At 43.3% G+C, this 57,671-nt stretch carries 53 protein-coding genes (2 of these 53 cut by a window edge); 40 read left to right on the top strand and 13 right to left on the bottom strand.

The window, feature by feature from the left end; all coding sequences use genetic code 11:
- The 5 genes in view from lpxK to tcdA are tightly spaced (at most 1 nt apart) and all read left to right on the top strand, a layout consistent with a single transcriptional unit that may run on beyond the window.
- A protein-coding gene (lpxK, locus tag L1271_RS07530) for a tetraacyldisaccharide 4'-kinase (RefSeq protein WP_102056719.1) crosses the window boundary here: on the top strand, positions 1–84 show its 3' portion. Its footprint begins 900 nt before the window's first position; 84 of the gene's 984 nt are visible here — the last part of the coding sequence; the start codon falls outside the window, past its left edge; the stop codon is at positions 82–84.
- Positions 74–271 (top strand): Trm112 family protein, encoded by a 198-nt coding sequence (locus tag L1271_RS07525; RefSeq protein WP_010371492.1) that lies wholly within the window; start codon positions 74–76, stop codon positions 269–271. The genes lpxK and L1271_RS07525 overlap by 11 nt, the downstream gene beginning before the upstream one ends.
- Entirely contained in the window at positions 259–1,020 is a 762-nt protein-coding gene (gene kdsB, locus L1271_RS07520) for a 3-deoxy-manno-octulosonate cytidylyltransferase (RefSeq protein ID WP_102056720.1), read from the top strand. Before L1271_RS07525 ends, kdsB begins: the two co-directional genes overlap by 13 nt.
- Positions 1,007–1,672, top strand: a complete 666-nt coding sequence (locus L1271_RS07515) for a TIGR01621 family pseudouridine synthase (RefSeq protein ID WP_174168949.1) — start codon at positions 1,007–1,009, stop codon at positions 1,670–1,672. The genes kdsB and L1271_RS07515 overlap by 14 nt, the downstream gene beginning before the upstream one ends.
- Before the next feature lies 1 nt (position 1,673).
- Positions 1,674–2,471, top strand: coding sequence for a tRNA cyclic N6-threonylcarbamoyladenosine(37) synthase TcdA (tcdA, locus tag L1271_RS07510; RefSeq protein WP_010604647.1), 798 nt, complete (start codon positions 1,674–1,676; stop codon positions 2,469–2,471).
- Positions 2,472–2,500: 29 nt separating this feature from the next.
- Here the strand turns inward: tcdA and L1271_RS07505 are convergent, their stop codons facing one another.
- The 3 genes from L1271_RS07505 to L1271_RS07495 form a co-directional block, all read right to left on the bottom strand.
- Positions 2,501–2,908: a SufE family protein gene (locus L1271_RS07505; RefSeq protein ID WP_102056722.1), complete on the bottom strand. Its 408-nt coding sequence runs from the start codon at positions 2,906–2,908 to the stop codon at positions 2,501–2,503.
- Positions 2,909–2,912: 4 nt separating this feature from the next.
- On the bottom strand, positions 2,913–4,124 hold the full coding sequence (locus tag L1271_RS07500; protein WP_235367483.1) for an aminotransferase class V-fold PLP-dependent enzyme: 1,212 nt from the start codon (positions 4,122–4,124) through the stop codon (positions 2,913–2,915).
- Between the two features lie 102 nt (positions 4,125–4,226).
- Positions 4,227–5,513 carry a citrate synthase gene (locus tag L1271_RS07495; protein WP_010371472.1) on the bottom strand — a complete coding sequence of 429 codons (1,287 nt, stop codon included), beginning with the start codon at positions 5,511–5,513 and terminating at the stop codon, positions 4,227–4,229.
- 416 nt (positions 5,514–5,929) lie between these two features.
- Here L1271_RS07495 and sdhC point away from each other — a divergent pair, with 416 nt between their 5' ends.
- From sdhC to L1271_RS07450, 9 genes are all read left to right on the top strand, one after another.
- Positions 5,930–6,307 (top strand): succinate dehydrogenase, cytochrome b556 subunit, encoded by a 378-nt coding sequence (sdhC, locus tag L1271_RS07490; RefSeq protein WP_125252744.1) that lies wholly within the window; start codon positions 5,930–5,932, stop codon positions 6,305–6,307.
- Positions 6,298–6,645 carry a succinate dehydrogenase, hydrophobic membrane anchor protein gene (gene sdhD / locus L1271_RS07485; RefSeq protein ID WP_010371467.1) on the top strand — a complete coding sequence of 116 codons (348 nt, stop codon included), beginning with the start codon at positions 6,298–6,300 and terminating at the stop codon, positions 6,643–6,645. Before sdhC ends, sdhD begins: the two co-directional genes overlap by 10 nt.
- Complete coding sequence (gene sdhA / locus L1271_RS07480; protein ID WP_010371464.1) at positions 6,646–8,418, top strand: succinate dehydrogenase flavoprotein subunit; 1,773 nt, start codon at positions 6,646–6,648, stop codon at positions 8,416–8,418. It begins immediately after the preceding gene.
- Between the two features lie 10 nt (positions 8,419–8,428).
- On the top strand, positions 8,429–9,148 hold the full coding sequence (locus L1271_RS07475) for a succinate dehydrogenase iron-sulfur subunit (RefSeq protein WP_102056724.1): 720 nt from the start codon (positions 8,429–8,431) through the stop codon (positions 9,146–9,148).
- 84 nt (positions 9,149–9,232) lie between these two features.
- On the top strand, positions 9,233–12,046 hold the full coding sequence (gene sucA / locus L1271_RS07470; RefSeq protein WP_102056725.1) for a 2-oxoglutarate dehydrogenase E1 component: 2,814 nt from the start codon (positions 9,233–9,235) through the stop codon (positions 12,044–12,046).
- 10 nt (positions 12,047–12,056) lie between these two features.
- The gene (gene odhB / locus L1271_RS07465; RefSeq protein WP_045989062.1) at positions 12,057–13,550 is read left to right on the top strand and encodes a 2-oxoglutarate dehydrogenase complex dihydrolipoyllysine-residue succinyltransferase; all 1,494 of its coding nucleotides are present in this window, start codon (positions 12,057–12,059) and stop codon (positions 13,548–13,550) included.
- A gap of 173 nt (positions 13,551–13,723) precedes the next feature.
- A complete protein-coding gene (gene sucC / locus L1271_RS07460) occupies positions 13,724–14,890 on the top strand; it encodes an ADP-forming succinate--CoA ligase subunit beta (protein WP_010371452.1) in 1,167 nt (388 codons plus the stop codon).
- Positions 14,890–15,762, top strand: coding sequence for a succinate--CoA ligase subunit alpha (gene sucD / locus L1271_RS07455; protein WP_010371451.1), 873 nt, complete (start codon positions 14,890–14,892; stop codon positions 15,760–15,762). Before sucC ends, sucD begins: the two co-directional genes overlap by 1 nt.
- Before the next feature lie 41 nt (positions 15,763–15,803).
- The gene (locus tag L1271_RS07450; protein WP_235367482.1) at positions 15,804–16,421 is read left to right on the top strand and encodes a Crp/Fnr family transcriptional regulator; all 618 of its coding nucleotides are present in this window, start codon (positions 15,804–15,806) and stop codon (positions 16,419–16,421) included.
- A 1-nt stretch (position 16,422) separates the two neighbouring features.
- Here the strand turns inward: L1271_RS07450 and L1271_RS07445 are convergent, their stop codons facing one another.
- From L1271_RS07445 to L1271_RS07435, 3 genes are all read right to left on the bottom strand, one after another.
- The gene (locus tag L1271_RS07445) at positions 16,423–16,734 is read right to left on the bottom strand and encodes an antibiotic biosynthesis monooxygenase family protein (RefSeq protein WP_010604654.1); all 312 of its coding nucleotides are present in this window, start codon (positions 16,732–16,734) and stop codon (positions 16,423–16,425) included.
- A 115-nt stretch (positions 16,735–16,849) separates the two neighbouring features.
- Positions 16,850–18,061: a M24 family metallopeptidase gene (locus L1271_RS07440; protein ID WP_235367481.1), complete on the bottom strand. Its 1,212-nt coding sequence runs from the start codon at positions 18,059–18,061 to the stop codon at positions 16,850–16,852.
- A 16-nt stretch (positions 18,062–18,077) separates the two neighbouring features.
- Positions 18,078–19,313 carry an NAD(P)/FAD-dependent oxidoreductase gene (locus L1271_RS07435; protein ID WP_235367480.1) on the bottom strand — a complete coding sequence of 412 codons (1,236 nt, stop codon included), beginning with the start codon at positions 19,311–19,313 and terminating at the stop codon, positions 18,078–18,080.
- Between the two features lie 228 nt (positions 19,314–19,541).
- Here L1271_RS07435 and L1271_RS07430 point away from each other — a divergent pair, with 228 nt between their 5' ends.
- The 4 genes from L1271_RS07430 (at position 19,542) to L1271_RS07415 (ending at position 23,848) form a co-directional block, all read left to right on the top strand.
- Entirely contained in the window at positions 19,542–20,456 is a 915-nt protein-coding gene (locus L1271_RS07430) for a dihydrodipicolinate synthase family protein (protein WP_211868845.1), read from the top strand.
- A 4-nt stretch (positions 20,457–20,460) separates the two neighbouring features.
- On the top strand, positions 20,461–21,462 hold the full coding sequence (locus L1271_RS07425) for a 4-hydroxyproline epimerase (RefSeq protein ID WP_211868853.1): 1,002 nt from the start codon (positions 20,461–20,463) through the stop codon (positions 21,460–21,462).
- 84 nt (positions 21,463–21,546) lie between these two features.
- On the top strand, positions 21,547–23,043 hold the full coding sequence (locus L1271_RS07420) for an aldehyde dehydrogenase (NADP(+)) (RefSeq protein WP_235367479.1): 1,497 nt from the start codon (positions 21,547–21,549) through the stop codon (positions 23,041–23,043).
- 139 nt (positions 23,044–23,182) lie between these two features.
- A complete protein-coding gene (locus L1271_RS07415; protein ID WP_010604660.1) occupies positions 23,183–23,848 on the top strand; it encodes a GntR family transcriptional regulator in 666 nt (221 codons plus the stop codon).
- Between the two features lie 140 nt (positions 23,849–23,988).
- Here L1271_RS07415 and L1271_RS07410 read toward each other — a convergent pair whose 3' ends face one another.
- Positions 23,989–24,180 (bottom strand): hypothetical protein, encoded by a 192-nt coding sequence (locus tag L1271_RS07410; protein WP_235367478.1) that lies wholly within the window; start codon positions 24,178–24,180, stop codon positions 23,989–23,991.
- A 381-nt stretch (positions 24,181–24,561) separates the two neighbouring features.
- Between L1271_RS07410 and L1271_RS07405 the strand changes: the two genes are divergently transcribed.
- Positions 24,562–26,463 (top strand): propionyl-CoA synthetase, encoded by a 1,902-nt coding sequence (locus tag L1271_RS07405; RefSeq protein WP_235367477.1) that lies wholly within the window; start codon positions 24,562–24,564, stop codon positions 26,461–26,463.
- Positions 26,464–27,037: 574 nt separating this feature from the next.
- Here the strand turns inward: L1271_RS07405 and sbcB are convergent.
- Positions 27,038–28,507, bottom strand: coding sequence for an exodeoxyribonuclease I (sbcB, locus tag L1271_RS07400; RefSeq protein ID WP_235367476.1), 1,470 nt, complete (start codon positions 28,505–28,507; stop codon positions 27,038–27,040).
- A 258-nt stretch (positions 28,508–28,765) separates the two neighbouring features.
- Positions 28,766–29,968 carry an MFS transporter gene (locus tag L1271_RS07395; protein WP_174168935.1) on the bottom strand — a complete coding sequence of 401 codons (1,203 nt, stop codon included), beginning with the start codon at positions 29,966–29,968 and terminating at the stop codon, positions 28,766–28,768.
- Positions 29,969–30,075: 107 nt separating this feature from the next.
- Here L1271_RS07395 and L1271_RS07390 point away from each other — a divergent pair, with 107 nt between their 5' ends.
- Entirely contained in the window at positions 30,076–30,966 is an 891-nt protein-coding gene (locus L1271_RS07390; RefSeq protein WP_010604665.1) for a LysR family transcriptional regulator, read from the top strand.
- A 19-nt stretch (positions 30,967–30,985) separates the two neighbouring features.
- On the opposite strand, the gene L1271_RS07385 is transcribed toward L1271_RS07390, so the two are convergent.
- Positions 30,986–31,417: a MarR family winged helix-turn-helix transcriptional regulator gene (locus L1271_RS07385; RefSeq protein WP_102056734.1), complete on the bottom strand. Its 432-nt coding sequence runs from the start codon at positions 31,415–31,417 to the stop codon at positions 30,986–30,988.
- A gap of 189 nt (positions 31,418–31,606) precedes the next feature.
- On the opposite strand from L1271_RS07385, the gene L1271_RS07380 reads away from it, so the two are divergent.
- Positions 31,607–32,035, top strand: coding sequence for an organic hydroperoxide resistance protein (locus tag L1271_RS07380; RefSeq protein ID WP_235367475.1), 429 nt, complete (start codon positions 31,607–31,609; stop codon positions 32,033–32,035).
- A 240-nt stretch (positions 32,036–32,275) separates the two neighbouring features.
- On the opposite strand, the gene L1271_RS07375 is transcribed toward L1271_RS07380, so the two are convergent.
- From L1271_RS07375 to L1271_RS07365, 3 genes are all read right to left on the bottom strand, one after another.
- Entirely contained in the window at positions 32,276–32,719 is a 444-nt protein-coding gene (locus L1271_RS07375; protein ID WP_010604668.1) for a hypothetical protein, read from the bottom strand.
- Between the two features lie 233 nt (positions 32,720–32,952).
- A complete protein-coding gene (locus tag L1271_RS07370) occupies positions 32,953–35,103 on the bottom strand; it encodes an ATP-binding protein (RefSeq protein WP_102056735.1) in 2,151 nt (716 codons plus the stop codon).
- The gene (locus L1271_RS07365; protein ID WP_010604670.1) at positions 35,078–36,265 is read right to left on the bottom strand and encodes a sugar ABC transporter substrate-binding protein; all 1,188 of its coding nucleotides are present in this window, start codon (positions 36,263–36,265) and stop codon (positions 35,078–35,080) included. The genes L1271_RS07370 and L1271_RS07365 overlap by 26 nt, the downstream gene beginning before the upstream one ends.
- A gap of 237 nt (positions 36,266–36,502) precedes the next feature.
- Between L1271_RS07365 and tmk the strand changes: the two genes are divergently transcribed.
- The 19 genes from tmk to L1271_RS07270 form a co-directional block, all read left to right on the top strand.
- Positions 36,503–37,156 carry a dTMP kinase gene (tmk, locus tag L1271_RS07360; RefSeq protein ID WP_010604671.1) on the top strand — a complete coding sequence of 218 codons (654 nt, stop codon included), beginning with the start codon at positions 36,503–36,505 and terminating at the stop codon, positions 37,154–37,156.
- The gene (gene holB, locus L1271_RS07355; protein WP_235367474.1) at positions 37,149–38,057 is read left to right on the top strand and encodes a DNA polymerase III subunit delta'; all 909 of its coding nucleotides are present in this window, start codon (positions 37,149–37,151) and stop codon (positions 38,055–38,057) included. Before tmk ends, holB begins: the two co-directional genes overlap by 8 nt.
- A gap of 11 nt (positions 38,058–38,068) precedes the next feature.
- On the top strand, positions 38,069–38,392 hold the full coding sequence (locus L1271_RS07350; RefSeq protein WP_010604673.1) for a PilZ domain-containing protein: 324 nt from the start codon (positions 38,069–38,071) through the stop codon (positions 38,390–38,392).
- Positions 38,393–38,399: 7 nt separating this feature from the next.
- Positions 38,400–39,194: a TatD family hydrolase gene (locus L1271_RS07345; protein WP_235367473.1), complete on the top strand. Its 795-nt coding sequence runs from the start codon at positions 38,400–38,402 to the stop codon at positions 39,192–39,194.
- Positions 39,178–41,016 carry an alkaline phosphatase D family protein gene (locus tag L1271_RS07340; protein ID WP_235367472.1) on the top strand — a complete coding sequence of 613 codons (1,839 nt, stop codon included), beginning with the start codon at positions 39,178–39,180 and terminating at the stop codon, positions 41,014–41,016. Before L1271_RS07345 ends, L1271_RS07340 begins: the two co-directional genes overlap by 17 nt.
- A gap of 215 nt (positions 41,017–41,231) precedes the next feature.
- A complete protein-coding gene (locus tag L1271_RS07335) occupies positions 41,232–44,861 on the top strand; it encodes a sensor histidine kinase (RefSeq protein ID WP_442960400.1) in 3,630 nt (1,209 codons plus the stop codon).
- 58 nt (positions 44,862–44,919) lie between these two features.
- A complete protein-coding gene (locus tag L1271_RS07330) occupies positions 44,920–45,435 on the top strand; it encodes a YgjV family protein (protein ID WP_235367470.1) in 516 nt (171 codons plus the stop codon).
- A gap of 291 nt (positions 45,436–45,726) precedes the next feature.
- Positions 45,727–48,711 carry a TonB-dependent receptor gene (locus tag L1271_RS07325; RefSeq protein WP_235367469.1) on the top strand — a complete coding sequence of 995 codons (2,985 nt, stop codon included), beginning with the start codon at positions 45,727–45,729 and terminating at the stop codon, positions 48,709–48,711.
- A 95-nt stretch (positions 48,712–48,806) separates the two neighbouring features.
- Positions 48,807–49,805 carry a proline racemase family protein gene (locus L1271_RS07320; RefSeq protein ID WP_235367575.1) on the top strand — a complete coding sequence of 333 codons (999 nt, stop codon included), beginning with the start codon at positions 48,807–48,809 and terminating at the stop codon, positions 49,803–49,805.
- The gene (locus L1271_RS07315) at positions 49,802–50,890 is read left to right on the top strand and encodes a M24 family metallopeptidase (RefSeq protein WP_235367468.1); all 1,089 of its coding nucleotides are present in this window, start codon (positions 49,802–49,804) and stop codon (positions 50,888–50,890) included. Before L1271_RS07320 ends, L1271_RS07315 begins: the two co-directional genes overlap by 4 nt.
- A gap of 9 nt (positions 50,891–50,899) precedes the next feature.
- Positions 50,900–51,844, top strand: coding sequence for an ornithine cyclodeaminase family protein (locus L1271_RS07310; protein ID WP_235367467.1), 945 nt, complete (start codon positions 50,900–50,902; stop codon positions 51,842–51,844).
- Positions 51,825–52,082 carry a hypothetical protein gene (locus L1271_RS07305; protein ID WP_017217477.1) on the top strand — a complete coding sequence of 86 codons (258 nt, stop codon included), beginning with the start codon at positions 51,825–51,827 and terminating at the stop codon, positions 52,080–52,082. Before L1271_RS07310 ends, L1271_RS07305 begins: the two co-directional genes overlap by 20 nt.
- A gap of 306 nt (positions 52,083–52,388) precedes the next feature.
- A complete protein-coding gene (locus tag L1271_RS07300; RefSeq protein ID WP_235367466.1) occupies positions 52,389–52,670 on the top strand; it encodes an ECs_2282 family putative zinc-binding protein in 282 nt (93 codons plus the stop codon).
- Positions 52,667–53,143 (top strand): hypothetical protein, encoded by a 477-nt coding sequence (locus L1271_RS07295; RefSeq protein ID WP_235367465.1) that lies wholly within the window; start codon positions 52,667–52,669, stop codon positions 53,141–53,143. Before L1271_RS07300 ends, L1271_RS07295 begins: the two co-directional genes overlap by 4 nt.
- A 99-nt stretch (positions 53,144–53,242) precedes the next feature.
- Positions 53,243–53,788 (top strand): hypothetical protein, encoded by a 546-nt coding sequence (locus L1271_RS07290; protein ID WP_235367464.1) that lies wholly within the window; start codon positions 53,243–53,245, stop codon positions 53,786–53,788.
- Complete coding sequence (locus tag L1271_RS07285; protein WP_235367463.1) at positions 53,781–54,764, top strand: hypothetical protein; 984 nt, start codon at positions 53,781–53,783, stop codon at positions 54,762–54,764. Before L1271_RS07290 ends, L1271_RS07285 begins: the two co-directional genes overlap by 8 nt.
- A gap of 124 nt (positions 54,765–54,888) precedes the next feature.
- Positions 54,889–55,593: a potassium channel family protein gene (locus tag L1271_RS07280; RefSeq protein WP_235367462.1), complete on the top strand. Its 705-nt coding sequence runs from the start codon at positions 54,889–54,891 to the stop codon at positions 55,591–55,593.
- A gap of 243 nt (positions 55,594–55,836) precedes the next feature.
- Entirely contained in the window at positions 55,837–57,375 is a 1,539-nt protein-coding gene (locus L1271_RS07275; protein WP_235367461.1) for a transposase, read from the top strand.
- 208 nt (positions 57,376–57,583) lie between these two features.
- A protein-coding gene (locus L1271_RS07270) for a DUF6429 family protein (RefSeq protein ID WP_099029137.1) crosses the window boundary here: on the top strand, positions 57,584–57,671 show its beginning. It continues 137 nt past the right edge of the window; the window shows 88 of its 225 coding nt (coding positions 1–88); it begins with the start codon at positions 57,584–57,586; its stop codon lies off the right edge, out of view.

The following is a 57,671-nucleotide window of genomic DNA, read 5'->3' as shown; positions in this document are numbered from 1 at the left end:
AAAGTAGATGCCAAACCTACATCAGCGCTTGAAAAAGCGGTATTAAATTTACTTAAAAAGAAAGAGATTTATCATGGCCTTTGATACCAAATTACTAGAAATAATTGCCTGCCCAGTATGTAAAGGCAAATTAAGATATGACAAAGAAAACAAAGAGTTGATCAGCACTGCAGCGAAGCTTGCTTATCCAATTAAAGATGATATTCCTGTGTTATTGGAAAACGAAGCGCGCGAGCTGAGCAGCGATGAGGTTGAGCAGTGGAATTCGTAGTCGTTATTCCGGCGCGTTATGCTTCAAGCAGGCTGCCTGGTAAACCACTTGCTGATATCGGCGGTAAACCAATGATCCAGCGTGTTTACGAACAGGCGATTCAATCTGGCGCGGCAGCGGTTTATATCGCAACCGATCACAGTGCGGTATTTGAGGCAGCGCAAAACTTCACTGATAACGTGCTCATGACGCGTGAAGATCACCAATCTGGAACTGAGCGACTCGCCGAAGTTGTTGAACAACTGGGGCTGAACGAACAAACCTTGGTGGTCAATGTACAAGGTGATGAGCCACTGCTAGAGCCTGATAACATCGCACAAGTGGCAGCACTACTGCACCATTCTGATGCACTGATGGCGACTTTGTGCGTTGATGTGGAAGATGTGGAAGAGGTGTTGAATCCGAATGCGGTGAAAGTGGTGTCTGATATTCAAGACAACGCACTGTATTTCTCTCGCTCGTCTATTCCGTTTCAGCGTAACAGCATGTTAACGCTCGACAAAAATAGCATTCCAGTGAGCCATTTTAAACGTCATGTTGGCATATATGCCTATCGTGCGGGCTTTATTCAAACCTATTTATCGCTAAGTGTTTCACCGCTAGAGGTGCAAGAGTCACTAGAGCAGCTACGTGTGCTGTATCATGGATACAAAATTAAGGTCGCTAAAGCGGTTAAGCCGGTGCATGCTGGAGTGGATACCCCCGAAGATTTGGCACGGGTTCAAGAGATACTGAATGGAAAAGTTTAAGCTCATTGCGGACGAGATAGACTATGTGGTTGCATACAAACCACAAGGTTTGAGCTTCCATAGTGAGGACGGTGCAGGTTTTGTTGCCTTACTGACGGAGCAACTAGGCTATCCCTTATTTGCGGTTCACCGCCTTGATAAAGTCACGTCGGGACTCATCCTTTTAGCGAAGTCTAGCGAGGCTGCAAAGCAGCTGACGAGCCTGTTTTCCGCTCGAAAAATAGATAAATTTTACCTGGCGTTAGTTAGTGCGAAACCGAAGAAAAAGCAAGGTTGGATAAAAGGCGATATGGCTAAGTCGCGCAGAGGCACCTATAAACTGATTAAAACTAAGCTAAATCCTGCGGTGACTCGATTTTATTCATGCTCTGTTGCGACCAACCTACGCGCTTGTATTGTCAAACCGTTTAGCGGTAAAACACACCAAATTCGGGTGGCACTAAAAAGCATCGGTGCACCAATTTTAGGTGATTTAGCCTATAGTGGAGAGCCTGCGGATAGAACGTATCTTCATGCATTTTGCCTTGAATTTGAATGGCAAGGTATACATCAACGCTATCAAGCTGCGCCTGAAGGTGATGGTGCATTTGGCCATTTATTGGCACATGAAATCTTTGCAAGTTGGCAAAATCCAAGTCAATTAGAGTGGTAACATGACGGATTCGAATAGAGAACTAAGATTTGGCGGTATTGGTCGGTTATACGGTAACGCCGAGTTGGAAGCATTAAGTAAAGCACACTTTTGTGTCATTGGTATTGGTGGCGTTGGCAGTTGGGCTGTAGAAGCGCTAGTGAGAACGGGTATAGGTAAAATAACGCTTATCGATATGGATGATATTTGTGTAACCAACATCAACCGTCAGTTACATGCTCATAGCGAAAGTATCGGGATGCAAAAGATTGAAGCAATGCGAGATCGCTGTCTTGCGATTAACCCAGATTGTGAAGTTACCCTGATCGATGATTTTCTGATGTTAGATAACATTAGAAACTACATTCAAGGCTTTGATTATGTTATCGACTGTATCGACGCGGTTAAAGAGAAAGCGGGGCTAATCGCACATTGTAAGCGCAATAAAATACCGGTGATCACCACAGGTGGTGCAGGCGGTCAAACCGATCCGAGTCAGATCCAGTATGGGGATGTGGCAAAGACGACCCATGATCCGCTGCTGGCAAAAGTACGCTATATTCTCAGAAAACAATATAACTTTAGCGATAATCCAAAACGTAAATTTGGCGTAGATTGCGTGTATTCCACAGAGCAACTCGTTTACCCAAGTACCGATGGCACCGTGTGCAAAGCAAAGCAACAAGCTGAAGGTGGGAAAAACATGGACTGCGCCACCGGGTTTGGCTCTGCCACTATGGTAACCGGGAGTTTTGGTTTTTTTGCGGCGTCCAAAGCAATACGTAAGTACCTCGATAAACAAAGCAAAAGCAGCGAATAAGTGTGCTCGTTTGAGCACCTTATATCACGTTATTTTAATATCTCTGCCTGCACTTGGATCTGTTCAACAATCGCACGGATACCATTACCTCTAGATGGACTTAGGTGAGTAATTAATCCAAGCGACTCAAACAGTTCATAAGCATTAAATTGGCTTGCTTGTTCTGGCGTTTTACCTGCGTACGCTGCAATGATGATTGCAAGTAAGCCTTTAACAATACGCGTATCTGAGTCGGCAATAAGTACGAGTTGCTGCGCACTTTCATCTAAGTCCACATAGAGCCAAACTTTACTATCACAGCCCGACACTAACGCTGAGTCAACTTTCAGCGCATCAGGAAGCTCAGGAAGTTGTTTACCTAGCAGCATAATTTCACGGTACTTGGCTTGCCAGCCATGACTTTCAGATAATTTTGTTGTGATATGTTCAATATTCATAAGTTTAATCTAATAATTCTATTGTGGCATCTAATGCATTAATAAAATGCTCAATATCATCTTGGTTATTATAAAAAGCCAAACTTGCACGTACAGTCCCATTAACCTTGAGCATTTTCATTAGCGGCTGAGTACAATGGTGTCCGCTTCTGACTGCTACGCCGTATGTATTGAGTAGTGTGGCAAGATCGTAGTGGTGCTCGTTTTTATAGTTAAAACTGACGACGCCAACATTGTTTTGTGTATCGCCATAAACCGTGATGCCTTCAATCTGTTTTAGCTTTTCTAGAAGGGAGTGATAGAGCGCTTGCTCATAGCGTTGAAGTGCACAGGGATCAATCTCGTTTACATAATCTATCGCTGCGGCAAAACCGATAACGCCAGAAATATTGGGAGTGCCGGGCTCAAACTTGCCAGGTGCCTCTCGATAGCTGGATCTTTCGAAGCTCACTTCTTTTATCATTTCGCCGCCGGTTTTGTATACGGGGAGCGCATTTAGTTGCTGGTATTTACCATAAAGTCCGCCGACACCTGTTGGTCCAAGTGCTTTATGAGCTGAAAAAACATAAAAGTCGCAATCCAGTGCTTTTAGATCAGGTCTTAAATGCAGTAAAGACTGTGCGCCGTCGATAACCGTGATGGTACCTAAGGCCTTGCAAACCGAAATGAGCGACTCAATTGGATGAATATTCCCAAGAGCGTTTGAAACATGGCCCATCGCTAACACATCAGGTTTATGCTGCTTTAACATCGCAATTGCGCCTTGCTCATCGAGGATGCCGTCTAACATAGGTAACACCAGTAAAGTTGCGCCGGTACGCTGACAAGCTTCTTGCCAAGGCACTATGTTAGCGTGATGTTCAAAGGGACTGATGGCAATTACACTGTCTGAAGTGAAACGTGCACTCAGGCCATGAGCCAACAAGTTTAGTGATTCAGTTGCGCCGCCGGTCCATACTATTTCTCGTGTTTCAACATTTAAAAAATTGGCAATTGTTTCTCGGGCACTTTCATAGCGAACGGTGGCGTTTTCACTAAGCGTGTGTAAACCTCTATGTACGTTTGAATTCTCATTTTGATAAAAAGTTTTTATGACATCGATGACTTTGTTCGGTTTTTGCGCAGTTGCAGCAGAGTCAAGATAGCAAAGCGGCTGCCCATCGAGTTGTTTGTTCAAAATTGGAAAGTCGTTGCGCAGAGATTGGATGTCAGTCATAACGTACCTGAGTTAATTGAGCAGCGCGATTCTAACGAATACGCGGCGATATTAAAACAAAAAAGGCCGCATTAAGCGGCCTTTTCAAACACAATAACGAGATTATCTGTCGTTTTGTGTTTTGTAGTCGCGAGACGTGTAGCCTTTGTAAAGCTGACGCGGACGACCAATTTTGTGTCCTGGCTGAGAAAGCATTTCGTTCCAGTGCGAAATCCAACCCACAGTACGAGACATCGCGAAGATAACTGTAAACATGCTTGTTGGGATACCGATTGCTTTAAGAATGATACCTGAATAGAAGTCTACATTCGGGTATAGCTTCTTCTCAATGAAGTAAGGGTCTTCTAGGGCAATCTGTTCAAGTTTCATTGCTACGTCAAGCAGTGGATCTTGAATGTTTAGCTCTTTAAGCACTTCGTGACACGTTTGACGCATTACCGTCGCACGTGGGTCAAAGTTTTTATAAACGCGGTGACCAAAGCCCATTAGACGGAACGGATCGTTCTTGTCTTTTGCTTTTGCAACGTACTCGTCAATACGATCAACAGAGCCGATTTCTTCAAGCATAGTTAAACATGCTTCGTTTGCGCCACCGTGTGCAGGACCCCAAAGTGATGCAATACCTGCCGCGATACACGCGTAAGGGTTTGCACCTGAAGAGCCAGCAAGACGAACTGTTGAAGTTGACGCGTTTTGCTCGTGATCTGCGTGAAGCATGAAAATACGATCCATTGCTTTAGCAAGTACAGGGCTGACGTTGTAGTCTTCAGCTGGCACAGAGAACATCATGTGGAGGAAGTTTTCTGCGTAGCTCAAGTCGTTACGTGGGTATACGAACGGTTGGCCAACGTTATATTTGTACGCCATTGCAGCAATTGTTGGTAGCTTAGCTACTAACTTGATTGCACAACGCATACGTTGATCTTCGTCAGAAATATCCAAATCTGAGTGGTAGAACGAAGATAACGCACCAACTACACCACATAGCATTGCCATAGGGTGTGCATCTACACGGAAGCCTTGGAAAAACGCAGCAATCTTCTCGTGCATCATTGTGTTGCGAGTGATCTCATCTGAGAACTCAGCTAGTTGTTCTTCGCTTGGTAGTTCACCGTTTAATAGTAGGTAGCAAAGTTCAATATAGTTAGAATTTTCAGCAAGTTGCTCAATTGGATAACCGCGATGAAGCAGTACACCTTTGGCACCGTCAATGTAAGTGATAGACGAGTCACAAGAGGCAGTCGACATAAATCCTGGGTCATACGTAAATAGGCCGTGAGCACCTAAAGAACGAACGTCAACTACGTCTTGACCAGCTGTACCTTCGTAAATTGGTAACTCAATCGGATCGTGACCATCAATATGGACTGTGGCTTTTTTATCTGCCATCTATTTGTCTCCTATTTAATAACAATATTCTGATTGTTATGTTGTGATACTAATGTTAAGCAAATTCAGATCATTCTAACTTATAACCTAGGTTAAAAGTCAATTTTTCTGTGATTTATGCATAAATGTATAATAAATATTCTACGACGATTAAATATTAGACCATTCGCTAATTCGCAAGCGTCTCTATCTAAACAAGAATTGTAAAAGGGCGCATAGCCTTATATACTGTCAACGGTTTTATACCGTATCGTCTGTGGGTAAACCTATTTTTACATCAATTTTTACACTCGAGTGAACTTTTTGGTGTCCTAATTGGTTTATCTAGAGTGTGCCACCTACATTTGCAATATGTAGGTGGGTTTCATAAAAACAAGTAGATGAGCTCCTTTGTGGGCAAAGATGGGCAAGTAACTGTGAAAAAGCAAAGACCTGTAAATCTAGATCTTACGACTATATCTATGCCGCCAACGGCTAAAGCGTCGATTCTTCACCGTGTCACCGGTGTTGCTTTCTTCTTCGCTTTGACCTTTGTGATTTGGGCTTGGTCTGAATCCCTTTCTTCTCCTGAAGGCTTCGAGTTTGTAAAAGAACTGATGTCTGGCTTTATCGCGAAATTCATCGCGTGGGGCACCCTAACTGTATTGTCTTACCACATCATCGGTGGTATCCGTCACATGATCCAGGATATGGGACATTGGGAAGAATTAGAATCAGGCAACAATAGCGCGAAGATTGCACTAGCACTTTGGGTTATCGTAGCAATTTTGGCTGGAGTATGGATATGGTCTTAAATCAAGCGACTCTAAAGCGTGATGGCGTACAAGACTACGTGTCACTACGTACAACTGCGTTAATTATCCTAGCCTACGCGGTATTCATCGTAGGCTATCTTCTAATTACTCCTGAACTAACTTATGAAGCTTGGTCAGGGTTGTTCTCAAATTTAGCTGTGAAAGCAGCAACGATGATCACACTAGTATGTATCATGGTACATACACGCATCGGTTTGTGGCAGGTTCTAACTGACTACGTTAAGAACTCAACAACTCGCACTATTCTTGGCTTTGTATTAAACCTTATGGCTTTAGCTTACGTAGCTATTGGTCTGTTTGTTCTGTGGGGTGTTTAAGTGAAATATAACGTACGTGAATTTGACGCAGTTGTAGTCGGTGCAGGCGGTGCGGGTATGCGCGCGGCACTTGCTATCTCGGAATCAGGCAAAACTTGTGCTCTTATTTCAAAAGTTTTCCCAACTCGTTCTCATACAGTATCAGCACAGGGTGGTATCACCGTTGCGCTAGGTAACTCTCACGAGGACAACTGGGAATGGCACATGTACGATACGGTTAAAGGTTCTGATTACATCGGTGACCAAGACGCTATCGAGTACATGTGTAAAACAGGTCCAGAAGCTATCACTGAACTTGAGAACATGGGTCTACCTTTTTCTCGTTTTGAGAATGGTCGCGTATATCAGCGTCCTTTCGGTGGGCAGTCAAAAAACTTTGGTGGCGAGCAAGCTGCACGTACAGCAGCCGCAGCGGACCGTACTGGTCACGCGTTGCTACACTGCCTATACCAGCAAAACGTTAAAAACAAAACAAACGTTTTCTCTGAGTGGTATGCACTAGACCTAGTAAAAAATGACAATGGCGATGTAGTGGGTGTCACCGCAATCGACATCGAGTCAGGTGAAATCACCTATTTCAAATCAAAAGCAGTTGTTCTTGCAACTGGTGGTGCGGGTCGTATTTTCGCATCGACAACGAATGCGCACATCAACACAGGTGACGGCGTTGGTATGGCGGTTCGTGCTGGCATTTCAATGCAAGACATGGAAATGTGGCAGTTCCACCCGACAGGTATCGCAGGTGCGGGTGTACTAGTAACAGAAGGTTGTCGTGGTGAAGGTGGTTACCTTCTAAATAAAGATGGCGAGCGCTTCATGGAGCGTTATGCGCCAAACGCGAAAGACCTAGCATCACGTGACGTTGTTGCACGTTCAATGATGACTGAGATCCGTGAAGGTCGTGGTTGTGATGGTCCTTGGGGTCCGCACATCAAGCTGAAGCTTGACCACTTAGGTGCTGAGACACTTAATTTACGTCTTCCTGGCGTTTGTGATCTAGCGAAGACATTCGCACACGTAGACCCAGCGGAAGAGCCAATTCCAGTAATCCCGACTTGTCACTACATGATGGGTGGTGTACCTACTAACGTAAACGGTCAAGTACTGAACGTAGACGGTCAAGGTAATGAAAAGATCGTTGAAGGTCTATTTGCAGTAGGTGAGATTGCGTGTGTATCTGTACACGGTGCAAACCGTCTAGGTGGTAACTCACTGCTTGACCTTGTCGTATTCGGTCGTGCGGCGGGTAACTTCCTTGGTACTTACTTGAAAGATGCTGAAATCGCCAAAGAAGCAAGCAACGATAACGTAGACGCAGCACTTGCGCGTACTAACCGTTGGGAAACTTCTGCGAAAGGTCAGGGTGAAGATCCTGTACAAATCAAGAAAGATCTACAACGTTGTATGCAGCTTAACTTCTCGGTATTCCGTGAAGGTGATGCAATGGCTGAAGGTCTTAAAGAACTTAAAGAAATTCGTGAGCGTCTACAGTACGCACGTCTTGACGATAAGTCTGCTGAATTCAACACGCAACGTATCGAGTGTCTAGAGTTAGATAACTTGATGGAAACAGCGTACTCGACAGCGGTTGCTGCGAACTTCCGTACGGAAAGTCGTGGTGCACACTCTCGCTTCGATTACCCAGAGCGTGATGATGAAAACTGGTTGTGTCACTCGATTTACAACCCAGAGTCTGAGTCTATGAGTAAGCGTGAAGTTAACTACGCGCCTAAGACTCGTGAAGCATTCCCACCGAAAGCACGTACATACTAGGAGCTAAGCGATGGCAACTTTAGAATTATCTGTTTATCGTTATAATCCTGATGAAGATGCGGCGCCACGCATGCAAGACTATTCTCTAGAAGTAGAGGAAGGTCGTGACATGATGGTGTTAGATGCTCTTATGCAGTTAAAAGAGCAAGACCCATCTTTATCTTTCCGTCGTTCATGCCGTGAAGGGGTATGTGGTTCTGACGGTATTAATATGAATGGTAAAAACGGCCTGGCATGTATTACTCCAATTTCTGCTTTGCAGAACGGTGGTAAAGGCAAGGTCGTCATTCGTCCATTACCAGGTCTTCCGGTGATCCGTGACTTAGTAATCGACATGAGCCAGTTCTATACGCAATACGAGAAGGTTAAGCCATTCTTGATCAACGACAAGCCAACTGGTGGTGAAGAACGTCTTCAGTCTATTGAAGAACGTGAAAAGCTAGATGGCCTGTACGAATGTATTCTTTGTGCATGTTGTTCAACGTCTTGTCCTTCTTTCTGGTGGAACCCAGATAAGTTCATCGGTCCTGCGGGTCTTCTACATGCTTATCGTTTCTTGGCTGATAGCCGCGATACAGCGACAGAAGAACGTCTTGCTGGTCTTGATGACGCGTTCAGCGTATTCCGCTGTCACAGTATTATGAACTGTGTTAGCGTATGTCCAAAAGGCCTTAATCCAACTAAGGCAATTGGACAAATTAAATCAATGTTGTTAAACCGTTCGGTATAACACATACTACTAGCTAAGATGGCAAGCAAAAGCTTGCCATCTTGTTTTCGTTTGAGTTTCTGCGCTAGATAAAAGGGCTAATAGATGCACGAAGGTGTGATGAAGGCATGGCTAGAATCTTCGCATTTGTACGGCGGTAACGTTGCGTACGTAGAAGATCTATATGAGGCGTATCTAGATGATGCAGCTTCAGTGCCAGAAGAGTGGCGAGAGGTGTTTGATCAACTACCTAAAGTTGATGGAGTGGATGTTGACACTAAACATTCAGAAGTAAGAGCGCAATTTGCGGAGCTTGCTAAAAACAAACACAGAGAAGTCGTGGTTTCCGCAGAGGGTTCTGCTGATGCCAAGCAAGTTAAAGTTCTGCAGTTAATTAATGCATTTCGTTTCAGAGGTCATCAGAACGCAAACCTAGATCCTTTAGGGATTTGGGATAGAGAACGTGTTCGCGATCTTGACCCTGCTTTTCATGATTTAACTGATGCAGACTTAGATAAAGAATTTAACGTTGGCTCTTTTGCTTGTGGCAAAGAGACAATGAAACTCAAAGACTTGTACGCTGCGCTTAAAGCGACATACTGTGGCTCTATCGGTGCAGAGTACATGCACATCACCTCTACCGAAGAAAAACGTTGGTTACAACAGCGTTTGGAATCGTCCTTCTCGAAGCCACAATTCGACAAAGAAACCAAACTAAGAATCTACAAAGGTCTAACTGCTGCAGACGGCTTAGAAAAGTACTTGGGCGCAAAATTCCCAGGCGCTAAGCGTTTCTCTCTAGAAGGCGGTGACTCACTTGTGCCTATGCTGAAAGAGCTTATTCACCGTGCTGGTGAAAGCGGTCAGCAAGAAGCCGTAATTGGCATGGCCCACCGAGGTCGTCTAAATGTACTAGTGAATGTATTGGGTAAAAACCCTCAAGAACTATTTGACGAGTTCGCAGGTAAATATGGCGAGCACGCAGGTTCTGGTGATGTTAAATACCACATGGGTTTCTCTTCTGACTTCGGTACGAAGGGCGGCAATGTTCATATGGCATTGGCATTTAACCCATCTCACCTTGAAATCGTAAACCCAGTAGTAATGGGTTCGGTACGTGCTCGTCTTGACCGTTTGAATTGCCAAAGTGGTTCTAAAGCATTACCAATCACAATTCACGGTGACTCTGCAATCGCAGGTCAAGGTGTCGTTCAAGAAACGTTTAACTTATCGCAAACACGTGCATACGGCGTTGGCGGTTCGATCCGTATCGTAGTTAATAACCAAGTTGGTTTCACTACGTCAAAACGCGAAGATACTCGTTCGACTGAATACTGTACTGATATCGCTAAAATGGTTCAGGCACCTATCTTCCACGTGAACGCAGACGATCCTGAAGCTGTTGCTTTTGTTACACAAGTTGCACTTGATTTCCGTAACAAGTTTAAACGCGATGTGGTAATTGACTTAGTATGTTACCGTCGCCACGGCCACAACGAAGCGGATGAGCCAAATGCGACGCAACCGCTGATGTATCAGAAGATCAAAAAGCACCCAGTACCTCGCCAATTGTATGCTGATCAACTTGTACGCGAAGGTGTGATTTCTGAAGACGATGCGAAACAAATTGCTGACGAGTACCGAAATGGTCTTGATAAAGGCGTTTGTGTCGTTGAAGAAATTCAAAAAGAAACCAAACACTCATCAGATTGGTCTAAGTATGTTGGTCACGATTGGGATACGCCGTATGAGCCAAAGGTTGCGCTAGATAAACTCAAAGCGCTTGGCGAAAAGATTGCGAGCTACCCAGAGGCTCATAAAGCACAATCACGCGTTAAAAAGATTTACGATGATCGTAAACTTATGGCGCAAGGCGAGAAAATGCTTGATTGGGGTATGGCTGAGACATTGGCTTACGCGACCTTGGTTGATGAGGGCACTGATATTCGTCTTACTGGTCAGGATTCTGGTCGTGGTACATTCTTCCACCGTCATGCCGTAGTTCATAACCAAAAAGACGCGTCGACTTATCTTCCGCTGCAAAACATTCGTGAAGGTCAAGGCCTGTTCGAAGTGTACGATTCAGTACTATCGGAAGAAGCGGTACTTGCGTTCGAATATGGTTACGCGACAGCAGAGCCAACGTCATTGGTACTATGGGAAGCGCAATTTGGTGACTTCGCCAACGGTGCTCAAGTCGTATTCGACCAATTCCTAAGTTCAGGTGAGCAGAAGTGGGGTCGTTTATGTGGTCTAACACTACTACTTCCTCATGGCTATGAAGGTCAAGGTCCAGAGCACAGTTCTTCGCGTTTAGAGCGTTATTTACAGCTTTGTGCTGACCACAATATGCAAGTATGTGTGCCGTCAACACCAGCGCAAGTATACGCAATGCTACGTCGTCAATCGGTTCGTCCACTACGTCGTCCTCTGATTGTAATGACGCCTAAGTCGCTATTACGTCATCCATTAGCTGTTTCTAGCCTAGAAGAGCTATCCGAAGGCGTATTCAATAACATGATCGATGAGATTGATGATATCAATCCTGAAAACGTTGAGCGTGTTGTGTTCTGTAGCGGTAAGGTTTATTACGAACTACTGCAAGAACGTCGTAAGCAAGAGCTTAACAACGTGGCTATCGTTCGTGTTGAACAGCTATATCCATTCCCTCACAAAGAGATGGATGAGATCATGGCTCGCTACCAGCACGTAAAAGATTTTGTTTGGTGTCAAGAAGAGCCACAAAACCAAGGTGCTTGGTACTGTTCACAGCATCATTTCTGGGAAGCTATCCCAGCTGGCGCAAATCTGACTTATGCAGGCCGTAAGGCTTCAGCTGCACCAGCATGTGGATACATGTCTACACATACTAAAGAACAAAACGCGTTAATTGCTGACGCTTTAACAATTAAGAAATAAGGAATAAGAGATGACAACCGAAATTAAGGTTCCTGTTCTTCCTGAGTCTGTTGCCGATGCAACGGTTGCTACATGGCATGTAAGCGTTGGCGATAAAGTGACTCGTGATCAAAACTTAGTTGACATCGAAACGGATAAGGTCGTTTTAGAAGTTGTAGCACCAGAAGATGGTGTTATCGTTGCAATTTCTGAAGAGGAAGGCGCAACCGTTCTTGGCGAACAAGTTATTGCACAACTAGGTGCTGCTGATGAAGCAGCAGCGCCTGCTCAATCAAATGAAAAACCAGCAGCGTCAGAATCGGCGCCAGCAGCAGAAGGTAAAGAAGTGGACATTAAAGTACCTGTACTTCCTGAGTCAGTAGCAGACGCTACTATCGCAACTTGGCACGTTCAACCAGGTGAAGCGGTTAGCCGCGACCAGAATCTAGTTGATATTGAAACAGATAAAGTGGTTCTTGAAGTTGTTGCACCTGAAGACGGTGTGATGGGTGAGCACATCCACGCTGAAGGTGAGACAGTACTAGGTGATCAAGTTATCGGTAAAATCGTTGCCGGTGGCGCACCAGCTGCATCATCAAGTGCGAAGAAAGAAGAAGCACCAGCTGCTGCTTCTGACGAAAACTCAGATGTACTAACACCATCTGTTCGTCGTCTTATCGCAGAGAAAGGCCTTGATGCTGCTAAGATCAAAGGGTCTGGTAAAGGCGGTCGCATTACTAAAGAAGACGTGGATGCTTTCCTAAAAGCACCAGCAAAATCAGAGTCTAAGCCTGCGGCTTCTGCACCAGCTGCCCCGGTAGGTGAGCGTACTCAAAAACGTGTACCTATGACTCGTCTACGTAAGACAATTGCTAATCGTCTATTAGAAGCGAAGAACTCAACAGCAATGCTGACAACGTTCAACGAAGTAAACATGAAGCCAATCATGGACCTTCGTAAGCAGTACCAAGAAGTGTTTGAGAAGCGTCACGGTATTCGTTTAGGTTTCATGTCTTTCTACGTGAAAGCAGTAACTGAAGCGCTTAAGCGTTTCCCTGAAGTAAACGCGTCAATCGACGGTGATGATATCGTTTACCACAACTACTTTGACATCAGCATCGCGGTATCAACACCTCGTGGTCTAGTGACTCCAGTACTACGTGATTGCGATAAGCTTTCTGTTGCTGAAATCGAGAAGAATATTCGCGAATTGGCTATCAAAGGTCGTGATGGCAAACTAACCGTTGACGATATGACTGGCGGTAACTTCACTATTACCAATGGTGGTGTATTCGGCTCATTACTATCTACGCCTATCATCAACTTGCCACAGTCTTCAATCTTGGGCATGCACAAAATCCAAGAGCGCCCTATGGCAGTAAACGGTAAAGTTGAAATTTTACCTATGATGTATCTAGCACTATCTTATGACCACCGTCAAATCGATGGTAAAGAGTCAGTTGGTTTCCTAGTAACAATTAAAGAGTTACTTGAAGATCCAACACGTCTACTACTAGACGTATAATATTTGTTTAAAGAATAAGCTGTATGCTCGCATACAGCTTTTTTTTTGCGCCTTTGGTCTAAGTGGGGTTTTCATCAGAAGCCTTGGGATCTATACTATGTGCGCAATTTGGGATAGCTGACTATTTGCATAAATATTCAGCTTTTTTAGTATAAAAAATTGGATAAAGCATCATGAATTTGCATGAGTATCAGGCAAAACAACTTTTTGCCGAATATGGTTTACCTGTATCAGAAGGCTTTGCTTGTGATACACCTCAAGAAGCAGTTGAAGCTGCTGGTAAAATCGGTGGAGACAAGTGGGTTGTTAAGTGTCAAGTACACGCAGGCGGCCGTGGTAAAGCTGGCGGTGTTAAACTTGCAGACAGCAAAGACGAAATCCGCGCATTCGCTGAAAACTGGTTAGGTAAAAACCTAGTTACTTACCAAACAGACGAGAAAGGTCAGCCTGTTGCTAAAATCTTAGTAGAAAGCTGCACTGATATTGCAAATGAACTATACCTAGGTGCTGTTGTTGACCGTGGTTCACGTAAAATCGTGTTCATGGCATCAACTGAAGGTGGTGTAGAAATTGAACAAGTTGCAGAAGAAACGCCTGAACTAATTCATAAAGCTGAGATCGACCCACTAGTAGGTCCTCAAGCTTACCAAGGTCGTGAGCTAGCGTTCAAACTAGGTTTGAACCCAACTCAAGTTAAGCAATTCACTAAGATCTTCATGGGTCTAGCGCAAATGTTTATCAACCACGACTTTGCTCTACTAGAAATCAACCCTCTAGTGATCACAGACGCTGGTAACCTACACTGCCTAGACGGCAAAATCGGTGTAGATGGCAACGCATTGTTCCGCCAGCCTAAGATCCGTGAATTCCACGATCCTTCACAAGAAGACGCTCGTGAAGCACACGCAGCAAGCTTTGAGCTTAACTACGTAGCACTAGACGGTAACGTTGGTTGTATGGTTAACGGTGCAGGCCTTGCGATGGGTACTATGGACATCGTAAACCTACACGGCGGCAAGCCTGCTAACTTCCTAGACGTTGGTGGCGGCGCGACTAAAGAGCGTGTATCTGAAGCATTCAAGATCATCCTTTCTGACGACAATGTTAAAGCAGTACTAGTTAACATCTTCGGTGGTATTGTACGTTGTGACATGATCGCTGAAGGTATTATCGGTGCGGTTAAAGAAGTTGGCGTAAACGTACCAGTAGTTGTACGTCTTGAAGGTACCAACGCTGAAGCTGGTCGTGAAGTACTAGCTAACTCTGGCCTTGACATCATTGCAGCTGAGTCACTAACTGACGCTGCTGAGAAAGTAGTTGCTGCTGCGGAGGGCAAATAATGTCTGTACTAATTAACAAAGATACTAAAGTAATCTGTCAAGGTTTCACTGGTGGTCAGGGTACTTTCCACTCTGAGCAAGCTATCCAGTACGGTACGCAAATGGTTGGTGGTGTTTCTCCTGGTAAAGGCGGCACAACTCACCTAGGTCTACCTGTATTTAACACAGTACGTGAAGCGGTAGAGTCAACTGGTGCAACTGCATCTGTTATCTACGTACCAGCTGCATTCTGTAAAGACGCTATCCTTGAAGCGATCAGCGCAGGTATCGAACTAATCGTATGTATCACTGAAGGCATCCCTACACTAGATATGGTTGATGTTAAAGTGAAGCTAGAAGAAACTGGCGTTCGCATGATTGGTCCTAACTGCCCAGGTGTTATCACTCCAGGTGAAACTAAGATCGGTATCATGCCAGGTCACATCCACTTGCCTGGTAAAGTAGGTATCGTGTCACGTTCTGGTACTTTGACTTATGAAGCAGTTAAGCAAACAACTGACGCTGGCTTCGGTCAATCTACTTGTGTTGGTATCGGTGGTGATCCAATCCCAGGCACTAACTTCATCGACGTACTAGAGATGTTCCAAAACGATCCGCAAACTGAAGCTATCGTAATGATCGGTGAGATCGGCGGTACAGCTGAAGAAGAAGCGGCTGAGTACATCAAGCATAACGTAACTAAGCCTGTTGTTTCTTACATCGCAGGTGTTACAGCTCCTCCAGGTAAGCGTATGGGTCATGCTGGTGCAATTATCGCAGGCGGTAAAGGTACAGCTGACGAGAAGTTCGCAGCACTTGAAGCCGCGGGTGTTAAAACAGTTCGCTCTCTTGCAGAAATCGGTTCTGCACTAAAAGAGAAAGCGGGTTGGTAAGTTAATACCGCACGTTAAAAAGGCTCCTCAAGGAGCCTTTTTTGATCTCGCTATACCAATTGCATGAGGGGATTATGCCTTTTCATAAACTCGGTGAGCTCTGTGAAGTCACAAAAAATGAATTATTAACACTTACTCAGCAAAACCCAACGTTCGACACTAAGTGCTGCAGCCGCAATGAAATATTATTGCAACAAGGGCAAGTGCAGCGTCATGGCTTTTTTATCCGCTCAGGTAAGCTTGTATCATCGGTTGTAAATGAAACAGGGGAGCTAAGACATAAGGAGTTCTATTTTGCTGGTGAACTTTGTATTCTATTTGCTGAATGGATCCAAAAATCTCCTAGCTTCTATCAAATCTCTGCGCTGGATGATGTGGAGTTGGTACTCGTTCCGCTAGCCGAATTAGAACAAGATACTCTTCGCGCACTTAAATTAAAATTATTAGAACAGCAGTTGCTATTTAAAGAAGCAAAAGAAGCTTTTCTACTACTAAATACGCTGGAGCAAAGATATTGTTTTTTGCGTGACAAACGTCCGCATTGGGTTAATGGTTTAGCAAATTATGATCTGGCTAATTATTTGGGCGTTACACCTCAAGGGCTATCACGATTAAAGTCGCGAGTAAACAAAGCGCAAGCGACAACAACTAAGCGTTAGCTCAAAGACTATATTCACGCTCTACCTTGGCGATACGAGTTGTATAGCTTTGATACCATTTTTTATTGCCGTTTTTTTGCGCCTCAATATGCTCAGCATTGGCTTTCCATGCTTTGATTGACTCAAGGTCTCGCCAATAAGAAACGGTGATCCCAACCTCTTCACGCGCAGATTCTAATCCTAAAAAACCGGGTTGAAGCTGTGCAAGCTCGACCATTCTAGACGCGGTTTGGGCGTAGCCCTCGTCGTCTTCATTTTTTATATTGGTAAAAATTACGGCGTAATAGGGTGGTGGTGGAGTAGTTGCAATCATAAGTTGTAGCGCAGTAAATTGTAGATGCTATGTTTATACCAATTAACCTGTGCTCTAATCAATCACAATAAATGATGAGTTCCTCATCAGAGCAACTCATCATTTATTTCTAATATCACTCAACCCCAAAAGGGTTGTCTATGCTGTGCGCAGGCTCAGTAAACCAACGTGGACCATCGTCGGTCATATAGAAATGGTCTTCCAAGCGAATGCCAAATTCATCAGGAATAACCAGCATAGGCTCGTTTGAAAAACACATTCCAGCTGCAAGCGGTTCTGGGTTGTCTTTGACTAAATAAGGCCATTCGTGGATATCTAAGCCGATACCGTGCCCAGTGCGATGTGGGCAACCTGGTAGTTGATAATCAGGACCGAGCCCATTGCTGGCAATATACTCTCTCGCGGCTTTATCAACAGCGCCACAGGGCGCACCAATTTTGGCTACATTAAATGCTGCAATTTGCGCTTGCTTCTCGATTTGCCAAACGGACTTTTGCTTTTCACTGGGGTCGCCAAAAACATAAGTACGGGTGATATCGCTAAGATAGCCGTGTAACTTACAACCAGTGTCGACGAGAACCACATCGCCTTTTTTCAGCGTTTGTGGATTTTTTACACCATGTGGGAATGACGACGCGACACCAAATAGCACAATACAAAAATAATTGCCCGGTGCCCCCACTTTTTTGTGCGCTTCATTAATAAAGGCTTCAACTTCGGTTGTGGTGATCCCTTCATACAGCATAGATGCCGTTGCTTTATGTACGGCAAGTGTCATGTCCATTGCTCGTTGAATAAGGGCAATTTCATTGGCCGATTTATGCATTCTACAATGCGCGGTTACTGCCTTTGCATTGATAAGCGAAAGCTCAGGTGCCGCGAGTCTGATCCCATCAGCAACAAAAAACGCAGTGCTTTCGTCAATGGCGAGTGTGCCTGTGCTATCAATATTGAGTGTGTTAAGTACGTTTGCAACGACCTCGTAAGGAGATTCTTCTTCTTGCCAAGCATGAATAGGGCCTTCAATCAGCCAATAATCCTTAATAGAGCCAATTTCAAAAAACGGGACGATAAACTGAACTTGTCCATTGGCGGGTAAAATAGCACCGACCAAACGCTCACTGGCGTACCATTGCAAACCAGTAAAGTATTTTAAATTTGTACCAGCATTTAAATAGAGTGCATCAATGTTGTTTTGCTGCATATATTGTTGAGCTTTTTCTATTCTTGCTAAATACTCGCTTTCGGCAATTGGCGCTACACCTTTGGTCATATCTTCTAAGTTATCTAGCGCTTGCTGCGCGCTCTGGTATGCAATACCTTTCATTTATTGTGATCCTTAGCTAATTAAATCGAGCAATACTAAAGGGAGTAAGATCGATGTCGTTGGGCTTGTTGTCAATAAGATCTGCGATACATTCACTTGAAATTGCGGCTTGGGTCAGTCCTAAGTGCTGATGACCCAGTGCAAAATATAGGTTGTGATGATTTGGCGCTTGTCCGATGACAGGTAAATAATCTGGGAGTGAGGGGCGGCAGCCAACCCAAAGCGCCTCACTGTGTTGTGGCAGAGTTTGCCTTAATAGAATGCTTGCGTGATGTAATAATGCACGAGCACGGCTGTAGTTGGGTTTACTATCCAGTGTGGCAAATTCTACCGTGCCGGCCAGTCGTAAACCTTGTGACATGGGCGTCATGATAAACCCTCGCTCACTTGATGCAACAGGTCGTGTAAGCGTATTCTTCACTGCCAACATGTTGTGATAACCACGCTCGGCAATCATGGGCAGTGAGTAACCTAAAGACGCACAGAGTGTTTTACTTGCCGCTCCTGTTGCTACAACTACTTTGTTAAAGGTCATCTTGTGGCTTTTGGAGTGAAGTGTATAGCCATGCTCTGTGTGGATAATATTGTCGATTGAGGCTTGTTTGAATGCTCCCCCTAGCTGCATAAACTGCTCATATAAAGTCAAACAAAGGGCGTAGGGATCTGTGCTATGCCCGACTTTATCAAAATACAGTGCTGAGGTAATGGTACTTGATAGGCTCGACTCCATTTCTCGGGCTTGATCACCTGTAATTAAGCTCACTGAGATGTCTTGTTCGGTGTATTTGTTATAGCTTTTACGGGCAGAGCTTTCGTCACCTTCAAATACCAGTAAACTGCCGTTGCTAGATATAAGTGTATGATACTTATCACCAAGTAAACGCTGATATGCGGGTAGTGCGCGTTCATTTAAACTTCTAAGTGCGATTGTACCTTCGTGGAAACAGCTACTTTTCATTTGCTTTAAGAATCGTACAAACCAAGGCATATTTTTGAGCAAAGAGGTGGTCTCAATTCGCAAAGGCCCCACCGGATTGACTAACATGCCAGGCACCTTTGTTAGTAAAGCTGCGTCTGCCATTGGAAATACCTGTTCCGTGGCAAAATGCCCAGCATTACCCTTGGAGCATCCCTCTGCGGGCTGATTTTTATCGAGCAAGGTAACAGCGTGGCCTCGTCTAGCTAATTGCAGCGCGGTGGTTATCCCAATGATCCCTGCACCGATCACTGCAATTTTATTATTACTTTCCACAATTTACCTCTCCATCCTAAATTGTATTTCCACATAGACATCAATCAGGTCTCGTTTAAATACCAAAAAGAAAAAATTTACCACTTACAAATCATAAGATTACAGACGTTTAAGTCAGTCATTTGAGCTAATGGTTAAAAAATCTCTCTTTTGAATATTGATTATTGTATACAATATACCTATTATGGCAAGCACAATAACTAAACAACCTAATGAAAGGCGAGAACCATGAACGTAAATTGGCAGGGTGTATATCCAGCAGTAACCACTCAATTCCATGATGACGAAAGCATCAACTTTGATACCACCAAAGAGATGATAGATAACCTGATTAACGAAGGGGTTCATGGCATCATAGTATTAGGCACCGTCGGTGAAAACTGCTCACTCACGGCTGACGAGAAACGCCAAGTTTTAAAAGCGGCGACAGAAGTGGTAGGTGATAGAGTGCCACTACTTAGTGGTGTGGCTGAGACCACAACTGCACTGGCTGTCGAGTTTGCCAAAGATGCAGAAGCGCTCGGCATAGATGGACTGATGGTATTGCCGGGGATGGTTTACCGCTCAACCGAGTGCGAAGCGATTCATCATTACCAACAGGTAGCGCGAAGCACGGCATTACCTATTATGATTTACAACAATCCGGTGACCTACGGTGTCGATGTGTCTATTGAAGGTATGAAAACCTTAGCTGAGGAGTCCAATATTGTTTCAGTAAAAGAAGCAACGGAAGATACCCGCCGTATTAGCGAGCTGTTTAGCGCATTTGGCGATCGTTACGTTGTATTTGGTGGTGTTGATGATATCGCACTGGAAAGCCTGATGCTTGGTGCGACAGGTTGGATCTCGGGATTAACCAATGTATTCCCACGCGAGTCAGTGGCTATTTATAAACTTGCTGAACAAGGTCGCTATGAGGAAGCGCGCGCATTGTGGCGTTGGTTTTTACCTTTGCTACGCTTAGATACTATTCCGACACTAGTGCAGTGCATCAAATATGCAGAACATTTGGCTGGACGCGGTAGTGAAGTGACTCGTTCTCCAAGATTGCCACTCACCCAAGAGCAAAAAGCTTACGTGAGTCGTTTGTACGATGAAGCGATGGCAAATCGAATTGACTTAAGCCAATATAACTTGGACTAGGCGTATGATTTTAGGCACCTACTATTGTATAGATGGCCACACCTGTGGCAATCCCGTGCGCTTGGTCACGAGTGGTCATCCACCGCTTTTGGGCGAGAGCATGAGTGAAAAGCGCCAACATTTTTTACGCGACTACGATTGGATAAGGCGCGCACTGATGTTTGAGCCCAGGGGCCATGACATGATGTCGGGTGCCTTTTTATATCCACCGACCACTGCTGATGGGGATGTGGCAATCCTATTTATCGAAACTTCTGGGTGCTTGCCGATGTGTGGGCACGGCACTATCGGGACTGTCACTTTTGGCCTTGAAAGCGGTCTTATAACTCCAAAGGAACATGGTGTACTCAAGCTTGACACCCCTGCGGGGCGCGTGAATGCCTATTATGAGATGAAGGCAGATAAAGTGACTTGGGTAAAGCTCTACAATGTGCCGGCATTTTTGGCGTACCAAGCGGTGCCTGTCCATGTTGATGGGCTAGGGGAGCTCATCGTTGATATTGCCTACGGCGGTAACTTTTACATTATTGTTGAGCCTCAAAGTCTATTTGCTGGTGTGGATCAAAGCTGCGCTGCTAAATTATTGGCATGGAGCCCCAAAGTGCGCGCGGCAGTTAACGCGCAAATAAATCCAATTCATCCCGAAGATTCTTCTGTATGTGGCGCCTCCCATGTGTTATGGACAGGCAAGCCACAACATCCAGATAGTCATGCTGCAAACGCGGTATTTTATGGCGATAAAGCGATTGATAGATCGCCTTGTGGCACCGGCACAAGTGCACGCATGGCACAGCTGTTTGCAAAAGGACTGCTAAAAGATGGCGACACTTTTGTTCACGAGAGCATCATAGGCAGCCAATTTATCGGTAAGGTTGAAGGCACAACTGAAGTCGCGGGAAAAGCCGCAATTCTGCCAAGTATTCAAGGTTGGGCACGTCAAACGGGGAGTAATTGTATCACTGTAGATGACGAAGATCCGTATGCATTTGGTTTTCAGGTGCTCTAGGGCCTGTTGACCTTTGCTGCAAAAACAAACTTGAAAGATCAACAGGCCCTAGCCATTAAGATTGAAAGAAAACAGGAGCTAACAATGAATTTATCAGGAAAGAGCTACATTAACGGTGCGTGGCAAGCCGCACAAACGGCAACAACGTTTTACGCGTTTTGCCCAGCAACCAATGAGCCGCTGACGCAAGCATTTTTTAACGCTAGTGAAGTACAAGTAGAGGAAGCTGTTAATGCGGCAGAGCAGGCTTTTAAGGCTTATCGTAAAACGTCGATGACTGCTCGAGCAGAGTTTTTAGAAACCATAGCCCAAGAAATTCTTGCCTTAGGTGATGGGCTAATAACCACAACAATGGCAGAAACTAACCTGCCAAGGGCAAGGCTCGAGGGCGAGCGTGGCCGCACGGTAAACCAATTAAACGCATTTGCTGCAGCGCTGAGAGATAACCTAGCTGAGCTTTGCCTTGCTAAGGAAGAGCAAGCGGACCCAAATCGCACGCCGCTGCCTAAGCCAAAAACACAGCTTAAGCATATTCCTATTGGCGTTGTTGCGGTGTTTGGTGCATCAAACTTCCCTTACGCTTTCTCAACGCTTGGAGGCGATACTGCAGCTGCGTTAGCCGCTGGTTGCCCCGTGGTGTATAAAGGTCACCCAGCACATCCGGCAACGTGTGAGCTAATGACCAAGGCCATTGCTGCAGCAATAAGCAAATGTGATATGCCAAGCGGGGTGTTTTCAATGCTGCAAGCGAAAGCGTACGATGTCGCGCATCGGCTGGTTAAAGCTGAGCCTATCAAAGCGGTTGGATTTACGGGCTCCTTTGGCGTCGCAAAAGCATTGCAGGGCACTATAGCGAAGCGCGATGAACCTATCCCGCTTTACGGTGAGCTTGGCAGCGTAAACCCGCAAATTGTCTTACCTGAAAAAATACAGTCGCAAGGCGCAGAGCTTGGTGCACAATTTGTCCAGTCTTTACTTATGGGCAATGGTCAATTTTGTACTAGCCCCGGTATTTGGCTGGTGCCAAGCAATCATTCACAAACATTTATCGAGACAGCTAAGCAAAATATTAGCGCAGCACCTTCCGATACCTTATTAACCCCTGGCATTTTAAAAGCTTATCAAAACAGCACTGCGGCGCTAAAAGCACACCCTCAAGTAACGTTGTTGAGCGCTGGTGAGCAAGCACAGCCGTTTCACGCCAACGCGCACTTGTTTTCAACGGATAGCAAAAGTTTTGTATCTGACGAGAGGCTTAAAGAAGAAGTCTTTGGGCCAAGTGCTTTAGTGGTGAGCTATGACGACTTAGCGCAGCTTGAGGACTTAATCGCAGACTTAGATGGGCAGCTCACCGCCAGTATTCATGGCACTGATTCTGACTTACATCAAGCCGAAGACATCATAGAGGCGTTACAATACCGCGTAGGTCGATTGATTTATGGGCAAATGCCAACGGGCGTTGAAGTGTGTGCCACCATGAACCATGGCGGGCCGTTCCCGTCATCAACTGATGTACGTTCAACGTCGGTAGGGTTAGAAGCGCTAAAACGATTCGTAAGACCAATTTGTATACAAAGTTAAGCAAACCAAGCCCATAGCATTGCTATGGGCTTTTTTATTCAGACATAATTCGCACATCAAACTTATATACTCGACAAACATGCAATTTGAACTCAGATGCGTTTATAATGAGTTCATAAAACAATAATTACTAAATACTATGGCGATTGTACATAAAACTCGAACTCAATTAGTTGCTGAAGCAATTCGTGAAAAAATCCTCACAGGCGAAATCAAAGCGGGCGAGCCGCTGAGGCAAGCCGCGCTGGCAGATGAGTTAAATGTAAGTCGTATTCCCGTTAGAGAAGCACTGCTGCAACTAGAAGCCGAAGGCTTAGTTAACTTCGAAGCGCACAAAGGCGCGACGGTCACACGTTTAAGCGCTGAGCAAATCGACGAAATTTTTGACCTACGCGCATTGTTGGAAGCCGAGCTTTTATGCCATTCAATCGATAAGTTAACGGCGCGCGACTTGCTAGAAGCTGAAGCCATCTTAGCCGAGCTTGAAGAAGCAATGGCTGCTGGCGATACACAACTGGCAACTGGCAAGCTTAACGCCGAATTTCACAGCAAACTCTACAGCAAAGCACAGCGCCCACAGACTCGTGAGCTGGTGGATGTGTACAGTAAAAATTCCGAGCGTTATGTGCGCATGCATATCCTACTTGCAGGTGGCATTAAAACCGCACCAGATGAACACCGCCAGCTATTGGAATTGTGCCGCGATAAAAATACCAAAGGGGCATGTGACTTTTTGAAAAAACATATTACTGGCGCAAAAGATGATATCAAAGCATTGCTGCTTAAGCTTGAAAGCGAGCAGTAGGTAAACTTGGTGGGGTAGGCTTCGGCGGATATCTGAACAATCGTCACGTATATTCCAATGGCGGCTCGATTGTTCAGGGGGCTGTGATTATATTTGCTTGCAAGAGCAAGTGCTCATTTAAGGTTATCTTTTAACTTATGCTAACTCTTTTGAGTAAAGGCGGCACATACTGCAACTCCAAGGCTACACCCAAAAGCCGCACCTATTGCCACACTAAAGGCTAGTATGTTAAACGCTACGCCAACCATAACACCTATTGTAGTTCCAATAACTGCGCCAACTGCAATACTTTTTCCAAGAAACTGATTGTTTAGCTTTTTAGGGGGAGACATAGAAATAATCCTTTATTTTTTAAATAACTTTGAGCGTGCAGAGCAAACTAACAGTAAACAGTAACACCTGCAATCGCCTCATTCTGCTTTATATTAGTACCAGATTAATCAAACATCCACCAACTTTCTTTGTTAAAAAGTAGGGCAATTTATTCGTAGCGAGTAGATGACTCCCAAAGGCACTTTCTTAACTCTAAAAGAAAGTAAGCTTAACTTTGGAAATGTACATTAGCTAAGCTATTGTATCCCCCATACAAACCATAATCGTATCTAACGCCCCCAACCTTGATCTATATCATCCTCGCAAGACTAAAGTCTCATCAAAACTTGGCGATTTTTTATCTATCTTTACTAAGTTCCAGCGAAACTGAGTAACTTATTATGACAACAACAACCTATCAACAGGCATACCACACATTTACCCAAGACCCAGAGGCGTTTTGGCTTAAAGAAGCGACACGGCTTGATTGGCACACGCCACCAAAAATCGGACATAGCCAAGACCAAGAGGGGTTGAGTCATTGGTTTAGCGATGGTTTGATGAATACCAGTTATGTGGCACTCGACCATCATGTACACCAAGGGAGAGGAGAGCAAACAGCATTAATTTATGACTCGCCGGTGACGAATACCAAACGCAAAATTAGCTATCGCGAGTTGCTCACTCAAGTGAGCCATTTTGCGGCAGGCTTAAATCAGCTTGATGTGAGCGTAGGGGATAGGGTCGTAATTTATATGCCCATGGTGCCTGAGGCGGTCGTTGCTATGCTTGCTTGCGCGCGCGTTGGTGCTATTCATTCCGTGGTGTTTGGCGGTTTTGCGCCCCATGAGCTTGCGGTGAGAATAGATGATGCTAAACCAAAGCTAGTGATCTGTGCTTCTTGCGGAATTGAAGTAGGCCGCACTATTGAATACAAGCCTATGCTGGATGAGGCTTTGTCGCTGGCAAAGCATCAAGTTGAACATTGCGTTGTGTTACAGCGTGAAGCATACCAAGCGCAGATGTCATCGCCAAGAGACTTAGACTGGGCGGTGGTGGCAAACACGCCAGAATCCTTTGATGCCGTGCCGTTACCAAGCACGCATCCGCTTTATATTTTGTATACCTCTGGCACCACAGGTACACCCAAAGGAGTAGTGCGAGAGCAGGGCGGTCATGCTGTGGCATTAAACTACAGTATGAAAACCGTTTACGGCATGGCGCCCGGCGAAGTATTTTGGGCAGCATCTGACATTGGTTGGGTTGTGGGCCATTCTTACATTGTTTATGGCCCACTGATTTATGGTTGCACTAGCGTATTATACGAAGGTAAACCGATTAAAACCCCAGATGCAGGGGCGTTTTGGCGAGTGGTAGAAGAATACCAAGTGGCTGCACTTTTTAGTGCACCTACGGCATTTCGTGCCATTAAAAAAGAAGATCCGAGCGCTGCGCTCTTGGCTAACTACAACACAAGCAGTCTAAAAGCGCTATTTTTAGCTGGTGAACGACTTGACCCTGCTACCTACGATTGGCTACAGTCCACCACAAAGCTGCCGGTAATTGACCACTGGTGGCAAACCGAAACGGGTTGGGCAATTGCATCTAACCCAGTTGGAATTGAATTGATGCCAACAAAGGCGGGCAGTGCCACTGTTCCCACACCGGGCTATCAAGTCGAGATCCTTGATGTGGACGGCAGTCCTTGCGAGGCCAATCAACAAGGTGTCGTTGCAGTGAAATTACCACTCCCTCCCGGTTGTTTAACCACTATTTGGAATAACACGGCGCGCTTTAAAGGCAGTTACTTATCACAATACCCCGGCTATTACCTCTCTGGCGATGGCGGGTATTTTGATGAAGACGGCTACTTGTTTATTATGGGCCGCACCGATGACGTAATAAACGTAGCCGGGCATAGACTGTCAACCGGTGAAATGGAAGAGATCGTCGCAGGCCACAATGCAATTGCAGAATGCGCCGTGTTTGCCGGTAAAGACGAGCTAAAAGGCCAAGTGCCTATTGCCATGGTGGTACTGAAAGATGGCGTAAACACCACAGAAACGGCCATTGCAGAGGAAATAAGAAGCCTGATCCGCGAAAAAATCGGTGCGATTGCCTGTCTTAAAACCATTAAAGTGGTTGAGCGTTTACCCAAAACCCGTTCAGGTAAAATACTCAGAAAGAACTTACGCCAGCTGGTGGACGGTGAAGACATCATCGTGCCATCTACCATTGACGACCCCACCATTATTGAAGAGTTACAGCTAATGTGGAATACATGCCAACACCATAATAGATGAGAGAATTATACCAATTGGCCTTAACACTTGCTCAATTTGAAGAAGCAAACCTGACGCTAACGGTGTTAAAGCTTTCTTATTTAGAACACTAAATAACCTGAGCTTCGGATAATTAATGTCTTTCTAGCAGCCAGTTTTAGCGCTAACTGCGTTAAATTCACTTCCAATAGCCCAGCTATTGGGCCGTAAATTTGCCTTGCCTACAAGGATGTAGGTACCAGTGCGGTAGCAGGGCGCGAGATCGGAGTTATCCCCCAAAACTCTCTGGCTAGTTAAGAAGATAGTTTAAGGTGATTAAAAAACAGTGAGTTAGTTCATTCCTTATCCAAACCTCAGGTTAAATAGGATTTTTTTCTGATTATCGACAAGATTTTTTCGCCTCAAAATAGGTAGCTTAATTAAGCGAATTGGTATTAATGCAATATAAACTCTTCATTTCTTAGAGGGGTTATTTCAACACAAGCAGAACGAATATTTTGCCAATGCAAATTATATTAGTAAGCCGCACTGCTGTTTATCGACGAAGTCAGCATTTCATATTAGCGCCAAGCGGTGCGGGCTATTACGGCATTAACTACAAACTTTGAGCGTAATGATAAAGCGCTTTTAAGATCTGCATATTGTGCTCATTACCTTCATTCTCTGCGACTAAATTTTCAAGCTCTAGCATAAAATCTTCGGCTGAAATTGAAGGGTTATCTTCATTATGCATCAACTTGTTTTGGCAGTATTTACGCCATTTATCAAGCTCTACAGGTGAGAGCGACTGCGGCCAGTTTCTTGCTCGATAGCGAAACAGCAACGTGTTAAATTTACTGTCTTCAAAATCCAGTTCAATGGTTGCCAACTCTTCAGGAGATGCATTGCGAATGATTGCAAATTTGGCTTTATCGGCCTTACTGGTGAAACCGTTGTAGAGTTGATAATCCGGATTGCTTGGTTTATCGAATCCCTTTTCATCGCTAAAGACTTCTGCAACCTTATCCCTTAGCTCTGGACGTGCTTTAAGGTACTTTAAGTTTTCAAGGCATTGCTCGCGGTCAATTCCAAGCCTCGCTGTGTTTTCGGGCAAGAGGGTTTTAGCGGGCGCAACCAACGGGCATTTATTGATATGTACTAGTTTTAATCCAACTGGTAACTCATCATCACCCAATTCGCTGCGTTTTGTATAAAGCCGTTGTTTGAGCGCCTCAACGTCAAGGTCATTCAATACCTCTGGCGACTGTGTTAAGTCAAAGCAGATCACGGCATTGCTATTGACCGGGTGAAAACTCATCGGCGCAATCCAAGTGGTGCAACCTTGTTGTGCCGGAAACATAGAAGAAACGTGTACCAAAGGCTGCATATTGAAAACGTCGATTAGGCTCGATACCGCTTTTTTATGTCTGTGATTAAAGTAGAACTCATACAGTTTTGGCTGTTTGGTTTTAATCAGTTTAGCCAGCGCGATCGTTGCGGTAACATCACTCAATGCATCGTGCGCGGCGCCGTGCTCAATGCCATTGGCGACGGTTAAGTGTTCCAGTTTAAAACTCGGATTGCCATCTTCTCTGGTTGGCCATTCTATTCCTTCTGGGCGAAGCGCATAACAGGCTCTTACCAGATCTATGATGTCCCAACGGCTATTGCCATTTTGCCATTCACGCTCATAGGGGTCATAAAAGTTACGATAAAGGCTATAACGGGTTAGCTCATCGTCAAACCGAATACTGTTATATCCAGCAACGCAGGTTTGTGGCTTTGCAAATTCAGTGTGGATCCTTGCCATAAACTCAGCCTCGGTCAGGCCTTTTTTTAGTGCTAACTGTGGTGTGATCCCAGTGACCAAACAGGCTTGAGGATGCGGGAGATAGTCAGGTGCTGGTTGACAATACTCAATCAGTGGCTCACCAATAATATTGAGGTCCAGATCCGTTCTGATCCCAGCAAATTGGCTTGGCCTGTCTTTTTGCGGCGTGGCACCCCAACTCTCGTAGTCGTGCCAGAAAATAGTTGGGATGTTCTGGGCATTATTCGGTGTATCTGATTGGTTTGTATTTGTCATAAAGTCAAAAAGTTATTCTACTGTTTTTGTTTGTTTTGGTTAATTATATTTGTCGTGATGGTATGACAACTGTGTATATCATCACGACAAATATGATTAACGATAGGCAAGCATTATCGCATAGAGGCGCGCTTAGAGTAAGGTATAACCATGGCGGATTGTCTTATTAAAACAAATCAGAGCGGTAATTGGGGAAGCTACGTCACTTATTGACAATCAAACTGCCCAATTACCTATTGTTCAATCACTAAATCGCGATTAAAAGCGCTTTCTTTGAAAGTTTCTCCACATAGCAACTGTTATAACTATTAATAGAGCTGAAACTACAATCAATACATTAAAATTAAGTGTGTGGTTTTCGCGGGGCGTGACTAGCAAACTTGCAATAGTGCCGCCAGAGGCTATCGCAAAGTGCTGTATCGCATTTTGCAGACTGATAAAGGTACTGCGCTCTTCTGCGTGAAGTGAGGTTATAAGTTCTGTCACTAAGATCATAGAGCGGGTAGCGCTTGCAATCACAAACAGGGTAAAAAGTCCGGCTGCAAAAATAACTGAACTTATCGTAAAACCAAACAAGGCTGCCAATATCATCAAGCCACTAAGAAAGTAAATTAAGTATGAGGTTGTGTGATTGTTTAGCTTACTTCGAGCGTATAGCTGAACTGCAACAAACGAACACACACCACTAAATAAGTAGCTCGCGCTTAGCATCGAGCTTGAGATGTTTAAGTTGGTAATTAGCATCACCGGAAATTGAGTTGAAACTGCAAATGTACTTAGCACCACAAAAAATGCGATGAATAGCGCGTATTTAAGAGTTTTGGTCGGGTTAAATGCGTTGCTTGGCATTGGGTTGCTATCGATGCTTTGCGAAGCTTGCTTTATGTTTAAGAGAAATATAAATGTAAATAATAGCACTGTAATGGCTAAGCCACTTCCCAGTATCATGAACCCCAACTGCCAGCCTTGATTTGCTGTGATAAATAATAGCGCAGGGATCCCAATTGCCAAGGCGAGTGGAAAAGCACTCAACAGTATCGCGGTGTCTTTTTTCTTGTCGTTTTCATGGCTTAGCTGAATCACCAAGTTGAGATTGAGTACTACCAGTGCGCCGCCACCAATACCAGTCAATGCACGTACGAAAAGCAGGGTATAAAAACTTTCGAGTGCTGAAGTAAGTAAGGTTAACAATGTGGTTGCTGACAGAAAAATAAAGACTTTGTATTTCTCCTTTGAAAGGTTGCCTGTACCGCGCACACATAAACAAGTGAAAGCAGCGGCAATTGCATAAGCTGAAACGAGTAGTCCCGAATTTGATGGGTTGGTACCTGAGCTTAGCGCCATATCCGCGCTAAAGGGTACAATGATTAATGCATCTAACGCGACTAAAAAGTGGATGACAAAACATAACCCAAATTTTGCTTTTGGGCTTGCTAAGGTGGTCATTGAAGCTGAAAACATAGACATCCTTAATTGATATAAACAAAGAAGCCTTGATTGTATTAGCCTTAATTAGGTAATAAAGTGTCTATTATTGAATTGATAAACCCATATGTTGGGCTAATAAAATGATTGATCAGATTGACCCTCAGTGGCTTAACAGTTTCCACTGTGTTTATGAATGCTTAAGCTTCAAACAAGCGGCAGAGTTTCTGGATATACCAACCTCCAACGTAAGTCGTCATATTGCACTACTTGAAGAAAAGCTTGATGCAAGATTGTTGGAACGAACGACAAGGCGGATCTCAGTGACAGAAGCGGGTGAGCAGCTTTATGTGAGTACAAAGCCGTTAATCGATTCGCTGTCGGATGCGTTGCAAGAAGTAAATAAACATGCCTCTACGCCAATGGGGCATTTGCGTATAGTGATGCCCGACATCCCCATTCTTGGTCAAGCAGTGGTAACCTTTTGCGCTGCACATCCATTAATTTCAATAAGTTGTGATACCAGCCTGAGTCCAAGAGAAAATCTCTTAGATGGCTTTGATGTCGTGCTTTACTTTCATCGTGGCAAGCTTGAGGATAGCAATTGGGTGGTTAAAGAGCTGGCTCGATTACCAAGCGTCGTAGTGGCAGCACCCAGCTTGCTAGAAAAGCATACTTCGCCGTATAGATTAGCAGATTTACAATCTCTACCTTGTATTTCAACCCTTACCGCAGTAAACGGTACACCTTGGATATTTACTAACAATGAAAGAAGATTAACGACGGTGAATGTTAAATCAAACTTTAGGGTAAACAGTGGGTTTATAGCTAAGTCTGCCGCGCTTTCAGGGGTTGGATTTGCTATCTTGCCACTGAACTCCTGTAAAGCAGAAATTGAGTCAGGCGCGCTGGTACCACTTAAATTAGAGCAGCAACCGGAAGACCTTGTACTTTATGCGTTCTATGCTGGCCGTAAACATCTGGCCAAAAAAATATCAGCGTTTTTGGCACATTTAGAACGCGCGCTACAATGACTATCTTTTGATTTCTACTTTAGGCCAAATCACCATTGATCGAATCTAGTAACTCAATAAGTGCTTGTGCTTTTTGCTCGTCGATACTTGGAAATTTACAGCGGATCTGCTCAGGAATTGTGGCAGCTTGATGTTGCAGATCTTGACCCCTACTTTGTAGTTTTACCACTCGTTTGCGCTTATCTTTTTCGTCTTTAACGATTGAAAGCAGGGCTTTGTCAGTCATTTTCTTTAATATTTGTGTCATAGCACCGCCATCGATGGCGGTTTTCTCTAGTAACTCAGCAATGCTGATTTCATCTTTCTCCCAAAGTGCCATCATCACCACATATTGAGGGTAGGTTAAGTCGAGTTTTTGTAAAGATGCTCGGTAAGCACGGGCAATACCATTGGAAGCCATGTAGAGGCGGTGGCAGATTTGAGCGTCTAGTTTTAATTGTGGGTAGTTCATCACATATTCCTACAAAGTAGCTAAGCTATATTTTAATTTGCACACAAAGTATTTGCAATTCTAAAAAATTGAATCTATTATTTTGCATGCAAAATAATAGATTCAATTGATTTTACTTCATCTAGAGTAAAGCCTCGCTGCGTTAGGGTGTAGGTGAGTACTCTACAAGCACAAACTTAGGAGAACGAAATGAAAGAACTACAAAGTATTGCATATACGGCGAAAGCCACTGCCACAGGTGGCCGAGAAGGTGTGGCAAAGTCTGACGATGGTCGTCTTGATGTTGCGCTTTCGACACCAAAAGGCTTAGGTGGGGATGATGGGCAAGGGACTAATCCGGAGCAATTGTTTGCAGCAGGTTATGCGGCGTGTTTTATTGGCGCATTAAAATTGGTGGCAGGCAAAGCAAAGGTCAAGTTGCCAGAAGACACACATATTAACTCTGAAGTGTCTATAGGGCCAATTGAAGGTGGCTTCGGGATAGCGGTGAAATTGGCGGTATCAGTTGGTGACTTAGACAAAGACACGGCGCAGTCAATCGTTGAAAAAGCTCACGAAGTTTGCCCATATTCAAATGCTACTCGTGGCAACATTGCGGTTGAGCTTTCAGTTATTTAACTAACCTGAGGTTTGGATAAGGAATGAACTAACTAACTGTTTTTTAATCACCTTAAACTATCATCTTACCTAGCCAGAGAGTTTTGAGGATAACAAGGCGAATTTACGTACCAATAGCTAGCTATTGGAAGTGAATTCAACGCAGTTAGCGTTAAAACTGGCTGCTAGAAAGGCATTAATTATCCGAAGCTCAGGTTAACTCACTCAAGTGAGTTAGAGCCAGCGTATTTTGACGCTGGCTTATATGTTTTCTAAGGAGTCGGTAATTTTAAAGCAATGAATATCGCCACCTGTTCTAAAATCAATTCGTTTAACTTGCTCAACGATTTCCACCGTATTATAGCCATTGAGTAAACCAAACATTGCCGCTTGTTGGCCTGAGCCGATGGCATAAGATTGCGCTAAGGGTTCAGATTTACAGGTGCCCCTTTTTACACAACCATACCATACGCCTTTTTTGGGGTGGTATTTAATGAATTCCAAACTCTCAATCGTATCAAATTGATTATTTGAAAAATTGTGCTGCAAATTGTGTATATCGCATGTCTGGCCGGTGCAAAACACTCTCCAACCATGATAATCAAACCACTTTTGGGCGTTATCGGTAACGATGATCTTATCGGTAGTGGTTCTACTATCACAGGCTATTTCTGCTGTTTTAGCGTTATAGACGATGGTTGTCATTCCTTTTGACTCCTATGAAATTACATTCGATGAAACCATGCAACTAGTGCAGGCAAAAATGCTGATGGTATAAAGACTTGAATGCTAATTGAATGTTGCACGAGAAGAAGTTTACCTGAGGTGAATGTCTGCTTTCAGGCTAAGATTATAAGAATTTCACTATGTTATTCAATTGTAACTTAAATGAACTTTATTCAATTATCTAGTCATATAAAATGGGGCGAAATTGACCGTTAACTCAAAATAGTATTTATCACTTCATAAAGCTTTTTCATATCTATCGGTTTTGCGACGCAATTATCAAATCCAAGTTGCTGATAGTTTTCTAAATCTCCCGACATCACGTTGGCTGTAACGGCAATAAGTGGGGTTGTCTTATCTTGTTCTCTGACTTCTGAACATACTTTTAGGCCATCTTTTTTTGGCATCTGAATATCTACAAAAAAGATATCAGGTTTCAATTCGTGATAAAGCTCAATCGCCTCTTCACCATCCTGAGCTATGACAAGATTCGCTTCAGTTGGTTTAATCATGGCGCTAAATATTTTTTGATTAAGTGGATTATCTTCAGCAAGTAGCAGGTTTTTATCCCTCAAAGCGGGTATAGCTTGCAAATCTTGCATGACAGATTGTTCTGGTGCATCGCAGATATCGAGTACGAGTTCAACTGTAAACTCACTGCCAATACCTTCTTTACTTGTCACCGTAACACGGCCGTCCATTAACTCGGCAAGTTGTTTTACAATTGCAAGTCCAAGACCGGTTCCTCCATACTTTCTGGTGGTCGACGAGTCTGCCTGTTGAAATCGATTAAATAACTTCTTTAGCGCGACTTCGGAAATACCGGCGCCCGTATCTATTACACGGATGGAGAGATGTTTACCGCCATCTTGGAGTATAACGGTTACAGAACCGTCACTGGTAAATTTAACGGCATTGGATATTAAATTTCTTAGTATCTGCTTTAAACGCAGCGAATCACCGAGTCGATAAGGATTTGCAAGCTCCTCAGTATGAATAATAAGGTCAATTTGTTTAGCATTGGCAGTATGGACAAACTCTTGTTTTACTTCACTGACAATACTTCTGACATCCACTGTCGCTGATTCCATTTTAAGTTCACCAGCTTCAATTTTAGAGAAATCAAGTAAGTCATTGAGTAAGCTAAGTAATGTTTCTGTGGACGTCATGCCCTGTGCAATAAGCTCTTTGGAATCTGCTGCATTTCTATGGTGCTTCATTAATTGGAATACACCATAAATACCGTTAAGTGGCGTCCTTAATTCATGGCTCATATTTGCCAAAAAGTGACTTTTTGCCCGCTCTGAACTTTGTGCCTTCACTTTTTCACTTTCAAGAGAACCTATCTGCTCCTTAATTTGTTTCGCAAGTTGGTTGAGAGTCACCTGGAGCGTTCTTAGCTCTCTAAATTCAAAATCGCTTGTTGCAGAAACATAATGTCCCTGTTTAAGTCGTTCGCAATGACGCTCAAGTGCGCGCATCGGATTGGTCAAGCGTTTTGCTAATCGGCGTAAATACCAGGTAAGTAATACCACTAGCATCAAGCCGATAAGTACAATGTATAACACCGCGCTTAAAATATCGTTACTGTATACTTCCGCTTCTCGTTGTAGCTGTAAATCAAGTTCAACAAAATCGTCTTTTTGTGAATAAATAGGACTGTGATATACACCTTCAGTGGCATCTGAGGGATGTGTTCCCGCAAGCACAAGGTCTTGACTGGTGAGCCAGATAGAGCCTTTTTCCTGATTGGAACCTAAAAATGGTTCAAGATCGACTTCGAGGAATAGTACACCCGTATATTTATAAGGACGCATTAACGACGATAATTTTTGTCTAAGGGGAATGGCGAGAAACAATTTGGCCTGATCAGACGGTTTTTTTTCAATGCTTTCAACTGGGACAACTAGTTTGTCGATTTTTAATGTGCGTCGCTGTTGCGCGAGGACCTTGTGAGCATGCTCGCTAAATACAGAATTGTTCCAACGTAGGGTATTAAAAGGATATCCCTCTACGGTAAACACGGAGCCATCGTTGATAAACGCAGATTTTACCATGTCGGTATTGTCGACTAAGTTGGTTAGCGCCTTAACCGCGTATTGAGTAAACAGTAGATCGCTCGGTAAGGTAGATAAAATATGGTCTTCACTTAATGGTGCAACTTGATAGATAAGCTCATTGATTTGCGCTTTAAAATCGCTGATAAGACTTGCGCCAGTGCGTTTAACGTCTTCTTGCTCTAGGGTTGCTTTTTGTTGCATTAAGGAAAAGCCAACCATCGCAACCAGTACAACCAGGAAGAGAGAGAATAATGCCGTAATTTTTCTTTTTATTTCATCAACGATGCTGCGATTTGCTTTCATTCTGTCCCGACTTTGTGACGATAAATTGCATATATTGCGTCGTTTCTTCGACACTATACACACCACCTAAATAGCGTGTTAGCCCCTTTAACATGGCTTCCCAAATATAGGCCATAATAGGTTCATTCGGTTGTGGATAGGTTTCATGCAGAGATGCGATCAGTTGAGACAGTGCTTTGTCGTCGCGTTTTATAAGTTCAGCTAAGCTGTCACCGTTTGCAGGCAGCGCGTTGAGCTCATCCCATAGTTTATCTTGTACCTTCTGGCTTTGCATAAAGTCAACAAGCTGCTTTAGATGCGGACTTTTTTTAGATTCTATGCCATTGGCAGGAAAAGCCAGTACATGAGACGATGCGAGAGACATCAGCTGATAATTACCCCATCTCGGTAAAGGCGCGATGGCTAGGTCGTCTTTAAGCTTGTCTTTAAGTTGACGATATGCCCAAATTCCATTCACAAAATAATCGAGCTTGCCGGTCTTAAAACGATTCATTAAGCATTGGTAAACACAATCAGCGTCTATGATGCCGCTGTTGAGAAGTGATTGATAATTGGAAATTGCGAGGCGCATCGCTTTGGTGTCAAGCTGTGGCACGCCTGCCTGAATGAGATTAGGCTGAAGGGCGTTCGCAAACGTCACAAACCAATACATTTCATAAAAATTCCAGCCGAGCGTAGGTTTGTCTGCAACAGTTTGCTGTGCGTAGGTTTGTAAGTCGGTAATAGGGTGTGGCACAAGTGCACGGTTGTAATAGAGTACAAGATGGTTGCCATACATAATTGGTACGCCCTTAAGCTCACCATTGACCTTACTATTCTCAATGACTTTTTGTGTGAGCTTTTTGCTTAACCAAGACTCTGGCACCTGAGAAAATTGCAGTTCTGACAACCCCATATAATCGCTGGGAATAATCACGGCATCCGGTAACTGTAGGGCATCTGCATACAACAATAACTCGCTTTTCAACTGATTGTTGTTAAAAGCAAGAATATTAACTTTAATACCCGTTTTTGCACTAAACTCTTCAAACAATGGCTGAAAATCAAAGTTTTCAAGTCCTACCGCGACATCTATCTCTGGCGGTTCACTTGCACGGGCATTTACTGGGTTATAAACCAAAAGAAGTAACATGAACACCAAATAGAGCATTTTACGCGGCATATCAATACGCTTCCTTTACGGGCCTAAAAGGCATGTTAATGTTGCTCAGCATTGGGCGTTTCTTATATAAAATTAATCGGATGTGCTTGTTATTGTAGACCAAATTTTTCTGTTTTAAATTATTTTCAGAATGACAAATTCAATTTATTAGACAATTCAATTCTATTTCAGTCGTGAATAATTCACTAAAACACGATAAAATAACAGCCAAATAAGAATGATGAGTACGTCCTTGCTATGAAAAAAGGGTTTATGCTGGTCTGCGATGGCAGCAATGGCGCTGGAAAAACAACGGTTATTACCGGATTGGAAGCGCATTTAAAACAACGCGGTATTGAAGTTGTGATGACTCGTGAACCCGGTGGAACAGAGATCTCAGAGAAGATAAGAGAAATCATTCTAGATCCCTCAACCCCCGAAATGGCAGACATGACGGAACTTATGTTGTTTGGGGCTGCGCGTGCTCAGCACGTTCGTGAAAAAATTATTCCAGCACTTGAGCAAGGCAAAGTCGTTATTTCTGATCGATTTGACGCTGCAACATTTAGTTTTCAACATTATGCAAGAGGGCTAGATCTTGCCACCATCACAACCATTAATCAGCTTGCGCTCGGCGGCTTTCGTCCAGACATGAATTTGATTTTGGACTTGGATCCTGAAGAGGGCTTAAAGCGAGTCAAATCGCGAGGTGAGGGGCTAGATAGACTCGAGGATGAAAAGCAACAATTTTTGCAGCGCGCACGTGAGGGTTATCTCGTTCAAGCGAAAAATGACCCTGAACGATTTACTGTGATTGATGCCAGTCAAAGTAAAGCACAAGTACTTGAGCAAAGTATTGAACTGCTTGATAGCTTGATAGCCACACACCTTACAGTGGAAGGCAATGAATAATTTGCTTCCAAGTTGGCACAGTGGCGCTCTAAGTTATCTTGCTCGAGCACAGCAAAACGGTCGTTTGCACCATGCTCAGCTGTTATCGGGTAAAAAAGGCGTGGGGAAATCTCTGCTTGCGGCGCACTTGGCAGATGCACTTTTATGCTTACATCCACAAAATCTCACTGCCTGTGGGCAATGTAAGCCGTGTAACTTGAACTTAGCTGGTAATCACCCAGATAGACTGAGTGTAGTGCCTGAGGGAAAATCAATCGGGGTGGACGAAATTCGAGAGATTACGCATTTCTTGAACCATTCAGCGCAGCAAGGTGGCAATAAAGTCGCGTTGATTGAACACGCGCATTTGATGACCCATTCAGCCGCTAATGCGCTGTTAAAAACACTTGAAGAGCCAAATGCTAATCGTTATTTGGTCGTTACCAGCGATGATGACAGTAAGTTACCTGCCACCATTTTGAGCCGTTGTAATAAAGTGGCGATCCACTCGCCCAATCAAGCAGAGGCCGCGCAGTGGCTGGCAGCTAAAAATGTCGCTTGTGATTTCCCTTGGTTTGATGAATTTTCTCTACAGCCATTTATTATCGAAGCGTGGCAACAAGAAGGTGCGCTTGACGATGTGACTGCGCTTTATCATGCAGCGAATCAATTAACAGTAGAGAGTGCGCAAACGGTTGAAAAAACTTTGTTAAAGCACAGCGCAATGAGTGATGTATTCGCCCGTTTTTTGCTCAACCGTTTAAAAGGGGCGATGACACAAGGGAATGGTTTGAGTTTTAACCAGTATCAAGACTTAGTGAGCTTGATACATCGGTTTATGTACGAACAGAAAAATGTGTTAGGGTTAAATCAAAACCTTAGCATTTCTAATTTACTTTTTGCCTTACAAAAACAGCTATAAAGAGGTGGCGCATGCAAGAGTTACTTGCGGATTTTGAAGATTTAGATGAGCTATATCGTTGTTATATGCCATTTCTGAAATCCGGTGGCATATTTATCAAGTCCAATGCCCATTTTGATATGGGGCAAGAATTAAAGCTCAGAGTTACCTTGCCTGACGCTCTAGAGGCGGACGAAGTCAACGCTGTGGTTGCTTGGTTAACACCGCAAGGTGCACAAAATTCTAATCCTTCGGGTGTTGGTGTTGCGTTTGTCGACGCACCAGCTCTGAACGATAAAATAAATAAGCTTTTGGGTGCGACTTTGCATTCAGATAAACCAACTTACACCATGTAGAGCCAGTATGATTGTAGACTCTCACTGTCATTTAGATAGACTCGATTTTGAAAAGTTAGGCCTAAGCCTTGAAGAAGTACTCAGCAACGCGAGACAAAAACAAGTAGAACACTTTTTATGCGTTAGCGTGACGCTAGACCAATTTCCATCGATGTTAGAAAAAATAGCCCATTTTGATGATGTTTCTGCATCTTGTGGGGTACATCCACTGGATCAAAAAGATAAACTGGATGTTGAAAGGCTAGTGCAATTGGCGAGTAATGATAAAGTCGTTGCTATTGGTGAAACGGGATTAGATTATTATTATTCAAAAGATACGCATCAGGTACAGCAAGAAAGCTTTGCCGGACACATCGACGTGGCTAATCAGCTGCAAAAACCACTGATCATTCATACTCGTGATGCAAAAGCGGATACAATAGACATCATGCGAGCCCACAATGCGCAAAATTGCGGTGGCGTGTTGCACTGTTTCACCGAAGATTGGCCGATGGCAAAGCAGGCAATAGACCTTGGTTTTTACATTTCAATCTCAGGTATTGTGACGTTTAAAAATGCGACGGCGCTTCAGGAAGTCGTTAAGCAAATCCCTATGGACCGATTGCTGATTGAAACCGACTCACCTTATCTTGCACCGGTACCGCATCGTGGTAAAACTAACCAGCCTGCTTATGTACAAGACGTTGCATATTATATTGCTGACTTAAAAGGAGTGAGCTACAAAACGCTTGCAGAGCAAACCACGAATAACTTTTACTCTTTATTTAATTTGGTGAAACGCCAAGATGGTAGCACAACTTAATCAGCTACCTCAGGTGTTGATGGGCCCGCTGGTTCGCCGAGCTGAGCAGAATAAAATTTGTATTCAGGTTGTTACTTGTGAAGCCGTGGACATTTCGGCTTCGCTATTGGCCCATCAAAGTCGATGTGAGGTTGAGACGTTTCAGCTCGGTGCAGCCTGCTTTTTGCATTTTTTGATGATATGCAGCGAGAAGGCTCTGCCAACAGCGCAGCTGCTCGAGTATCAAGTGCTTATTAACGGTGCCGCGTATAAGCCAGATTATCTGCGTTATGGAGAAGAGCTTAGCTTTGCGATACCTGCTTTGCTCAAGCAAATATTACATGGCTCATGCCGTAACCCGCATCACCACGCAAAAGACAGTCTACATACTGCAGATCAGTGGCAAGAGCAGCAACGCGAACTCGGTGAGCTAGGCGCTGACTTGTGTATTTTTTCTGGCGATCAGATCTATGCAGATGATGTTGCCGGCGCCATGTTGTTGGCTATTCACCAACTTATAGCGCGATTGGGTTTGTTTAAAGAAACGAAATTGCCAATGCACTTACCAGCTGATCAACAAGCTCAGCTTTACCATCGTCACTTATATTTACCAAAGACGCCATGGCAGGAGCGCTCAAAGTTTTCACCAGGCTATTGGTTTCGAAAGGATGAACCGCACTTTTCTAGTGTTAAGGCCTTTAATCACCTAATTTTCTTCGAAGAGTTTGTCGCCTGTTACCTGTTAAACTTCTCTCATCTTGCTTGGCAGTTGGTTAACTTTGATGCGCTTCATTATGATGGTGGTAACGACAAAGTTAGGCGAATATTTGAGTCCGAACTTGACGCCTTAAAAGGCTTTGTTGAAACGTTGCCTAGCGCTGAGCGGTTGTGTGCGAACGTGCCTGTACTAATGATGTTTGACGACCATGATGTGACCGATGACTGGAACTTGACGGCTAAATGGGAACAGGCAATTGCGAACCATAAAGTGAGTCGACGCATTATCAGTAATGGCATCATTAGCTATTGGCTGTTTCAAGGCATTGGTAATGATGCGTTTGAGTATAGCGGGGCGCTGACATCAGCTTTTAATTCAAGCCTGATTGACAACGAATGGCACTTTTCGGCGTTTGACAAACAAGTTCGTCGATTCACACACTGGCATTATTGTTTAGATACGTTTCCAAAAGTGGTGGTGCTAGATACTCGTACACATCGGTGGCGTAATGAACAGGATTTCAATGAACCAAGTGGTTTACTCGACTGGGAAATGTTGATGGAGCTGCAAGATACGCTCATCGACCATAGTGCGGTATTGATGGTAAGCCCAGCGCCAGTATTTGGGGTAAAGGCAATCGAAACCATACAAGCTGTATTTAATGCTTGTGGTGAGCCGTTGATGGTGGATGTGGAAAATTGGATGGCACATGAAGGGGCCGCGAAAAAGCTAATTGAAATTTTTAAGCGTCCAGATACACCTAAAGAAACCATTATACTCTCAGGCGATGTACATTATTCGTTTTGCTTTTCGGTTCAGGCTCGTTTTGGTCGTCATGATAACCGCATTTGGCAGCTAACCGCATCAGGGATAAAAAACGAATTTCCAAAGCCGCTTATCAATATTTTAGATAAGATGGACACGATTTTGTATGCCAAATATAGTCCTCTGAATCTCTTTACTAAACGCTGGCAGCTATCGGTAAGTAAGCACCCTTCATCGCTAAAAAAACATGGCTATTTGGTGTCAGACTCTGCGATTAGTTTAGTAACGCTTGAAAACGGCTTGCTAGAGAAGTATGAGCTACTGCACGGCACGGGGATCCACAGTCATTTTGAGTTATAAGCCTTGGTAATAGATTTTAGAATTGAATAAACCGATTTTAGTTATTTGTAGCTTAGCTCTGTAGCGCATGTATGCGCTAAACTTGTCAAAAAACACATGCTCTTTTTCGCTTTTGCTATAGTTAATATAATGCGGGCTAACATCTCGACTATATGACTCTACTCAAGCGCATGTCTCTGTTCGTTGTACCATACAGCACACTGAAATGGTTTTGTGTGTTGCTGCTGTTGTTATTACCGAGTTTTCCTTGTGCCGCCAGTTTTCCCGAATTTAGCGATACGGCGCAGGTTATGCGACGCTATGACTATAATTCTGGCCTCAGTCAGGTCACTATCACTGCCATTGCGCAAGATCAACTCGGGTACATTTGGGTTGGCACACAGTCTGGCCTAAATCGTTTTGATGGTCATGATTTTGTTCAATTTGAAGTAAAGCAGAACTCCAAACATCATCTCTCTGGTGGTTTTATTACCTCACTATGCCACAGTGGCAAATATATCTGGGTTGGAACAAGTACTGGGCTTAGCATTTACGATACTGAAGCGGGGACCTTTCGCTCTATCTTAGCGGCGCAGAATGAGGCGGTTAGCTCCGATAGAGTTAAAAAAGTGGCATGTTATGGTGAATCAGTGACAGTATCAACAGAAGAGGGCGATGCTTACCGAGTTAACTACCAAACCTTAATGCCTGAAAAACTTTATTTAACTGGTAAATTTGTTCGTGAAGTCCAAGAAACAAGGGATGCATTTGTTTACCTCAATGCAGATGGCCTAGTCAGTCAGCCAAAAGACAAAGTAGGTGCGAACGTTCTGTTGGAAGGTGAGTTTAAAACACTGTCGCTTTCCCACGGAAGGATATTCGTGGTTGATTCGGATGATAAAATCATTAGTTTCGACACTCAGTTCAATAAAGTGCAATGGCAAAAGTCGGTCAGTGCGAAAGTAAACCTCAGCATTCACCAAATTAAAGTAAGGGCGAATGAGATACTCGTTGCTTCCAATACAGGAGTGTTTATTTTAGATCTGCAAGGTAGTATCAAGCGGCATTGGTATCGCCGTGCAGAACAATATGATGGTCTACAAGATAACAATGTACTTAGTGTTCAACGAGATAGAAACGGCGATTTATGGATAGGGACGGAGTCACAGGGGCTGCACTTTTTTAGTCAGCTGAGCGAATCGTTTGGTCACGTTGGTGAACAAAACTTTCCGCATGCTCCTTTGGGGCATCCTGATGTTAGGAATTTCGCACTAGACAGTAGCGAGCGTTTTTGGATAGGTACGTCATCGGGTTTATATATTTATCAAAAATCGAGCTTTATCGAAGCACATCGAATTTTCCCGAGTTTATCTGCAATCAAAGGGAGCTTTATCACGCAAGTAAAGATCTATGATGATACCTTGTGGGTAACAACAAGAGGTGATGGCGTTGTTAGGTATGCTTTAACCCAAGGGGAATACAGCCATTTGATGCCCAACTCGAATAATGGTCCAGAGCTTAGCTTTAATGATGTTATCGAATACCAATCACAGATTTTGGTAAGTTCCAGAACGCTAGGCCTAATGAGATACGACGTGGAGTCTAAAACCCTAGTGCAGTTTTTCGAAAATCGTTCAGATGCACCTTCACATGTATCTTCATTTAAAGTTGTTGGGCAAGATTTATGGTTTGGCACTATAGGTGAGGGGTTGTTCAAGTTTAGTAAAGGCCAGCTCCATAATCTGACTACGCAGGATGGCTTAAAGTCGAATTTAGTTTTTATGATAGATGAAGACCCGTGGCAACGTATCTGGGTTGCAAGTGAAGCGGGCATTAGTTTAGTTGATAAGCAAATGAAAGTTGTCCGAACCATAGGAGAGCAAGAAGGACTAGGAAACCAAGCCGTGTGGGGGCTGGTTTATGATGACTATGAATATATGTGGCTTGGCACCAGTGGTGGACTGTCGCGCATTAATGTAATGGATTTTGCGATTGATAATTTTCTTCCAATTGACGGCGTACAAGCGCACGAATTCAACTACAATGCCGCATGGAAAGCCCCTGACGGCCGAATTTTTATGGGTGGAGCCAAAGGATTTAATCAGTTCTTCCCCCAGAATGTATCAATTTCAAATACCGCGCGGCCTATTTTAGTTTCCACAATCGAATTACTGGGCGAGCCTTTACAGCCAAGTCTCGATGGGATCCTCTCTGTTGCGCCAGAGCTTGCGGGCTCATTACGATTACGCTATGACCAAAATATCATATCGTTGCAATATTCAAGTCTAGACTTTGGCTCTGAGAAGCTGAGCTTTTATTACCGTATTAAAGGACTAAGCGACAAGTGGCTGAAACTTGCAAATGGAGCAAGGCAAATAAATTTACTCCAGCTTGAGCCTGGCACCTATCGAGTAGAAACCTATACCGTTAATCGCTTTAATATGCAGTCGCCCGTTCATGAATTTAGCATTTATATTGCCGCGCCAATTTGGTGGAATGCTTACTCGAAAACCCTTTACACCTTAGTCATTGTGCTGATCATCGCTGCATTTGTTCGAGCGAGACAGCGGCGTTATCAACAAGTACTGCGGGATAATCAGAAAATGTCTGCGCTACAAGAGCGGTTGGAGTTGTCGTTGTGGGCGAGTGGTGACGAACTTTGGGACTGGCATGTTGAGTCGGGTAAAATTTATCGCTACAGCGTGAATCCAAGGATCGACTTTAGTGATCTCCAAGATAAACTCATCCTCGATGAACTTGACCAGTTTGTACACCCTAAAGATTGTGTGTTACTTGAGGAGCGCTTGCAATCTTGTGTGGACGGCCGTGAAGACGTATATGAATTGTCTATTCGAGTTAAAGATCAACAGGGAGCATGGATCTGGGTATTAGATAGAGGAAAGGTAGTTGCACGAGATGATAATGGTAGAGCAACGCGGATAGCGGGGGCACTGAAAGATATTGCTGATTTGAAAGCACATCAACAAGCCTTGCAGTCGTTAAACGAGCAACTTGAGATAAAAGTTGCGATGCGCACCGATGAGCTATATAAAAAGAATCAAAAACTTGAGCAAGCAATGTTTGAGTTAAAGCAAACGCAAGAAGACTTGATTGAAAGTGAAAAAATGGCTTCTTTAGGTGTTGTGGTTGCGGGGGTTGCGCATGAGATCAATACACCTTTGGGTATTGCGATCACAGCACTTTCTCATAACGAAGATTGTTTATCTGAGTTGGTAGAAAAGCTTGAGAATAAAACCCTTAAGCAAAAAGATTTGGTTTCCTCCATCGATGCACAGCAAGAAGGATATCTGCTGATTAGTCGCAATCTGCAAAGAGCAGAAAGCCTTATTAGTAACTTTAAGCAAGTTGCAGTAGATCAATCCAGTGAGACTGAGCGTGATATTAACCTGCTTGAATATATCAATGACGTATTCGACTCACTTAAGCCATTGGCTAAAAATAAAGAAGTATATTTGTCCATAGATGGGAATGCTGATGTAAATCTCTCCACCTATCCAGGAGCGGTTTATCAAATAATGGCAAACCTATTTAACAACTCCGTTATCCATGGCTTTGAGGGGAGTGCCTCTGGTACGGTTAGCGTGTTAGTCGAGGCGACGGATAGCCACTGGACTATTGTATACTGCGACAATGGTGTCGGCATGGACGAAGCAATGCAAAAGACCTTGTTTGAGCCATTTGTAACCACAAAACGTAATCAAGGCGGATGCGGATTAGGCATGCATATTGTTTATAATTTGGTAACGCAACTTTTAAAAGGCGAGATCCGCTGTAAAACGGCGAAATTACAAGGTGTCGAAATTACGATAAAAGTACCGTTTAGGAAAATAGCGGTCGAAAATTAACTTAGGTGAATTACAGTTAGCTAACAGCCTGTGACAATGCTTCTTTTAGGAGTTTGTCATGTTCTTATTATCTCAAGTTTTGGTTACCCTTGCTGTTTTACTCGATCTCGCCTCATTTCAATTTATGAAACGCCAGCAGGTGTTATTGGCACTAAGCTTGTCGACTGCACTCACTGCAATTCACTTCTATCTACTTGATGCTATGGCTGGTGCTTTGCTTATGGCGGTTGCTAGCCTCAGATATCTGGTGTTTATCAAGTCGCAGTCAAAGCGCTTGCTTATCGGCTTTCTACTACTCAATACAGTGCCACCTTTAGTACAATTAAATGCAAATTACGAACTTTATGCTGTTATTGGTAGTGTTTTATTGACATTTGGTGCATTTATTCGCAAGCAAGTGGTATTTCGGTGTGTGATGATGTTAGGTACGGTGTGTTGGCTGATACATAATTGTTATATCGGCTCTCCCATGGCGATTGTGTTAGAAAGTACTTTTTTGGTGAGTAATTTGATTGGGTTATGGCGAGTTTATATGAAGCGTAAAGCGAGTAAGTTAAAGGCTGGGTTGAAGTAGATTCAATTTTACTGGAATGGGCACTAATAAAATAGGTTGAGTTTTAAATGTGTTATATTTCAGTTGGTTAAGTTGTTTTCTATCTACTTTTTCAGATAATTACGCTGAGTACAAGTGGTATAGGAAACAGACTGAAATAAAAGTTATATAAATAATCTTTATCTAAATCATAGTGTTATCACTTTTATCAATATTAATTGCATAATTAATATTGTATACAATATATCAATTGTGTATTGTTTGTTCGTTACCAAAAAACACTCAAATCAATGGGAACAAAAGGACAACAATATGCGTAATAACAAAAAAACAGCGCAAACACTGTGTAAATCACTCACTGCATCAGCACTTGCTCTAGCATTGGGGACTTCTACTGCATTTGCTGCAGATGGCAATAGTACTGTGAAAGGGAGCATCGTAAATGGTCAAGGTACTGAGTTATCTCAGGCTCAATTGACCTTTACACACAAATCCAAGGGGCTGAAGTTTGCTGTACAAACTAATGGCAAGGGCGAATACATTTTGCGTAATCTGCCTGTTGGCCGTTACAGCGTGTCAATTAATAAAGCTGGATTCGAATCCGTTATTGAAGAGGATGTCGAGCTTAATATTGGACAGGCGCTAATCTTAGACGCTCAATTATTACAACAAGGGCAGGACATAGAACGGATAGCTGTGACTGGCACGGCGATTCGACGTGTGGATATGGCCTCTTCAACTGCCGGAGTAACGTTTACAGACGCCGAGCTTAAAGTCATGCCAGTAAATACCGGCTTTGAAAGTATAGCGTTATTGGCACCGGGTACAGCTGAGCCTGGTGGTGATTCATTTAATAGAGCCTCAAGTTTCGGTGGGTCCTCATCGGCTGAGAATGGCTACTATTTTAATGGTCTAAATGTCACGAGTATTCAAACTGGTTTAGGCTCAATTCGTTTGCCTTGGGAAGCTATCTCACAAACTCAAATCAAAACGGGGGGAATTAGTCCTGAATTTGGTGGCGCACTAGGTGGCATCGTTAACGCAATTTCTAAATCTGGGGATAACGAATTTAACTTAGGGGCAGAAGTGAGAATAGACCCTGCTTCAACCCATAGTTATCACGACTCAAACTACCTAGATAATGGCACAGTGAATCTTAATACTGAGCAAGAATACGACTCTTTTAAAGAGCTACAAGTTTGGGCAAGTGGTGCACTAATAGAGGACAGCTTATTTTACTATGGTTTGTATGCACCTCGACGGGAGGTTAATCGTTGGGCTGGGCAAACGACCTTCAATGACAGAAAACGAGATGAAGATCGCTGGTTTGCAAAAGTTGATTGGTTCATCAATGAAGACCACTCCATTGGTTTTTCCGCCATGAATAACAAAAGAGAATGGACACGGCAAACCTATGCCTATGACTGGGAAAGCGATGCGATTGGTGATAAACAAGGGGTTGCAGCTCCTGGTGAAGATGGCGGCAAGGTTTACAGTGTCAATTATAGTGGTTACTTTTCTGACTTTTTCTCGGTGTCGGCTGTGGTGGGCCGAGTGACCGAAAACGTTGAAAATATTGTCGCATCAACAGTGCCGGGTGTTTGGGATGAAAGAGAGGGATTCGTTACTTTATCAAGTCATACAGCCAGCAGTGTTTCTGAGCAAGAGTTTATCCGTGATCAAGCGAGAGTCGACTTTAATATCGATTTGGATTACCACGCCATTTTGTTCGGTGTTGATTATACTAAAGTTACGGTAGATCACTTTGAAGGTCAAAATGGCCTTGGAGACGCAGAAGGCTGGTGGACAATCAAAACCGCTGGTGAAGGGAGCATTTCTGGTGCTGCGCTCGGTCAGGATTATATCGAACGTCGAATAAGAACAAGGACGGTTGATTCTGAGGTTAACTCGCTTGCTTTCTACGTCAATGATTCTTGGCAAGTCACCGACCAACTCGTGTTAAATCTGGGCCTGCGTTATAGTCAGTTTGAAAATACCGTTACTGACGGTAGAGCGTTTGTAGATATGGATAACCAACTTGCGCCTAGATTTCAAGCGATTTATGACCTAAACGGTGATGGCGAATCCAAAGTTTTCTTTACTTACGGGCGGTACTTTCAACCTGTTTCTGCCAACATGAACATCACTCAAGGCTCGGCTTCAGTAGAGTGGTTTGAGTATTTCGACCTCGATCAAGTAGACAGTGATGGCTATCCTGTTTTATTAAGTGATGGCTCGCCAAGTCGAGGGGAAATGCTTCGAGATAGACGCTGGCGTCAACGCGGAATTACAGAGCCCGGTTTGATTGCTTCGTCCACCCTTAAGCCGATGTATTCTGATGAATTGACTTTAGGATATCAGACCACCGTTTTTGACGATATGGCATTTGGGGTTAGAGCGATTTATCGAGACCTTGGACGCAGTGTTGAAGATACGGATGTTGGTCCTGTGCTTGAGAAGAAATTGGCCGAACTCGGTATCCAAGACAATGTCGGTCAGGGTTCTTACTATGTGCTAAATAACCCGGGTGAAGCGATCACCATGAGTTATGACTTCGATGGCGATGGCCAAGTCGATGAAGTGACACTCAGTGCACAAGAGCTTGCCCTGCAACAAGCAGTACGTAAATATCTTGCACTTGAATTTACCTTAGAAGGAAATATTACCGACAAGTTACGGATTAATTCTTCTTATACTTGGTCACACAGCTACGGTAATACAGAAGGTTTAGTGAAAACCGATAACGATCAGGCAGATCCAGGTTGGACAACTTCTTATGATTACGCGGATCTGATGGATCACGGCTATGGTAATTTACCGAATGACCATCGCCATTCAATAAAAGTATCAGGTTCTTACGATATCACAGATGAGTTAACTTTGGGTCTGGTTGCAAGAACGTCGTCAGGTCGCCCGACTAACTATTTCTCTAAGCACCCAGTCGGTATAGATAGCTGTACCGCAGGAAGCCCTTGGGATGCATGCGTAAGTAAAGATTATGGCCATGTTTCGCATTACGACGAAAATGGCAACCCAGCCCCTCGCGGTAGTGTAGGTAATCTTCCTTGGGCAACCACGATAGACTTATCACTCAGTTACTCTACAGATATTATGGGACATGACTTGTTACTCAAGGGCACCGTTTATAACCTACTAAACAGTGATAAAGCGCTTGGGATCAATGAACAGCGATCTTTAGATGGTGCAAATGGCTTAATCGTTAACCCTGACTACGGCATTACAACGTTACGACAAACTGAGCGTTACGCGTCGTTAGTTGCAAGGTTTACGTTTTAATTTCCCTGGTGATAGCCAAGACTAGGTGCTATGCACCTAGTTCTTGGTTTAAGCCAAACAAAACGTTTGGCTTATTTCATGTCACGGAGAGTATGATGACGTTAACAATAGATTTTGAGCAAATACTGAGCCACGCGGAAGTAATAGAGACGGTTGACATGCATACCGCCGGAGAGCCTTTGCGGGTAATTGTCGATGGTTTCCCTGAACCTCAAGGCAACACTATTTTAGATAAACGGCAATACTGCGTAGAAAATCTTGATCACTATCGCACCGCGCTGATGTATGAGCCTAGGGGTCATGCTGATATGTATGGTGCGCTTATCGTTGAAAAGCAGTTACCAGAAAGCGATTTTGGCGTGTTATTTCTTCATAATGAAGGATACTCAACAATGTGTGGTCATGCGATTATTGCTTTAGCTACACTATTTTTACAGCACAATCCCGCAAAGAAACAGTTGTTGATAGATACGCCTGCAGGGCTAATTACCGCATGGCTAAGAGACGGCCAAGCTGAATTTGCTAATGTACCAGCAGAGGTAGTGACACTTGATAAGCAAGTCAAGACATCTGAATTTGGTTTAATCTCAGTGGATATCGCATTTGGTGGTGCGTTTTATGCCTATATTGACGCTGATACAATCGATTTAGCTCTTACGTCAGCAAATGCAGCTTACATTCAGCAGTTAGGTTTAACGCTTAAACAAGAAATTGCAACACAGATTAGCTTAGTGCATGACGATGCGCGCCTCGCATTTTTATATGGTGTGATTTTTTATTCCAATTCTCAAAAATCGGACTCTGCTCACAGTAAGCATGTGTGCATTTTTGCCGATGGCGAATTAGATCGCAGTCCAACAGGGACTGGGGTCAGTGGTAGGGCTGCAATTCTTGCCGCCAGAGATGAGCTTGCCGCAAACCAACGTATCTTTATTGAAGGTATATTAGGCTTGGGTTTAGATGTTTGTTATCAACTTAGTGATGATAGTAAATCGTTGATCCCAATAGTTTCGGGCGTGGCCTATATTACAGGCCGACACCAATTTATTTTAGACGACCACGATCCATTAGTAAGAGGATTTTTACTACGATGAATGTAGATTACGCAGCCAGACAGCAACGCTTAGTCAATAAATTACAACAACATCAAAGTGACGCTATCATTATTTATGGCTACGAGAATATTGTATATTTAACCGGCTTTACCGGTCATGCAGCAACATTGTTGATGTCTTCAAATGGGCGACACCGACTCATTACTGATTATCGTTACTTTGAGCGTGCTAGCAATGAAGCGGTGGGAGTCGAAGTTATTTTAAGAAATCGTGATAAAGAAACGCTACCTGATTGTATTTTTAGATTATTGGATGGGCCGCGACAGCTTGCATTTGAAGCGCATCAAATTAGTCACGCAGATTATGTCTCATTAAACATCAGTGCAAAAAATACCACACTTATTGCCGCGCCGCTTTGGGTGGAATCACTAAGACAAGTTAAAGATAGTGATGAAATTAACTGTATTAAACGCGCCGCCGAGATAGCTGACTCGGCGCTTGCCCATACACTGCCTTTGTTAAAAGTAGGGGTCACTGAGCGAGACGCGGCAATTGAGCTTGAGTATCAGATGCAAAAGCTAGGCTCCGAAGGTCTCTCTTTTGACACAATCCTATTATTTGGTGCGCGTTCTTCCTTACCGCACGGAAACCCAGGACAGACAAAACTTAACCTAGGCGATTTAGTACTTATCGACTTTGGTGCGGTGATAAGTGGCTACCGCTCTGATATGACGCGAAGTTACGTGTTAGGGGAGCCGACGAAGCAACAACAATCCATTTATGACACGGTCCAACATGCGCAGCGAGCTGCGTTGGCGCTAATAAAAGCGGGCGTTAACTGCATAGATTTAAATAACGCATCACACGATGTGTTAAGTCATAGTGACTTTTCACAATACACAGGTGAGGGACTTGGTCACGGTGTGGGGCTATTTCTACACGAGCAGCCGTTTATTAAACCTGGGGTCGATCACCAATTAGAAGCTGGCAATATCATTACCATAGAGCCGGGTATTTACATTCCAAATTATGGTGGTGTGCGCTTGGAAGAAGATGTACTGGTGACTGAAAATGGTTTTGAATGCTTAACCCACGCGCCACAAGTATTTCAGCTAACGAACTAAGGAGTTAGGATGCAAATTATTGCTCGCCAAGAGGTCGCGGATAGCCTCAACTACCCAAGCTTAATTCAGGCGCTTAAACAGGGTTTTGCGCAACCAGCAGGTACACCAACACGGCAAGTTTTTGAGCTAGATAATAGTCACAACAATCATGACGCTTTTGCTGTTTTACCTGCTTGGAATGCTGATGTGATTGGCGTAAAAGCCTTTACCTATTTCCCAGATAACAATCAGCACGATAAAGCCTCCCTTTACTCGAAAATCATGCTGTTTTCTAGGCAGTTCGGTGAGCCGCTCGCGCTTGTGGACGGCACCGAAGTAACGTTGTGGAGAACCTCTGCTGTGTCAGCATTAGCCGCGGAGTATTTAGCACCTAAACATGCCAAACATTTGGTTTTCTTTGGCTCAGGCAATTTAGCTAGTTACATGATTAATGCGCATTTAAGTGTTAGAAATTATATTAAAATTTCAATAATTGCACGTAATTCTGAAAAAGGACGCCTGTTGCTGGAGCTATTGTCCTCGCAGCATCAGGGAGTGGAATTTTCATTGTATCAGCAGGCAACCGCATCTGTTATTGCTTCGGCAGATGTGATCAGCTGTGCAACAGGCAGTCATACGCCTTTGTTCAATGGAGAGTGGTTGAGCGATGGCACGCATATAGACTGCATTGGCAATCACCATAAAGATTGTCGAGAAATTGATACCACAACGGTAACTAAGAGCCGCGTTTTTGTAGATAGTCGCGCCAATGTATTGAACGAGGCAGGCGAATTGTTGTTACCGATCAGTGAAGGTAAGTTTAGCCCCGATAAGGTGGTTGCAGAGCTTAGCGAAATGACTAAAAATAACCTAGGTCGAAGTAACGAGAATGAAATTACTTTGTTTAAGTCTGTAGGAACAGCGCTGAGTGATTTAATTGGAGCGAAATTAGTGTATGACTTGGTTCAAAAATAAAGAGCACGGTAAAGTGTATGAAGTAACCGCAGTAGTCAAAGCTGCTGATAAGCGCTTGGTGAATCCGCTTATTTGTCACGAATGTCACATGTTGGTTAGTTATCAAGGAGTTGGCGGCGAAACGAAAAGCGAAAAGCTGCTTTATGACGAGGTGTTTTACAAAGCGTTTCAAAACCACGATAGCTGTTACGTTATGGTGGATGACAATGGTATTCGCCATTATCATCCAAGTGAATAAAGTGACTTATTCAATTAAGTGAATAAGTGCTAATTTTTAACCTGACAGAGTACAAATATAGAACGCTATGAATACTGACATTTCAGTTATTGGTCTGGTGCGGACTGCGGCACTAACATGTTTCTGCCCCGAAATGAGTTAACGTAAATGCTCTAAGGGTGGCTTTGAGCGAAAAGCTGACGTTCATCCTTTCACCTAAATAACTGTATATACATCCATTGTAATTGAGTTTCTTCCATAGTCAGGAAAACGACCCAATCGCTCGATATTAAATTGTTACGTGTCACTACATGTCGGAGAGATAGGATGAATCCTGAAAAATACAACAGAAGTGTAAGCCTGCTTTGCCCTACATGCGGCTGTTCAGACTTTTCTTATGAAGAAGGGTCTGATGAAACAATACAAATTATGACTTGCGCGTCATGTGAGCGTGAGTTTAATAAAGACGAGCTAATCCAAGAAAATAGCGAAAATATTGAAGAACATCTTTCAGAGATGAAGGAAGAGGTCGTTAAAGACGTTGCTGACGAACTTCGTAAGTCTTTGAAGAAAGCATTTTCTGGTAGCAAAAATATAAGGTTCAAATGATGCCGGTAACTATTGACGCGGGCGATGTGATAGCCGGGTTAGCATTTCTGTTATCTGGCTACGCAACTTGGCAAACGGTTAGTTTTAACAAAAAACAGAAATCTCTTGTCGAAAGCCAAGAGAAATTAAACAACCTACTTTTAGAAAAAGAGAATGAAGGTGCGGTTAAAGACAAAAGTGCGGATCTCGGAGCGTCATTTATCAAGCTAGGCAGTAGTAAATATAGGCTCAAGATTTGGAATAAAGGTTCTGCTACAGCCAGAAATGTCAGAATTGAATTTCCCGAAGGAAACGATGTGGTTATTGATTCGGAAGTCTCTGATAAATTCCCGATGGAAAGCCTTGAAAGACATCAGTCCGTTGAGCTTATTGCAGCTGTCCATATGCAAACTAAACGAAAGCACGTTGTTCGGCTAATTTGGGAAGATGATGCACAAACCCACAATGAAAAACTGTCTTACCCCACACTATAAACACGTAACAAGGCGCTCAAGCAAGGACGCAGCAAAGCTGCGCCGCTTAGCTTGGCGTTATGTGGCGAGTTTAATCAGTAAGAAATTTGAGAGAATGATATGGAAGATATAGAGAGGCATGAAAGTAAGTACCTCGGCTCGGGGGATAAGAAAAAACACATATTATTGACGAGTTATATAAAGTCTCTCTTGAAAAATGATAGGGTAATTGAGGCGGCTTTTTTTCAAGAAGAGTTACTCATGCTCAAGCCTGAGCACCGTCAGGTACACGCATTAGGTTATGAAATTGCTATTAGATCTTTTAATTATAAAAATGTAGTAATGTACGATGACTTCTTATCGAAAAACAAAAAATGCAAAGAAGAGTTATTAAAGTTAAGGGTCAAATATTTCTATTCTATTCAGCACTCAATTTATTTAGAAGCTACGATTAACGAGTTGTTACCAATATTGAAGTTTGATAAGGGCTACTTTCCTATTTTAGTTGAATCGATATTTTTCAACCGCAGTATAAGAAATATAAAGTCTTTGCTCATATTTTTACGAAAAAATAGTCTTAAGTTGGACCCAAAAACTGAAACTAATGTTAAAAAAATAGCATATGAAAAGCTGTGTGATCAATTAGTGAGAGTTGCAAATGGCTAATTTTTTAGTTGTAAAGATTTTAGAAAATTCTGGTCCGTGTTTACCAAGTACTTTCGTATATCGTGATATTGAAATTAGACCGCCAAAAGCTGACACTGATAAAGAAAGAGCTTTGATTGAGAATTCAATTAAGGAGAATAATCAAGATTTAGATATTGCGCTAAATGCACGTATCTGTTGTATAGTTCGCGCCAATAATATAAATGATGCGGTATCTATTGCTGATGATAAATTTACTGAATTACTAGATTTAAAGTCACGGGAATACACAATGAGCAACCTTGCTCTATCTAACTGTGGCTTTGTTAAGAACCTAGAAACATCAAAAATTGAACTCTTGACTAGAAAAAAATCATATGATTTTGGGAATGTGTTTATACGGCAAATGTCAATCGTACAAACATGTAACCAAACACAATATGTATTATTGCATGATAATGAGTTAACTGAGCGGTATAAAAAATCACTACATTGGTCTAGGCATAGTAAGCATGAAAAAAATTTACATCTCAAAGTGATTTTTGATTGGTTTGCCGTGGAAGCTTTATTGAAAGAAGGCCAAAATGATAACGTTGCGCCCTACATTAGGTGGTTTCTTGGGTTTCCAAATGGAAAGTCATGTCAGTATCTCGATGGTGGCATAAAAGATAAGCTAGAGAGTCATGATAAATATGCGATTACAGAGAAAAGGTTGTCAGACGCATTAGAACAAATCAGGATTTTGCGCAACGATTCAATACATCACGGATCAAGAAAAATTGATTATACGCCACAACAACTTTGTTTCTACAGTCAAGTCATGTTGATGGGGACTGCAAGGTGTCAAGATGCGGTGTTACGAGCGATCAGTTTAAAACTGAATACTCTACAGGAATTTAAGGACTATATAAGTTGCATTTTTGAACAGAAAGAACACTTGATCAGTGACATTCATGGTACAGTGATTCATTTGTTGGCTGAGGAAAATGCCACATAACAAAGCAATCAAGGTGATGCGTTACACTCGGCGGTTTTGGTATGAAGTTCAGTGCGCTTTGTTAGTTCCGTGGGGCACACCTTATTGCGGGCGTTATGTTCATATGAGTAAGAAGTAAAAATTAATGCAGAAGAAAGAAACATCATGTGCTTGGTGGCTTGTTACCCCAACGTATAAGTATGCAGAATACAGTAAGAATGCCCTTATCGAAAAAGGTGCAAGTTCCACAGAGCTCTCAAGTGCTTTAAAAAAGTACAACATGCGATACTTTATATCTTCATTAACGATCTGTTTAGCGGTTCAATTACTATCAATATTAGAGTTTCAGCTGTTTCCTGTTTTCGGGTTTGAGTCTCAACCGGTTATTAAATACATATACTGGTTCATGATTGTTTTGGTTGTTTGGTCTTTTTTGCTCTCAAGAGCAATCGAAATAACCAAAGCATTTTTGGGTGACGCAATTGATAAGTTGAACGGTGACTTACCTAATAGTGACTTGAAGTATGGTGAGAGGTTAAAGTTAGCCTTGACCAGTTACATTGAACTAATTATTAACTTTGGAACGCTGTACTTCTTAATGCCAGTGTGCTTTTTTAAGGACTTTTATAAATTCAATTCAGTACTCGAAGCTATCTACTTTAGTGGTGTTACCATTACTACTGTTGGTTACGGTGATATAAGCCCAAGCATATGGTTTCTTCAATTTTTAACAGTGTTCGAAGTGTTGTCTGGCTTTAGCTTGATAGTTGTTTGTTTTACTATTTATTCAAGTCTTGCTCTTTCAAGATCCCCGGTTTGTAAAATATGTGCGAGAAAACTTGGAAAATGAACATAACAAACTGTTCAAGAGGGATTCGCAACGCGTGGCATTTTCACTATGCGTTGGTTTAAGTGATTAAGGTGGTGTGCGGTAACTTTTGTATTGCGTTGCTCACCCCTTAACAGGGCGTTGAGGCTGTAGAATTACTCTTTTCAGGTACTGGATTCTTGGTTTTGGATTGACTATTTCTTAACCTTGAATCGAGTTGGTTACTGTGATCTAATAGATATTATTCACCCACGGTAATCTGTTATGGCCAACTATAAGCCAGACTTATCCCGCCAAAATAAATTCATTCCAATCAATTTCGCTGAGCAAATTTTGCCGGGAACCTTTGAATATGCGCTTTGTTATATAGTCGAAAATAAGCTTGACTTGTCGGGCTTTGACGCGTGGTATAACAACGACAAAACAGGCGCTGCGGCGTATCCGCCCGCGGTGATGTTAAAGGTTATTTTACTGGGCTATGCACATGGTTTAATCAGTAGTCGGCGAATTGCTAAAGCGTGTGAAACAAACATTTTATTTATGAGTGTGTCGGGTGATATTCAGCCGCATTACACATCAATAGCGGGTTTTGTGGCTAAAATGCACGAACAGATTGAACCGCTATTTACGCAAGTGCTGATGATATGTGATGAAGAAGGCTTGATAGGACGCAACATGTTTGCCATTGATGGGTGCAAATTGAAGTCGAATGCGAGCAAGGAGTGGAGCGGTACATTCGATGAGCTAGGCCGTAAAAAAGCCAAATTAGAACGCGCAAGCAAACGCATAATTGAGCGCCATCAAGCGCAAGATGGCTTAAGTGAAGAGCTGGTCACTCAAGACTTAAAGCAAAAAGAAAAGCTAGATAAAAGAGCAGATAAAATCACCGCGTTCTTAGCTACTCACGAAGAGAAAACAGGCAGTAAAGGTAAGCCGGTTAAAAGTAATATTACCGACCCAGACAGCGCGAAAATGACCACGTCAAAAGGCACAATTCAAGGCTATAACGGGATAGCGATAAACGATGATAAACATCAAATTATACTACAAGCACAGGCATGGGGCTCGGTGGGCGAGCAACAAACACTGCAGCCAGCCGTTGAGCAATTAAAACGACAACTTGAAAAACTGAACAGTGATAAATTCTCTAACAAACAGGCCATTAAATTTACCGCAGACAGTGGATTTAATAGTGAAGCGAACCTTGAATTCATGGCGCAAAGTGGCTTTGATACTTACATAGCTGATAACCAATTTAGAAAACGCAACCCACTGTTTAAAGAGAGCGAAACCTACGAAACAGAGCAAGAAAAGCGGCGATTAAAACGCAGTAAAGGCAAGCCACGCTTATTTACCTCAGACGACTTCCATTATGATGAAGCAACACAAACCTGCCGCTGCCCCGCAGGCAATGAGAAGTGGCGAAGTGGTATCAATGTAAACAGCAATCATCAACAAAACACACGATTCTGCGGTTACTTAAAAGACCGTAAAGTCTGCTCCCTGCAACAGCAATGTATGCGAAAACCACCGATACAAACGTGGCGGCAAGTACAGTTTAAGAGTGATGAATCGCGCAAAAAAATCAGTTGCATCGACAAAATGAAAGTAAAAAAAGACAGCCCAATAGGACGACGACAATACAGCAAACGACTTGGATGTATCGAACCTGTATTCGGCAACATCACGGTGAATAAAGGGATGAATAAGCTCACATTACGCGGCCAAGTAAAAGTCAATGCTCAATGGCAGCTATACTGCCTTGTTCACAATATCGAAAAGTTACGAGAAAGGGTGTCGTAAGCCAAGAACAACCTGACTTAACAGCTCCGAAGCGCTTCTCAAACCACAACAAACCAGCTTAAAAAAACGCCCTAAAATAACAACTCACACCCAACTAAACGATTGAATCAAAATAGGAACTCAGTTATCGTTTGTTGATTACAAAAACAAATTTGAAACGAGTTATTCTACAGGCTCGTTATATGCCCATCAGGTTTTGGAGTGTTGAATGGATATAGATGAAAATAAAATAGATGAAGCAGCTTTAGCTTTATTACATCTCACCTTGCATGATTATGGCCGAGCTTGGAAACAAA

Origin of the sequence: Pseudoalteromonas sp. OF5H-5 (genome assembly GCF_021530695.1) — a bacterium.
Classification (GTDB): Bacteria; Pseudomonadota; Gammaproteobacteria; order Enterobacterales; family Alteromonadaceae; genus Pseudoalteromonas.
This window is presented reverse-complemented; position numbering and strand designations above follow the sequence as displayed.

Coding starts and splice junctions, on each gene's coding strand:
- L1271_RS07525 (WP_010371492.1), top strand. CDS start 74: ATGGCCTTTGATACCAAATTACTAGAAATAATTGCCTGCCCAGTATGT.
- L1271_RS07515 (WP_174168949.1), top strand. CDS start 1,007: ATGGAAAAGTTTAAGCTCATTGCGGACGAGATAGACTATGTGGTTGCA.
- tcdA (WP_010604647.1), top strand. CDS start 1,674: ATGACGGATTCGAATAGAGAACTAAGATTTGGCGGTATTGGTCGGTTA.
- L1271_RS07505 (WP_102056722.1), bottom strand. CDS start 2,908: ATGAATATTGAACATATCACAACAAAATTATCTGAAAGTCATGGCTGG.
- L1271_RS07500 (WP_235367483.1), bottom strand. CDS start 4,124: ATGACTGACATCCAATCTCTGCGCAACGACTTTCCAATTTTGAACAAA.
- L1271_RS07495 (WP_010371472.1), bottom strand. CDS start 5,513: ATGGCAGATAAAAAAGCCACAGTCCATATTGATGGTCACGATCCGATT.
- sdhD (WP_010371467.1), top strand. CDS start 6,298: ATGGTCTTAAATCAAGCGACTCTAAAGCGTGATGGCGTACAAGACTAC.
- L1271_RS07475 (WP_102056724.1), top strand. CDS start 8,429: ATGGCAACTTTAGAATTATCTGTTTATCGTTATAATCCTGATGAAGAT.
- sucA (WP_102056725.1), top strand. CDS start 9,233: ATGCACGAAGGTGTGATGAAGGCATGGCTAGAATCTTCGCATTTGTAC.
- odhB (WP_045989062.1), top strand. CDS start 12,057: ATGACAACCGAAATTAAGGTTCCTGTTCTTCCTGAGTCTGTTGCCGAT.
- sucC (WP_010371452.1), top strand. CDS start 13,724: ATGAATTTGCATGAGTATCAGGCAAAACAACTTTTTGCCGAATATGGT.
- sucD (WP_010371451.1), top strand. CDS start 14,890: ATGTCTGTACTAATTAACAAAGATACTAAAGTAATCTGTCAAGGTTTC.
- L1271_RS07445 (WP_010604654.1), bottom strand. CDS start 16,734: ATGATTGCAACTACTCCACCACCACCCTATTACGCCGTAATTTTTACC.
- L1271_RS07440 (WP_235367481.1), bottom strand. CDS start 18,061: ATGAAAGGTATTGCATACCAGAGCGCGCAGCAAGCGCTAGATAACTTA.
- L1271_RS07430 (WP_211868845.1), top strand. CDS start 19,542: ATGAACGTAAATTGGCAGGGTGTATATCCAGCAGTAACCACTCAATTC.
- L1271_RS07425 (WP_211868853.1), top strand. CDS start 20,461: ATGATTTTAGGCACCTACTATTGTATAGATGGCCACACCTGTGGCAAT.
- L1271_RS07420 (WP_235367479.1), top strand. CDS start 21,547: ATGAATTTATCAGGAAAGAGCTACATTAACGGTGCGTGGCAAGCCGCA.
- L1271_RS07415 (WP_010604660.1), top strand. CDS start 23,183: ATGGCGATTGTACATAAAACTCGAACTCAATTAGTTGCTGAAGCAATT.
- L1271_RS07410 (WP_235367478.1), bottom strand. CDS start 24,180: ATGTCTCCCCCTAAAAAGCTAAACAATCAGTTTCTTGGAAAAAGTATT.
- L1271_RS07405 (WP_235367477.1), top strand. CDS start 24,562: ATGACAACAACAACCTATCAACAGGCATACCACACATTTACCCAAGAC.
- sbcB (WP_235367476.1), bottom strand. CDS start 28,507: ATGACAAATACAAACCAATCAGATACACCGAATAATGCCCAGAACATC.
- L1271_RS07395 (WP_174168935.1), bottom strand. CDS start 29,968: ATGTTTTCAGCTTCAATGACCACCTTAGCAAGCCCAAAAGCAAAATTT.
- L1271_RS07390 (WP_010604665.1), top strand. CDS start 30,076: ATGATTGATCAGATTGACCCTCAGTGGCTTAACAGTTTCCACTGTGTT.
- L1271_RS07385 (WP_102056734.1), bottom strand. CDS start 31,417: ATGAACTACCCACAATTAAAACTAGACGCTCAAATCTGCCACCGCCTC.
- L1271_RS07380 (WP_235367475.1), top strand. CDS start 31,607: ATGAAAGAACTACAAAGTATTGCATATACGGCGAAAGCCACTGCCACA.
- L1271_RS07375 (WP_010604668.1), bottom strand. CDS start 32,719: ATGACAACCATCGTCTATAACGCTAAAACAGCAGAAATAGCCTGTGAT.
- L1271_RS07370 (WP_102056735.1), bottom strand. CDS start 35,103: ATGAAAGCAAATCGCAGCATCGTTGATGAAATAAAAAGAAAAATTACG.
- L1271_RS07365 (WP_010604670.1), bottom strand. CDS start 36,265: ATGCCGCGTAAAATGCTCTATTTGGTGTTCATGTTACTTCTTTTGGTT.
- tmk (WP_010604671.1), top strand. CDS start 36,503: ATGAAAAAAGGGTTTATGCTGGTCTGCGATGGCAGCAATGGCGCTGGA.
- holB (WP_235367474.1), top strand. CDS start 37,149: ATGAATAATTTGCTTCCAAGTTGGCACAGTGGCGCTCTAAGTTATCTT.
- L1271_RS07350 (WP_010604673.1), top strand. CDS start 38,069: ATGCAAGAGTTACTTGCGGATTTTGAAGATTTAGATGAGCTATATCGT.
- L1271_RS07345 (WP_235367473.1), top strand. CDS start 38,400: ATGATTGTAGACTCTCACTGTCATTTAGATAGACTCGATTTTGAAAAG.
- L1271_RS07340 (WP_235367472.1), top strand. CDS start 39,178: ATGGTAGCACAACTTAATCAGCTACCTCAGGTGTTGATGGGCCCGCTG.
- L1271_RS07330 (WP_235367470.1), top strand. CDS start 44,920: ATGTTCTTATTATCTCAAGTTTTGGTTACCCTTGCTGTTTTACTCGAT.
- L1271_RS07325 (WP_235367469.1), top strand. CDS start 45,727: ATGCGTAATAACAAAAAAACAGCGCAAACACTGTGTAAATCACTCACT.
- L1271_RS07320 (WP_235367575.1), top strand. CDS start 48,807: ATGACGTTAACAATAGATTTTGAGCAAATACTGAGCCACGCGGAAGTA.
- L1271_RS07315 (WP_235367468.1), top strand. CDS start 49,802: ATGAATGTAGATTACGCAGCCAGACAGCAACGCTTAGTCAATAAATTA.
- L1271_RS07310 (WP_235367467.1), top strand. CDS start 50,900: ATGCAAATTATTGCTCGCCAAGAGGTCGCGGATAGCCTCAACTACCCA.
- L1271_RS07305 (WP_017217477.1), top strand. CDS start 51,825: ATGACTTGGTTCAAAAATAAAGAGCACGGTAAAGTGTATGAAGTAACC.
- L1271_RS07300 (WP_235367466.1), top strand. CDS start 52,389: ATGAATCCTGAAAAATACAACAGAAGTGTAAGCCTGCTTTGCCCTACA.
- L1271_RS07295 (WP_235367465.1), top strand. CDS start 52,667: ATGATGCCGGTAACTATTGACGCGGGCGATGTGATAGCCGGGTTAGCA.
- L1271_RS07290 (WP_235367464.1), top strand. CDS start 53,243: ATGGAAGATATAGAGAGGCATGAAAGTAAGTACCTCGGCTCGGGGGAT.
- L1271_RS07285 (WP_235367463.1), top strand. CDS start 53,781: ATGGCTAATTTTTTAGTTGTAAAGATTTTAGAAAATTCTGGTCCGTGT.
- L1271_RS07280 (WP_235367462.1), top strand. CDS start 54,889: ATGCAGAAGAAAGAAACATCATGTGCTTGGTGGCTTGTTACCCCAACG.
- L1271_RS07275 (WP_235367461.1), top strand. CDS start 55,837: ATGGCCAACTATAAGCCAGACTTATCCCGCCAAAATAAATTCATTCCA.